A 55,395-nucleotide genomic window follows, 5' to 3' on the forward strand; every position below is an offset into this window, starting at 1 on the left:
TGCTGTTATTCCTGACGTTACGCCGCAAGCGCTTCAACTCTAAAATCAACACGCTGTTGCTGAAAACTGTCTGATTCTGGATTTATCTCATCTCGTGTCGGCGAGAACGCCGTTCACGGGAAAGACAACAAGGTTAACAATGATGTTTCGTTTGCTGTTCAAGAAGAATCATATTTTGCTTTTGATCAAACTATCGCTAGCGGTGGTTCTGGTCTGGGTTTTGCTGAACAGCGGGCAACTCGACTTTCGTTCGATCCTGGTGGTTTTTGATAATCTGGATTTGTTCATTCCGGCGCTGGTCTGTCTTTTTCTGGGTATCGTTATCAGTGGCTTTCGCTGGTGGCTGTTGCTACGCGCCACGGGCAACAATATTCCCCTGGGCACGGTTCTGAATCTCCAACTGATTGGTAGCTTCTTCTCTACCTGGTTGCCTGGCGCGGCGGGTGGGGATGCGATCAGGGGCGTACAGGTTTTCCGCTTGTTGAAAAATGGTAGATCCACCGCATTGCTGTCGATTGTCGCTGATCGTGTTTTTGCAATGATCGGATTGATTTCCATCGCCGTGCTGGTTTCGTTTCTTCTGCCGAAGGCCATTTCACCAGACGCCGACATTTTTCAGTATGCAGGGCTGATTCAGACCTTGGCTTACGTATTGATTGGGGCGATGGTTTTCGGGTTGCTGGGGATCTATCTGGCTCTTCGTTATTCCGTCATTGACTATCTGCCCATCAAAATTCGTCATTACCTGCATCCGTTCGGGGTTACGATTCTCCTGTACCTTCGTGCGTGGCCGACTTTGCTCCTTTGCCTGGCGGTGTCGGTGCTTGCAACAGGAATTGTGATTATCGGCATGATCAGCATTGCTTCGATATTTTCCTATGCGGCCAATCCCCAGATCACCGCCATAGCCGGTGTGTTTGGCAACTTGTTTTCCGTGATTCCTATCACGCCCGGCGGTGTAGGCGTAGGTGAGTCGGTTTTTTCCAGAGTCTGTGTAGAACTCGCCGCTCGAACCGCACCATTCGCTACTATCTACTTCAGCTTTCGAGTCGGCATGTTGATCGTCAATATTCCAGGCATGATCTTATCGTTGTTCTACAGCACCGCGAGGCACCGTGAGAAAGCAGACACACTGAATTGATTGTTGGGTACGTTGATTTCGAAATGCGCTAGAAAATACGGGTGCGGTGATGAGTCTATCCAATAACGTTAAATTGATAACTGAAGAGTTCAAACCTCGGGTGTCGATCGTTATACCTGTGTACAACGGTGCAGACTTTTTAGCCGAGTCAATCCAGAGTGCCCTTGACCAGACGTATGCTGATGTTGAAGTGATCGTTGTCAATGATGGTAGCAACGATGGCGGTGCGACCGAGCGCATTGCGCGGTCTTTTGGCAGTGCGATACGTTATCTTGAGAAAAGCAATGGTGGAGTAGCGTCTGCGCTGAATCTGGCAATCCAGCATATGACAGGCGAGTACTTTTCCTGGTTAAGCCACGATGACTTATATGTCGAGGATAAAATTGCCAGACAGATTGCTTTCCTTTCCGGTCGTGAGCCTGAGCACACAATTGTCTATTCCGATTATTTTATTTTTACGGGGCTCAAAAAGAACAGGACCGCCCGGATATGCATGCCGAGTGTTCAACCCGAGTTTTTTCGGTACTGGATCACTGCGCAAAGTGCATTGCATGGCTGCAGCTTGCTGATTCCACGGACTGCATTTGATGTGGCAGGCTCATTTCACGAAGGATTGCGAACCACTCAAGACTACGAGTTGTGGTTCCGTATGGCTGGTAGGTATCGTTTCCTTCATCTGCCTGAAGCACTGATCAGTGCCCGCAGCCATGAGAATCAGGATACCAACAGAATCGCCGACGTTGCGTTCCGCGAGGCGGGGGATCTTTATCTCGGGTTTGTGAAGTCGATGAATCCTTCAGAAATTCCAGGGAAGTCGCCTTCGGAAATTGGAGCCAGCTACCTGCGTCTGGCCTCGGGTCTATGGCAGCGAGGCTTTAACGATGCGGCGGCTTACAGCGTCAAAATGGCGCGTGAGTACGGCGTTTCTTTCGCGCATGTACTTGCCTCGCAATTGATCGCGGTTTTTGCCAGGAGCTTGCGGCGATACGCCCGTGCCATGCTTACGCCTCAGAGCCGGCAGGTCATTCGCAAGGCCGTCACGTGTTTAGTGCCCTTCCACAGAGGCCGTTAGTTCTCTTGAATATTCCTAAAAGACTGTTTCTCCACGCACCGAATGTTCATGTCGGCGGGGGCCTGAACTTGTTGCAGGTGTTCTATGGCGTGGCGGAGTCGAATATTGATTTCGAACAGCTGGATTTGAGGGCAAAAGCCGGGATGAAACCGGGACGCGCCGAACGGCATTGGGTGCGCCCGACGTTGTTTTCCCGGTTGGCTGCTGAGTGGCGACTGCGCAGCCGCGTAAAAGCGAGCGATACAGTCTTGTGCTTTCACGGGTTGGTGCCTTTGTTTCCCTTGAAAGGGCAAGTGACAGTCTTCTTGCAAAACAGAATCCTCCTCTCATCAGACAGCCTCAAATCCTATCCGATCAAAACGAGGGTTCGCCTCTGGGGCGAGCGCTTGATGCTGAAGGCGTTTACCACGCGTATCGATAAATTCGTTGTACAGACGCCATCCATGGCGGAGCAGCTTCGCGGATTTCTGGGGGAGCAAACCCCGGTCGTCGTCTGCCCGTTTGTGCTTGCGGATGTTGATCAGGCTGACGTGCCTGCTGAAAAAATCTACGATTTTGTCTATGTGGCCAGTGCGGAACCCCATAAAAATCATCAGAAACTGATTGCCGCGTGGTCCCTGCTGGCAGAACAGGGCTTGCGCCCGAGTCTGGCGTTGACTGTGCCGTTCGATACTGCTTTGTCATTCCAGATCGAGGAATTGAAGCGGAAGTGGGACTTGAATGTTTTCAATCTTGGCCAGTTGAGTTCCCGCGAAGTCAGCGCGTTGTATGACCAATCAAGCGCATTGATTTATCCATCGATCAGTGAATCCTTGGGATTGCCGCTGATCGAAGCCAATTCACGCCAATTGCCGATCATCGCCGCCGAGCTGGATTATGTTCGAGATATAGTCGAGCCAGTACAAACCTTTGATCCTGCCTCGCGCACGTCGATTGCTCGCGCAGTAAAACGTCATCTTGGATACGGTCAACCAACACAGGCAATACACGGGCCTGAAGTGTTTCTCAGGGAAGTAATGCGATGAAGGTTCTGGTATGGACGCAGTATTTCTGGCCGGAAAACTTTCATATAAACGAAGTGGTAGCCGAGCTGGCAAGCCAGGGTGCCGAGGTCACTGTGCTTACCGGGAAACCCAACTACCCGGAAGGCAAGATTTTCGCCGGATATCGTTCGACGGGTTGTCAGACCGAGGACTACAAGGGCGCGAAGGTCATACGTTTGCCTCTGTATCCACGCGGGAAAAATTCGGCTAAGGGACTGATACTGAATTATCTGTCCTTTATTCTTTCGGGCTATTTTCTGGGGCCTTGGGTATTGCGCGGATTGAAGTTTGACGTTGTCTTCGTTTATGCGCCGTCTCCTTTGTTGCAGGCGTTGCCGGCCATTTACGTGTCGTGGCTCAAACGTGCACGTCTTGCTTTGTGGGTTCAGGACATCTGGCCCGAATCCTTGAAGGCGACTGGATTCATTAACAATGGCAAGGTCCTCAAGGGTATCGAGTACGTTGTACGTTACATATATCGATACTCCGACTCGATCCTCATCCAGTCAGAAGGCTTTCGTGATTCTGTTCAACGCCTCTGCCGTGATTGGTCGAAGATCAGATTCTTCCCTAACTCTGCGCTGGAACCGGTTACTACAAAGACGCCGGACAACTTCAACGTCGGCCGCCTCTCCGGTCGTTTTTCTGTGGTCTTTGCCGGTAATATTGGGGTGGCACAGTCTTGCCAGACAATAGTCGAGGCGGCGAAGATTTTGCGGGAATACTCCGATATTCGTTTCTTTCTGGTCGGAAGCGGTAGTATGGAAGCCACCATCGCCGAAAAGATTCGTGATGAAAGACTGGATAACGTCGAGCTGACGGGGCGCGTTTCTTCTGAAGAAATCACCAGCGTTTATGCGGCGTCTTCTGTTTTGCTGCTAACGCTGCGAGACGATCCGATTTTCGCCCGGACGATCCCCAGCAAGTTCCAAAGCTACCTGGCCGCCGGCAAACCCATTATTGCCAGTTGTAATGGTCAGACCGCCTTGATGCTGGCCGAGGCGGATGCCGGCTTGAGTTGCACCGCGCAAGATCCACAAGCGCTGGCTGATGCAGTTCTGGCGCTGTATGGCACCGATCAGCAGCGTCTTGCCGAGATGGGACAGCGCGGGCGCGAGTTTTTCCTCAAGCACTTTTACCTTCCGGGCCGGGTCTCGCAACTGATTGAGTACTTCAATGATCTTTCGCTGCGCAAGTCCCGCTGAGCTTCGAGGGCCTGACTTGCTTATCTGGGCGACGGAATATCGGCGGGCTCGACCTCTTGTCATAATATATCTGTGACGTTGATCCTTACCTACGTACAATCTGTTGACCGATTGATGCAAGGAGTGAGGCACATTGGAACAGGGGTTTATGGATAGGCTGCGCATGTTTTTGCTGGAACTACCGCGGCGACAGAAACGGTTGATCCAGGTGCTGACGGACGTCGTTCTTGTCTGGATGGCGCTGTGGATGGCATTTATCGTGCGTCTGGGTATTGATGAAATGATCAATCCCTTCAAAGTTCATGTCTGGCTGTTCATCTGCGCGCCTGTTATCGCGATCCCCCTGTTTATCCGTTTTGGCATGTACCGCGCGGTGATGCGGTACTTCGGCAATGATGCGCTGGTGGCCATCATCAAGGCGGTCAGTCTGTCATCGCTGATTCTCGCGTTGGTGGTGTATTGGTACAGCAACCACGAAGCCGTGGTTCCGCGTTCGATCATTTTCAACTATTGGTGGCTCAGTCTCGTCATCATCGGTGGCTTGCGCCTGTGCATGCGTCAATATTTCATGGGCGACTGGTTTACGGCTGCCCAACATGTCCCGTTTACCAATCGCGACGATGGCCTTACCAAAGTAGCGATTTATGGTGCGGGTGTGGCGGGTAACCAGTTGGTCGCTGCGTTGCGCATGGGGAGGGTGATGCGTCCGGTAGCATTCATCGATGACGACTCAAGTATTGCAGATCGATCAATCTCGGGATTACAGGTCTATAAGCCAAAACATATCCAGCAAATGATCGATGTGACTGGTGCGCAGGAAGTATTGTTGGCGCTCCCATCTTCGACGCGAGCCAGACGTAGGGAGATCCTTAATTTCCTTGAGGGCTTTCCGCTGCATGTGCGTAGCGTACCCAATTTCACCGACTTGGCCAGCGGCCGTGTAAAAGTAGAAGACATTCAAGAAGTCGACATCGCTGACTTGCTGGGACGCGATGCGGTGCCCCCACAACATGATTTGCTCGAGCACTGCATTAAAGGCAAGACAGTTTTGGTGACGGGGGCAGGCGGGTCGATTGGATCAGAACTCTGTCGCCAGATTTTTTTACTAAAACCGACCACGCTTCTTTTGTTTGAACACAGCGAATTCAACCTTTACAGCATCCTTTCGGAGTTGGAGCAACGTGCTGTTCGGGAGTCGGTTTCGGTCAAACTGCTTCCGATCCTCGGCTCTATCCGCAATCAGAGTAAGCTTCTCGACGTCATGAAGACTTGGCGTGTGGACACCGTTTACCACGCCGCCGCTTACAAGCACGTACCAATAGTTGAGCACAACATCGCCGAAGGCGTGCTCAATAACGTCATGGGTACACTGAATACCGCTCAGGCCGCGCTTCAGTCAGGTGTAGCCAACTTCGTCTTGATCTCCACCGACAAGGCGGTAAGACCGACCAATGTCATGGGCAGCACCAAGCGACTCGCCGAGTTAACGCTGCAGGCCCTCAGCCGCGAGATTGCTCCCGTTTTGTTTGGCGACAAAGCTAATGTTTCACGGGTAAACAAAACCCGATTCACCATGGTCCGTTTCGGCAATGTGCTGGGCTCGTCGGGTTCGGTGATCCCGCTGTTTCACAGCCAGATCAAATCAGGCGGCCCGCTGACGGTCACCCATCCCAAGATCACTCGCTACTTCATGACGATTCCGGAAGCCGCGCAGCTGGTGATTCAAGCCGGGTCCATGGGGCAGGGCGGTGATGTCTTCGTGCTGGACATGGGGGAACCGGTCAGGATTGTCGAGTTGGCGGAAAAAATGATCCACCTGTCGGGCTTGAGCATTCGCTCCGAGCGCAACCCGCAGGGCGATATTTCCATCGAGTTCACTGGCTTGCGGCCAGGTGAAAAGCTCTACGAGGAGCTGTTGATCGGCGACAACGTGGCAGCAACACCCCATCCGATGATCATGACCGCCAACGAGGATCACCTTCCTTGGGATGTACTCAAGGCTCGCCTGCACGAATTGCTCGTCGCGGTCGAAAAGGATGATTACTCACGCGTGCGTCAGTTGCTGCGCGAAACCGTCAGCGGCTACACCCCCGACGGCGAAATCGTCGACTGGATTTATCAGCAACGCCGTCTCGAACCCTGATTGTTTCACATTCTGTAATAGACGCATTTTTGACACCCGCCAACCATCGCCTAAGTTTGAGGAGCAGCTTCGGAAAAGCTGCTTTCTCAAACGATGATGGAGCGTCATTTATGCGTAACGGTTTTTTCTACTCCCTGGTTTTCGCCTTCCTCACAAGTGCTTCGATCGCCGCGATTGCGGCACCTGTTGCGGCCCCTCAGGCAGAAAAGGCAACGATGGTGACGGAGGCGGTAACGGTATCTGTAGGTGAAAAGGTCGATCTCAACGGCGCCGACGCAGCAACTCTGCAAAAACAGTTGTCCGGAGTAGGCGAGGCGAAAGCCAAAGCGATTGTTGCGTATCGTGATACTAATGGGCCATTCGCCTCGGTGGATGAGCTGCTGGAAGTCAAGGGCATCGGCAAGGCGATCCTGGACCGCAATCGCGACAAGCTGGAAGTGAACTAAGCTGATAATTCAACGCCAAGGGGCCGGTCATTGACCGGCCTTTCTGTTTTCTGATGTCAGAGATTCGCCAAAGGGAGCTGCGTTGCGTTTGTCGGTGGGCTGAAAATTATGGGTATCATATAGCTGTGAGATTATGCCTATAATAATTTCCGCCGCCTTCATGCAAATAACGCTGAGGGCCAATCCCAAAGTATTTCAGGAGCGCTCTCATGAGTTCAGTCCAGTCTCAAGGTACGGCCGTCGTCACCGGGGCATCATCAGGTATCGGTGCCATCTACGCGCAGCGGCTGGCAGCACGTGGTTTTGATTTGCTGTTGGTCGCCCGCGATCAGCAGCGTCTGGAAAACGCCGCGAACCAGTTGCGCGAGACCCATGGTGTCCAGGTCGAAGTGCTCAAAGCCGATCTGACACAAAAGGACGATGTGCTGAAACTCCAGCAACGCCTGCGCAGTGATTCGAGCATCAGCCTGTTAGTGAATAACGCCGGGGTTGCAGCCGATGGCTTGCTGGCCAATTCCGACGCCGAGCAACTGGAGCGTCTGATCCAGTTGAACGTCACCGCCGTTACGTTGCTGGCCTCAGCAGCAGCCGCCAGTTTCGCCGAGGCTGGACGCGGCACGATCATCAACATCGCCTCGGTGGTGGCGCTGTTTCCGGAGCGTTTCAACGCGACCTACAGTGCGAGTAAAGCCTATGTGTTGAGCCTGACTCAATCGCTCAACGCCGAGCTAGAAGGCACTGGCGTGAAGGTGCAAGCGGTGTTGCCTGGCGTTACCCGTACTGAAATCTGGGAGCGCTCGGGCATCGACGCCAGTGGTATTCCGGCGGAGATGGTGATGGAGGCCGGTGAGATGGTGGATGCGGCGCTGGCCGGTCTGGATCAGGGTGAGTTGATCACCATCCCGTCGCTGCCTGACGAAGGTGAATGGCAGGCATTCGTGCGTGCACGGCATGTCATGGCGCCGAATCTGTCGCGCAGCTCGGCGGCGCAACGCTACAAAAATTGATCAGAGGTAACTGCGGTATGAGTCAGCGTCGAATTGTTGTCACCGGTATGGGCCTGGTTTCTCCTTTGGGCAGTGACGTCGAGGTTGTCTGGCAGCGCTTGCTGGACGGGCGCTCGGGCTTGCGCAATTTGCCGGACGCGGTGAGTGCAGATCTGCCGACCCGGGTCGCCGGGATGGTGCCAACGGCGGCAGAGGACGTCGAGGCCGGTTTCGATCCGGACCTTGCCACGCCACCCAAAGAGCAGAAGAAGATGGATCGCTTCATCCTGTTCGCCATGGAAGCGGCGCGCCAGGCGTTGGCGCAGGCCGAATGGCAGCCGTCCGAGGCCAGGGATCAGGAGCGCACCGCAACGATCATCGGCTCCGGTGTTGGCGGATTCGGGGCAATAGCCGACGCTGTACGCACCACCGACAGTCGTGGCCCGCGTCGTCTGTCGCCGTTCACCATCCCATCGTTTCTGGTCAATCTGGCGGCCGGGCATGTGTCGATCCAGCATGCTTTGAAAGGCCCATTGGGTGCACCGGTGACTGCTTGTGCTGCCGGGGTCCAGGCGATCGGCGATGCTGCGCGGATGATTCGCGCCGGTGAAGCGGATATTGCGGTTTGCGGCGGGGCGGAAGCCTGCATCGATCGGGTCAGCCTGGCCGGTTTTGCCGCCGCGCGAGCGTTGTCCAGCGGCTATAACGACACTCCCGAGCGCGCTTCGCGGCCCTTTGACAGCGGTCGCGATGGCTTTGTGATGGGGGAGGGCGCGGGTTTGCTGGTGATCGAGTCGCTTGAGCATGCGCTGGCACGTGGTGCACAGCCATTGGCCGAGTTGGTGGGTTATGGCACCAGTGCCGACGCCTATCATCTGACCGCCGGTCCGGAGGACGGCAGTGGTGCACGACGGGCGATGCAGTTGGCGCTGGCTCAGGCCGGTATCGCGCCGGATCAGGTGCAACATCTCAACGCACATGCCACCTCCACCCCGGTCGGCGATCTGGGTGAGTTGGCGGCGATCAAAAGTGTGTTTGGCGAGCAGAACAAAATCGCCGTCACTTCCACCAAGTCCGCTACCGGGCATTTGCTCGGCGCGGCCGGCGGGCTGGAGGCGATCTTCACGTTATTGGCCATCCGCGATCAGGTGGTGCCGCCGACGCTCAACTTCGACAATCCCGATCCGGCGAGCGAGGGCGTGGACATCGTTCACGGCCAGGCGCGGTCGATGCCGATTGAATATGCGTTGTCCAACGGCTTCGGTTTTGGCGGGGTGAATGCCAGCGTGCTGTTCAAGCGCTGGGAAGGCTAGTCCTGATCTTTCTTCAGGGTGTCACGTGTGACGTCGAGAATCCGTTGGGCCAACTGCGGATTTTCGACGCTGCGTGCGAGCACCAGAGCACCAACCAGTGTGGCCATAATGACAATGCTGCGATCAGCGGCGGATGGGCCTTCCAGCGTGTTTTGCACTTGTTCCAGTCGACTGTTGAGCACCGCGTCGGTGGTCGGGCTGGGCTGACCGCGCAGACCCATTTCCGAGGACATGGTCGGCAAAGGGCAGCCTTCGTGCGCAGAGCTGTAGTGCCATTCGGAGAGGTAACTGTCGATGAACGCCTCCAGCGGGCGTTCCTCGGAGAACAGCATGGCGCAATGCGCGTCCAGCTGCGCGCCAGCCTCCTGCAAGGCTTTTTCCACCAATTCGTCCTTAGACTTGAAATGTGAATAGAACCCGCCATGGGTCAGCCCGAGCGCTTTCATCAATGGTTGCAAACCGGTGGCGCCGATACCGTCCTGGCGAAAGCGCGCCGAGGCTTCCTTGATGATGCGCTGATGGGTCTGGGCTTTGTGATCCTGCGAGTAACGCATTTCGACTCTCCGCGACAAGGCCACCATCTTAACCACGGAAAATTAAATGGTGACTGTACTTCTACTTCTAAAAAGCGTGCGGATAAGTCCAAAGCCATAAAAAACTAACCCCGCCGATTCAGGCGGGGTTTTTCATTCAGCGATCCTGCGCGTCCTTGATGTCCGCTTCGGCGTTGCGCTGCGCAACGCGTTTGCGTTCTTCATCGGTCAGTTCAACCTTGTTGGCGGTGTCGCGCAACATCATCAATCCGCCAACGATCGAGCCGATTGCAACGACCAGAATCAACCAGGCATACCAGGGCATAACGGCTCTCCTTAAGGGCAGTTCGACGGGCGAGGATTTCGCCGTGCGACGCTGCATACCACTTTTGAGCGAAGTGAGTTCGCAGTGGTTCCATTCTAGGCTGGTTATGCCCGGTGTATCTGAAATCCCTCAGCGGCCGGTCAGCATCGCATCGGCCGGAGCGTCAGCGCGCAACTGCCCGGTGAGCAGGAAGTAGCCGAAGCCGACTGCCATGAAGCCGAGGAAAATCAGCCCGATCAGCGCGTTGAACCAGGCCATGGCGATCAGGCACACCACCGCCAGCACCAGCGCGATCAGCGGAATCAACGGGTAGCACGGCGCACGGAAAGTACGCTCGAGATTCGGTTCGGATTTGCGCAGTTTGAACAGGCTGAGCATGCTCATGATGTACATCACGATCGCGCCGAACACCGCCATGGTGATCATCGCGGCGGTCAGGGTCATGCCGCCGAGGTTGATCAAGCCGTCGCTGTAAATCGCGGCGATGCCGATGATGCCGCCGGCGATGATCGCCCGGTGTGGAGTCTGGAAGCGCGAGAGTTTCGCCAGCGATGCCGGCAGGTAACCGGCGCGGGCGAGGGCGAAGAACTGCCGCGAGTAGCCGAGGATGATCCCGTGGAAACTCGCCACCAGGCCGAACAGGCCGATCCACACCAGCATGTGCAGCCAGCCGGAGTTGTCGCCGACCACAGTCTTCATCGCCTGCGGCAACGGATCGTTGATGTTCGCCAGGGTGCGCCAGTCACCGACACCACCCGCGAAGAACATCACGCCCATTGCCAGCAACACCAGGGTCAGGATCCCGCTGATGTAGGCCTTGGGAATCGTGCGCTTGGGATCCTTGGCCTCTTCGGCGGCCATTGCTGCGCCTTCGATGGCGAGGAAAAACCAGATCGCAAACGGAATCGCGGCGAACATCCCGGCAATCGCCGGCACACCGAACACATCGGAACCGGCCCAGCCATTCAGGGCAAAACTGCTGAAGCTGAACGCTGGCGCGACCACGCCCATGAACACCAGCAATTCGATCACCGCCAGCACGCAGACGATCAGTTCGAACGTCGCCGCCAGTTTCACACCAAGAATGTTCAAACCCATAAAGACGATATATGCGCCGACCGCTGCATGTTTCGGATCGAGCGCCGGAAACTGCACATTCAGATAAGCGCCAATCGCCAGGGCGATGGCCGGCGGCGCGAAGACGAATTCGATCAGCGTGGCCAGCCCGGCAATCAGTCCGCCTTTTTCACCGAAGGCTCGGCGACTGTAGGCGAACGGCCCACCCGCATGCGGAATCGCAGTGGTCAGTTCGGTGAAGCTGAAAATGAAGCAGGTGTACATGGTCGCGACCATGAACGAGGTCACCAGAAAGCCCAGTGTACCGGCCACGCCCCAGCCGTAACTCCAGCCGAAATACTCGCCGGAAATCACCAGCCCGACGGCGATGCCCCACAGGTGCAAGGTGCCCAGCGTGGGTTTGAGTTGTGTGTTCATGCGCATGCTCCCTGAACGGTTTGGAAAGCTCGGGGGAGGGTGTGTGCAGTGGGCGTGCCATTGCTGTGAGTCAGGTCGTAATGTGAAGAAAGCTGTCGTATCGGGGATGTTCGCGGTGGGATAGCTGCGTTTTGTGCGCCAGTTGGGTGCGATGTAGGCGGTTATGCCGTCTTCGCGAGCAGGCTCGCTCCCACAGGGGAATGCATTTCAAATTGTGGGAGCGAGCCTGCTCGCGAAGAGGCCAGCCCATACGACGCAAAACCCACCTGTAACGAACGCATAAACCCACTCTTTACGCTTTCTTTATGCCCAGCCAACCCCCTCGGTCTCGCGCCTTTACAGCCTCCTTTCCGACAATGCCCCGACAAGCGGCAATACGCCGTAACACGGAGATCTTCCATGAGCGTTCTGGACGGGGTGTCCCTGCTGTTGGCAGCCGGGCTGTTCATTTATCTGTTGGTTGCGCTATTGCGCGCGGATCGGGGCTAGGAGCGGCTATGCACAGTTATGACTATTGGCTGATCCTCGCGTTTTTTGCGGTGGTGTTGTTACCGGCGCCGTTCCTCGGGCGCTTTTACTACAAGGTGATGGAAGGTCAGCGCACCTGGCTGACGCCGATTCTGGGCCCGGTCGAACGTGGCTGTTATCGCATTTCCGGGGTTGATCCGCAGGCTGAACAGAGCTGGCAGAAGTACACGCTGGCCTTGCTGGCGTTCAACCTCGCCGGTTTCCTGCTGCTGTTTGCGATCCTGCTGTTCCAGGATCACCTGCCGCTGAACCCGCAAAACCTGCCGGGCCAGGAATGGACTCAGGCGTTCAACACGGCGGTCAGTTTCATGACCAACACCAACTGGCAGTCCTACAGCGGTGAAGCGACCCTCAGCTACCTGAGCCAGATGGTCGGCCTCACTGTGCAGAACTTCGTCAGCGCCGCTACCGGCCTCGCCGTGCTGGTTGCACTGTGCCGTGGCATCGGTCGCAAGTCGGCGAAGACCCTGGGCAACTTCTGGGTCGACATGACCCGCGCCACCCTCTACGGCCTGCTGCCGCTGTGCCTGCTGCTGGCGCTGTACCTGGTGTGGCAGGGCGTACCGCAGACCTTCGCGCAATATGTGAACGCGGTGACCATGCAGGGCGTTGATCAAGTGATCCCGCTCGGCCCGGCGGCCAGTCAGATTGCGATCAAGCAATTGGGCACCAACGGCGGTGGCTTCTTCGGTGTCAACTCGGCGCACCCGTTCGAGAACCCGACCGCGTGGAGCAACCTGTTCGAAGTCACTTCGATCATTCTGATCCCGGTGGCCCTGGTGTTCACCTTCGGTCACTACGTCAAGGATCTGCGTCAGAGCCGCGCGATCATCGCCTGCATGCTCGCACTGTTCCTGATCGGCGGCGCGACTTCGCTGTGGGCCGAATATCAGCCTAACCCTGCGCTGAACAACGTTGCCGTCGAGCAGACTGCACCGCTGGAAGGCAAGGAAGCACGCTTCGGCACCACCGCCACCGTGCTGTGGTCGGTGACCACCACCGCGGCGTCGAACGGGTCGGTCAACGGCATGCACGACAGCCTCAATCCGCTCAGCGGCATGGTCGCGCTGGTCAACATGATGGTCGGCGAAGTGATCTTCGGCGGCGTCGGTGCCGGGCTCTACGGCATGTTGCTCAACGTGCTCATCGCGGTGTTCCTCGCCGGCCTGATGATTGGCCGCACCCCGGAATACCTCGGCAAGAAACTGCAGGCGCGGGAAGTGCAATTGCTGGTCGTCACCCTGCTGGTGATGCCGGTCGGCGTACTGGTGCTCGGTGCGATTGCCGCCACTCTGCCTGGCCCGGCGGCGACCATCAGTAACCCCGGCCCGCACGGTTTCAGCCAGTTGCTCTATGCCTACACCTCGGCCAGCGCGAACAACGGTTCGGCCTTCGGTGGCCTGAGCGCCAACACGCCGTTCCACAACCTGATGCTCGGTCTGGGCATGTTGATCGGTCGCTTCGGTTACATCCTTCCGGTACTGGCTTTGGCCGGCAGCCTGGCGATGAAGAAAACCGCACCGATCGGCCAGAACAGCTTCCCGACCCATGGCCCGCTGTTCGTGACTCTGTTGACCGTGACCATTTTGCTGGTGGGCGGCCTGACGTTCTTGCCGACGCTGGCGCTGGGTCCGATTGCTGAACACCTGAGCATGGGTTTCTAAGGAATAGATCATGAATATGCCTGCAATCAAACCCGCTGCCGTCAAGGCACCGGAACAAGCGAAAACCGCGATCTCGGCCCTGTGGCGTCCGGCGCTGCTGCAAGCCTTCGTCAAGCTCGACCCGCGCCAGCTGGTGCGTTCGCCGGTGATGCTGGTGGTCGAACTGACGGCGATCTTCACCACCGTGCTGTGCTTCATCCCGGACAACGTCGTGCCGACGTTCGTCGCCGCGCAGATTGCCCTGTGGCTGTGGTTCACCGTGCTGTTCGCCAACTTCGCCGAAGCCTTGGCCGAAGGTCGCGGCAAGGCCCGCGCCGACAGCCTCAAGGCTGGCAGCGAAGGCCTCAGCGCACGACGCAAGATGGCCAATGGCAGCTTCCAGGTGGTGCCCGCCGCCAACCTGCGCAAAGGCGATGTGGTGCGCGTCGAAGCGGGGGAGATGATCCCCGGTGATGGCGAAGTCATCGAAGGCATCGCCGCGGTCAACGAAGCGGCGATCACCGGTGAATCGGCGCCGGTGATTCGCGAGTCCGGCGGCGACCGCTCGGCGGTCACCGGCAACACGCGCCTGGTGTCCGATTGGCTGCTGGTGAAGATCACCGCCAACCCCGGTGAATCGACCCTCGACCGTATGATCGCGCTGGTCGAAGGCGCCAAACGCCAGAAGACCCCCAACGAAATCGCGCTGGATATCCTGCTGATCGGCCTGACCCTGATCTTCCTGCTGGTGGTCGTGACCCTGCAACCGTTCGCCCACTTCGCCAACGGCAGCCTGCCGCTGGTGTTCCTGGTGGCGCTGTTGGTCACGCTGATTCCGACCACCATCGGTGGCCTGTTGTCGGCTATCGGTATCGCCGGGATGGATCGACTGGTACGGCTGAACGTGATTGCCAAATCCGGGCGTGCAGTGGAAGCGGCCGGTGACGTGCACGTGCTGCTGCTGGACAAGACCGGCACCATCACCTTCGGTAACCGCCGTTGCAGCGCGGTGTATGCCGCGCCGGGCGTGAGTGGTCGCGAGTTGGCCGAAGGCGCGTTGTTCGCCTCGCTGGCGGACGAAACCGCCGAAGGCAAATCCATCGTCGAGTACCTGCGCGGTCTTCACCCGCAAACCGAGCCGGCGCTGGATAGCCTGACAGCGGTGCCGTTCAGCGCGGAAACCCGCTTGTCCGGTATCGACTATCAGGGCCGCGTGTACCGCAAGGGCGCAGTCGATTCGCTGCTGGCGTTCCTCGGTCAACAACGCTCCGATCTGGCCCCGGCGCTGTCGCGGGAAATCGACAAGATCGCGCAGAGCGGCGGTACGCCGTTGCTGGTTTGCGCCGACGGCAAACTGCTCGGTGCGATCCACCTCAAGGACGTGGTCAAGCCAGGCATTCGTGAGCGTTTCGCCGAGCTGCGCAAACTGGGGATTCGTACGGTGATGGTCACCGGTGACAACCCGTTGACCGCGGCGGCCATTGCGGCAGAAGCGGGCGTCGATGACGTACTTGCCGAAGCCACCCCGGAGAAGAAACTCGCACGCATTCGTCATGAGCAGAACGACGGTCGTCTGGTGGCGATGTGTGGCGACGGCGCCAACGATGCTCCGGCGCTGGCCCAGGCTGACGTCGGCATGGCGATGAACGACGGCACGCAAGCCGCACGCGAAGCCGCAAACATGGTCGACCTCGACAGCGACCCGACCAAGCTGCTGGACGTGGTACAGATCGGCAAGGAATTGCTGGTGACCCGTGGCGCGCTGACGACTTTCTCCATCGCCAACGACGTCGCCAAGTACTTCGCGATTCTGCCGGCGCTGTTCGCCGCGATCTACCCGCAACTGGGGGTGCTGAACATCATGCACCTGACCAGTCCGCAGAGCGCGATCCTTTCGGCCATCGTCTTCAACGCCCTGATCATCGTGGTGCTGATTCCACTGGCATTGCGCGGAGTGCGCGTACAGGCAGCAAGTGCCGCGGCACTGCTGCGGCGCAATCTGCTGATCTACGGACTGGGCGGGATTCTGGTGCCGTTCGTGGGGATCAAGGCGATCGACATGCTGCTGACGGCGCTGCATCTGGTGTAACGACTGACTGGCCGGGCGCCGCTTTTTGTGGCGAGGGAGCTTGCTCCCGCTGGGCTGCGAAGCAGGCCCGACCCGGCCACCACGGATCGTCAGACACACCGCATTGAATGGTTTACGACTGCTGCGCAGCCGAGCGGGAGCGAGCTCCCTCGCCACAGGTGGCGCAGCGTTGCCAATTTGGAAGAGGATTTTGCAATGTCCACAATGATACGTCCGGCCCTGAGCCTGCTGGTGCTGATGACCCTGATCACCGGCGTGGCTTATCCACTGGTGGTGACCGGCGTTGCGCAGGTCGCTTTCCCTGAACAGGCCAACGGCAGCCTGGTGCACGATGCCGATGGCAAGGTGCGCGGCTCGTCCCTGATCGCTCAGGATTTCGTCGGTGATGCGTGGTTCCATCCACGTCCTTCGGCCGGCGCGTTTGCAACCGTGTCGAGCAGCGCCAGCAACCTGGCGCCGAGCAATCCGGCACTCGCCACACGGGTGATCGACGACGCCAACAAGTTGCAGGTGCCCGGCCAGGGGCCGGTGCCACTGGCGCTGCTGACCACCTCCGGCAGCGGCCTCGATCCGCACTTGCCACCGGCGGCAATTGCCTATCAACTGGCGCGTGTCGCGCAAGCGCGCAACCTGCCGGTGTCGACCCTGCAGCAACTGCTCGATGCGCACATCGAACAGCCGCTGGTGGGGCCACCGGTGGTGAATGTGCTGGAGCTGAACATGGCGCTGGAAAAACTCTGAATCGGCGGCGCGACAAATCGCCAGCAGGCTAGCTCCCACAGAAGAATGCATTCCAGACTGTGGGAGCGAGCTTGCTCGCGAAGAGGCCATAACTGGCAACACATCAACATCTGACTGAAGAGATCAAGCATGAGCGACGCCGGCCGCGCCGACGCACTGTTAGCAGAACTGCCCCGCGACGGCCGTGGCCGACTCAAGGTTTTCCTTGGCGCCGCCCCCGGTGTCGGCAAGACCTACGCCATGCTCCAGGCCGCGCATACGCAATTGCGTCAGGGCGTGAAAATCATTGCCGGCGTCGTCGAAACCCATGGCCGAGCGGAAACCGAAGCGCTGCTCGGCGGTTTGCCGCAGCAGCCGCTGGTGCGCTCGGAATACCGTGGCGTGATGCTCGAAGAAATGGACCTCGACGGCTTGCTCGCGGCCAAACCGAAACTGGTGCTGGTGGACGAGCTGGCGCACACCAACGCCCCCGGCAGTCGCCACGCCAAGCGCTGGCAGGATATTCAGGAACTGCTCGCCGCCGGCATCGACGTGTACACCACGGTCAACGTCCAGCACCTGGAAAGTCTCAACGATCAGGTGCGCGGCATCACCGGCGTGCAGGTGCGCGAAACCCTGCCGGACTGGGTGCTGCAGGAAGCCTACGAACTGCTGCTGATCGACTTGCCACCGCGTGAATTGCTGGAGCGTCTGCGCGAAGGCAAGGTCTATGTGCCGGAACAGGCGCGGGCGGCGATCGATGCGTTTTTCACCCAGACCAACCTCACCGCGCTGCGTGAACTGGCGATGCAAACGGCGGCCGCGCAGGTCGATAACGATCTCGCTCAAGGCTATCGCCAACTCGGTCAGGCGGCGCCGGCGGTGCGCGGGCGTTTGCTGGTCGGCGTCGATGGCGATGCGCATGCCGAACGCCTCGTGCGCCACGCCAGCCGGGTGGCCCAGCGTCGGCATTTGCCGTGGAGTCTGGTGCACGTCGACAACGGCACGGTGCGCGACGAGCAATCGCGGCTGCGCCTGCAAAATGCCCAGCAACTGGCCGAACGCCTCGGAGGCGAAGTGGTGTTGTTGCGCGCCGGCGAAGTGGCGAAAACCCTGATCCAGCATGCCGCCGAACGCCGGGCAAGTCTGGTGCTGGTCGGCCAGTCGCGGCCGAGTCTGCGCCGTCGCCTGTTCGGCGGTGGTCTGGCGGCGCGTTTGCTGCGTCAGGCCCACGGCCTGGAAATCAACGTGCTCGACAATGATCGCGAGCAGCCTGCGCCGCGCCTTCGCGTCACGCCGACGCTGGTGTGGTTCGATTACGCGCTGGCACTGGTCGCCACGGTATTGGCCAGTGCGCTGGCGTGGGCGGTGTCGAGTATTTTGCCGCTGCCGAACATCTCGCTGGTGTTCCTCGCAGCGGTGTTGCTGGTGGCGGTGCGCAGCAGCCTGGGGCCGGCGCTGGCGTGCGCGGCGCTGTCGTTTCTGACCTACGATTTCCTGTTCATTCCGCCGAATTTTTCCTTTGCCATCCAGCGCGAAGAAGACGTTCTGACCTTGCTGTTCTTCCTGCTGATGGCGGCGCTCACCGGTAATCTCGCGGCGCGCCAGCGGCGCCAGTTGCAGGCCCTGCGCGACACGCAGGAGGAAACCAGCGAATTGCTCGACCTGTCACGCAAACTGACTGCCGCGACGGATCGTCAGGCGGTGATCAGCGCTGCGGCGCAGCACCTCAATGGCTGGAGCGATTTGCAGTTGTGCCTGCTCAATCGGGACGGGCAGGGCGGCTGGAAAGTCGAGACCGGCGGGCCGCTGGAGTTCACCGAGGCGGAACGGGCTGCGGCCGATTGGGCCTGGCAGCACGATCAACCGGCCGGCATGGGCACCGGCACGCTGCCGTTCGGTCGCTGGTGGTGGTGGCCGCTGTCGGTGGAGGACGGGCCGCTGGCGCTGCTCGGGGTCTGCGCCAAAGAGGGCCAGACCTTGAGCGGCCAGCGCCGACGCCTGCTCACCGCGTTGAGTCAGCCACTGGCTCAGGCATTGTCCCGGGCGCAACTGGCCGATGATCTGGAAGCCGCGCGCCTGCACGGCGAAACCGAACAACTGCGCAGTGCGCTGCTGGCTTCGGTGTCCCACGATCTGCGTACACCGCTGACGTCCATGCGCGGCAGTATCGACAGCCTGTTGGCCCTCGGCGAAGCCATTCCGCTGGAGGATCGCCGCGAGTTGCTCGAAGGCACCCGCGATGAAGCCGAACGCCTCGATCGCTATATCCAGAATCTGCTCGACATGACCCGCCTCGGCCACGGTGCGTTGAAGCTGGCGCGGGACTGGGTGTCGCCGGCAGACATCGTCGGCAGTTCGCTCAATCGCCTGCGTGCGGTGCTGGCGCCGCTGCAGGTCAGCACTGACGTGCCCGCCGAGTTGCCGCTGTTGTTCGTGCACGCGGCGCTGATCGAACAGGCGCTGGTCAATGTGCTAGAAAACGCTGCGCGGTTCTCGCCGGCCCATGGGCGTTTGCAACTGCGTGCCGGCGCCAGTGACGAAGAGATTTTCTTCTCGGTCAGCGACGAAGGCCCGGGGATTCCCGAGGACGAGCGGGCGAAGATTTTCGACATGTTCTACACCGCCGCGCGGGGTGATCGCGGAGGGCAGGGCACGGGGCTGGGGCTGGCGATCTGTCAGGGCATGGTCGGCGCGCATGGCGGGCGGATCAGCGTGGCCGACGGCATCGACGGCCGCGGCACTTGCATCACCCTGCACCTGCCGTTGCAGACGCAACCGGGGATGGACAATGAAGCCTGATCGCGACTGCGCTACTCTCTTGCCAATCTTTTGTGTCGATGTGAATTCATGAGCCAGACCGCGACCATTTTGGTCATTGATGACGAACCACAGATCCGTAAATTTCTGCGCATCAGCCTCGCCTCACAAGGCTACAAAGTGCTGGAGGCCGGCACCGGCGCCGAGGGCCTGGCCCAGGCGGCGTTGAACAAACCCGACCTGCTGGTGCTCGACCTCGGCTTGCCGGACATGGACGGCCAGCAGGTGCTGCGCGAGTTTCGCGAGTGGGCCACCGCGCCCGTGCTGGTGCTCTCGGTGCGCGCCAGTGAGGGGCAGAAAGTCCAGGCGCTGGATGGCGGCGCCAACGATTACGTGACCAAGCCGTTCGGCATTCAGGAGTTTCTCGCCCGGGTTCGTGCGTTGTTGCGTCAGGCGCCGGCCGGCGAGGCCCAGCAAGCGGCGCTGACGTTCGGCCCGCTGACCGTGGATCTGGCTTATCGGCGGGTGCTGCTCGACGGTGTCGAAGTGGCGCTGACCCGCAAGGAATACGCGGTGCTGGCGCAACTGGCGCGGCATCCGGGCCGGGTGATCACCCAGCAGCAATTGCTCAAGGATATCTGGGGCCCGACGCATACCGAGGACAGTCATTACCTGCGGATTGTGGTCGGGCATTTACGTCAGAAGCTGGCGGATGATCCGACCCGGCCGCGGTTTATTGTGACGGAGGCGGGGGTTGGGTATCGGCTGTTGAGTGAGAACAGTCTGTAGGTTTTGTGTGGTCTGGTCTGGCCCCTTCGCGAGCAAGCCCGCTCCCACAGGGGTTCTCCGGTGTGATTGAATTTGTGTTTCACACCCGACCACTGTGGGAGCGGGCTTGCCCGCGAAGAGGCCCTGACAGGCAACCGAGAACTTCAAGGCTCTCTGCTCTGCTCACTTTCATACCGATCCAGCGTATCCCGCGCAATCTCCCGTCCCAGTGCGATCAACTCCGGCGCCTTGTAGAACTCGAAAAACCGGCACACGCGCTTCGGCACGTTGATCAGGATGTCCGGCGGATAGCCGGCGATCTTGTATTGCGCCAGCGAGGTCTGCATCACCTCGAAACTCTGGTTGATCAGGTCCAGCAGTGATGCCGGTCCGACGTTGTCGATGATGAACGAGCCGGTGGCGGATTTCGGCGCGCCTTCGCGTTCGGGAGCCGCTGCCGGTTGCTGGCTCTCCGGTTCGCTGCCTTCCAGCCACGGGTTGATCTCGCCCGCTTCGGCGCGCAACGCTTCCTGCTCCAGCAACAGCAACTGCTCGGCCTGTTTGCGGCGGAACGGCATTTTCGAACCCAGTGAACTGAGCAAGCTGTCGAAGCGCGAACGAAAGGCTGGCGGGCGCTGGATCACCGGCAATTTGTAGTGGCGCTGGTTGGTCGCGTTGAGGTTGACCGCGATGATCAGATCACAGTGGCTGGAGACCACCGGCACGATCGGCAACGGGTTGAGAATGCCGCCATCCACCAGCATCCGGTTACCCTGCATCACCGGGGTGAACAGGCTGGGAATCGCCGCCGAGGCGCGCATCGCCTGATGCAGGCAGCCTTCCTGGAACCAGATTTCCTGCTGGTTGGTGAGGTCGGCGGCGACGGCGGTGTAGGGAATGCGCAGGTCTTCGATATTGATCTCGCCGACGATCTTGCGGATCTGCCCGAAGACTTTCTCACCGCGAATCGCCCCAAGGCGAAAGCTCACGTCCACCAGACGCAGCACATCCAGATAATCGAGCGTTTCGATCCAGGTGCGGTACTCGTCGAGTTTGCCCGCCGCATAGATCCCGCCGACCACTGCGCCCATCGAACAACCGGCAATGCAGGCAATGTCGTAACCGCGTCTTTCGATCTCCTCAATAACCCCGATATGGGCGTAGCCCCGGGCGCCTCCGGAGCCCAGCACCAGTGCGACACGCTTTTTCATCAAACTTCCTCCCCCGACAAGGCACCACAATGCACCCATCCATGGGCGGGCGACAATCGCCAGAGTCGTTCGGGGCGGCAGCAGAGTCGTTTTCCGATACTGTGTGACCCGTCGGGGTTATCTTTTCGTCACCGCAGATTCACTGGGCGCCAAGGCACTTTTTTCGCGCCGTAACGTCTTACCTGCACGACTGTTGACCTATTTGAGGAGTTAGTGATGAAAGCCTGGATCTGTGTGCCGTTGATCGCGCTGGCATTGGCCGGTTGCGCTGGCAAGACTGCTTATCGCGACAGCTGCGGCAGTCAGCTCGATGCGGCGTGGCATGAACTGGATCTGGCCAAGGCCGAAGGTTTCGCCGGCACGGTCAGTTACTCCAAGGCGCTGTCGTTGCTGACGGCGGCCAAGACCCAACAGCAATTCGAAGGTTTCGAGGGCTGCAGCAACAAAGCCGAGAAGGCGCGTTTCTATATTCGCGAATCCCGCGCCGGGCGCTAAGCTGCCGACTTGACGCAAGGAAGCGGCTGGCCGACCACGGCAGACTCATCCTTCAAACCATGTGAATCAGGAGCAAGCGATGTCTGCGTTGGTTGACCGGTTGGTGGCTCATGTCCTGAGTCTGGAAGTGCGTTTGCTGGCCTGTCAGGCGCGTATGACCGCGCGTACCGACCCCGAGGCACTGCATGACTTGCGCACCACGGTGCGCCGCTTGCGCAGCCTGTTGCGGCCCTTGCGTGGCTTGCCGGGTGTAGAACAACTGGAGGGCGCCGCGTCGGCGGTCGGTCAGTTGACCACGCCGTGGCGCGATCGCGAGGTGTTGGCCGCCTACCTGCTCCAGCACGATCAACCGCAGGCCGCGCAACGGCGCATGGCACAGATGGCGGAAGCGTATCCGACGCTGGCGGCGAGTGCCGAGGTGGCTTCGCTGCTGATCATCCTCGACGCGTTCCCGCGATTCCTGCGCGCCTCCGAGCGCCAGGGATTGCTCAAGGGCCTGGCCAAACGCATCGAAAAACGCCTGCACAAACAATGGAAAAAACTCGACCAGGCCCTGCACGATCCTGCCCACGATCGGCATCGCCTGCGCTTGCTGATCAAGCGCGTGCGCTATGGCATCGAAGCCTATCCGGAACTGGATCGCCTGCCTGAAGCGGCGCTGGCACGGCTGAAGTCGGCGCAGGGCGCGCTGGGCGACTGGCACGATTGCTGGCAGTGGCTGGCGCGGGCCAAGCTGGAAAGTGATCTGCAACCGTGCGTCGCGACCTGGCAGGCGGGCCTGATCAAGGCTGAAGCCAAGGCGGATCGGGTGCTCGACAAACTCAGCACTGCCTGCTTCAAATCCTGAATTCTCCATTGACCCTTTGTGGGAGCGGGCTTGCTCGCGAAAGCGCTGTATCAGTAGACACATCGGTGACTGACACAGCGCTTTCGCGAGCAAGCCCGCTCCCACATTCGAATATCTTCCTGACCTTAAGGCCTTTCTGTCAGTCCATTTGACCGGAATAGACGCTGCGGCGCTCTCTCATGCTGGTTAACATCGCAGCATTCAATTTTCGCTTGCTGAGGTTGTCATGCGCTTTTCCGATCTGCTCGATGCGGTCCGTCGCGATCCAGAACTGACCATTCCCGCCGAGTGGGGCCAGGGTCGGGCCAGTTTTGGTGGCCTGGTCGCGGCGCTGCAATACGAAGCCATGCGCGCGAAAGTGCCGGCCGAGCGCCCGGTGCGTTCGCTGGCGATCACCTTTGTTGGCCCGGTCGAGCCGGAAGTACCGGTGAGTTTCGAAGTCGATGTGTTGCGCGAAGGCAAAGCAGTCAGCCAGGTGTTGGGGCGGGCCATGCAGAACGGTCAGGTGGTAACGATCGTGCAAGGCAGTTTCGGCGCTTCGCGGTCCTCGGAGGTGGCGGTTGAGGCCTATCCCGCTGCTGAAATGAAACACTGGGATGAATGCCAGGAGTTGCCCTATATCAAAGGCGTGACCCCGGAGTTCATGCGGCATCTGTCGATGCGCTGGAGTGTCGGCGGCATGCCGTTCACCGGCAATAAATCGCGGCAGATGGGCGGGTGGGTGCGTTTGCGTGGCGATGTGAAGGAAGAGCCGGTCAATGAGGCGCATCTGTTGGCACTGGTGGATGCGTGGCCACCGGCATTGTTGCCGTATCTGAAGAAGCCGGCACCGGGCAGCACGCTGACCTGGACCATTGAATTCGTGCAGCCGCTACGCGACCTGAGCACCCTGGACTGGTGCAAATACCTCGCAGACATCGAATACGCCGCCGACGGTTACGGCCATGTCGCCGCCAAGCTGTGGAGTGCGGACGGGGAGTTGATCGCCATGAGTCGTCAGACTGTAACGATTTTTGCCTGAATCAATGCCGACGGTGCCGCTCCCGCCAGGCGCGCCACCAGCCACCGCTGAGCAAGAACCGCGGAAAGGTCAGGAACTGCTCGACCAGCAAGCGTGACACTGCATCCTGGCGGTCGCTGAACGGCTCGGAGGCTTGCGCCTCCAGCCTGTGGCCGTGGCGCTGCAAAGCCAGCGCCGCGACAATACCAATCACGCCGATGGCGACACTGGCCAGACTCAGGCTGAACACGCCAGAGACGATCAACAGAAACGCGACGATGAACAACGGCACGGCAATCAGGTGCAACACCAGATTGGTCGGGTGCTGGTGATTGTTCGGGTACGCGCGCCATTGCCACGCGGGAAGGTTGGGGTGACGTTTGCCCATGTTTGCTACTCCTCGATCCATGTTGAACACATGGTTGGAGAATAGGCCGGGGCGGGTGGGGCGGCGAATCAAGGTTGGCTATGGCGGTGATAGGCGCAATGGCTGGATTCGATGGTGTTGCAATTGACGCCATCGCGAGCAGGCTCACTCCTACAAAGGATCTGCTGCGCACACAAATCCCCTGTAGGAGTGAGCCTGCTCGCGATGAGTCCCTTAAAGTTTGAGTTGACCTATGGCCTTGCTCAATTCCCCAGCCAACGTCGCCAACTCATTACTGGTGGTCGCCGAATCCACGGTCTGCTGCACGGTATTCTCGGTCACATCACGAATGCTCACCACCGCCCGATTCATCTCTTCCGCGACCTGACTCTGCTGTTCCGCCGCCACCGCAATCTGCGTGTTGCTCTCGCGCATCTGCGCCACGGCGCCAGTGATTTCCGCCAGCGCCTCGCCAGCCTCCTGCGCCTGCTGCACGCAGTCGTCGGCCTTGTACGAACTCTCCTGCATGAAGTCCACCGCATCGCGCGTGCCGGCCTGCAATGCCGAGACCATGGTGGTGATTTCATCGGTGGAGGTCTGCACACGCTTGGCGAGGTTGCGCACCTCATCGGCGACCACCGCAAAGCCACGGCCCATCTCGCCGGCGCGGGCCGCTTCGATGGCGGCGTTCAGCGCCAGCAGATTGGTCTGCTCGGCGATGCTGTGAATCACGCTGACCACACCGTTGATTTTCTGGCTGTCCTCGGCCAGACGCTGAATCATCTCGGCGGTTTGCTGCACGCCGCTGGAGAGTCCGGCAATCGACTGCTGCACACGGCTGACCACTTGCTGACCGCTGCCGGCCAGACCGTCGGCGGTCTGCGACAGGTCGCGAGTGGCACCGGCGTGCTGCGCGATGTGATAAACCGTGGCGGTCATCTCGTTGATCGCGGTGGCGGCCTGATCGGTCTCGCTCTGTTGACCGAGCATGCCGTGGCGCACGTCGTTCATGCTCGCCGCCAGACGTGCGGCACCGACGTCCAGTTGCCGCGCGGTGTTGGCGACGGTGGTGACCACGCGCTGATAACCGGCCTGCATCGCATTGAACGCATTGGCCATCTGCCCGACTTCGTCCTTGCAGGCCAGCGGCACGCGGGCCGAGAGGTCACCGCTTTTCTCGACGTGCAGCATCACGTCTTTCAGCGTGTTGAGCTGACTGAGCAGGAAACGGATCAGCAGCTGTGAGGCGCAAAGCATGGCGAACATCAGGATGAACACCGCCACTGCGTAGTTGGCAAAACGCTCGCTGAACACTTGCGCCAGGCTTGGACCATAGGCAATGACCGCGACTTGCTGGCCGTCGGCGCGACTGAACACTTCGGCACCCATCAGCGGGTTGTTGCCGAACAGCGGCAAGTGATTGATCTCGTTCCAGCCGTTGCTTTCGCTGATCTCCAGCACAGGTTGGTCGTTGAGGCGCGGCGCTTCACCGCGTTTGAACGTCAGCACCTGGTCAGCCTTGGGCAACGCCTGCCCGGCCGGCCAGGCCTTGAGCAATTGCGCCTGAGCCTGAGCAGACGCTTGTGAGGCTTGGCTGCGGGCCTGCTGCTCGAGTTGCACGGCGTACAGCACCAGCAGCAGGGTGGTGACGAAAGCGACCGCATTGACCGCCCAGAATTTGTATTTCAGCGAGATATTGCTAAGCCAGGCACCCATGGAGGTCTTCTCTGATAGCGGAAACAGTTTTGGCAAGGTGCCAGTATTGTGCCGCTATGCAGATCTGAAGATCTTGATACAGGTCAACAGGTTCTACGCTGAGCCCCTGTGGGAGCGGGCTTGCTCGCGAAGGCGGTGTGTCAGTCATTGTTAATTAACTGAACCACCGCATTCGCGAGCAGGCTCGCTCCCACAATGGGATTTGAGGTGTATCAGGGCAGGGTGGGCAGGTTGAAGAATGTGCGGGCACACGCTGTGGTATGTGCTGCCAGATCATCCTCGGCTTCGCCGCGATGCAGCGCCACTTCGCGCAGCACTTCGGTCAGATACGCTGGTTCATTGCGGCCGTTCTTCGGCTTGGGGCGCAAGGTGCGGGGCAGCAGGTACGGCGCGTCGCTTTCGAGCATCAGCCGTCCGCGCTTGATCTCCTTGACCAGCGGATGCAGGTGCGTGCCCCGGCGCTCGTCGCAGATCCAGCCGGTGATGCCGATGTGCAGGTCCAGATCCAGGTAACTGAACAAGGCTTTTTGCTCGCCGGTAAAGCAGTGCACCACGGCGGCGGGCAATTGATCGCGGAAGTCCCTGAGGATTTCCAGCAGACGCTGACTGGCGTCACGCTCGTGCAGGAACACCGGTAACTGCAGTTCTGCGGCCAGCGCCAGATGTTCTTCGAGGACTTTTTCCTGCTGCGGACGCGGCGAGAAATCCCGGTTGAAATCCAGCCCGCATTCGCCCACGGCGACCACGTTTGCTTCTTGCAGCAGACTGCGCAAACGGCGCGCGCTGTCAGCGTTCCAGTCACTGGCCGAATGCGGGTGAATGCCGGCGGTAGCGAACAGGCGCTGGCCGCTTTGATCCAGTTGCTGGCACAGCTCCAGCGCCTGTTCGCTGCCCTCGACGCTGGTGCCGGTCAGCACCAGTTGGCAGACCCCGGCAGCGTAGGCGCGGTCGAGCACGGCCTGATGTTTTTCGGCGAAACTTGGGTTGGTCAGGTTGACGCCGATATCGATGAGTTGCATGGTTGCTACCTCGGGCCGAAGGCCGGAAAGCATACCAGAGCTGTAGATTCATAAGAAAAGCCAAGAACTACAACGAGTTATAGCTGTCTTTTGATGCCGCGAGACTGCTCGGGTTGGCGCAAATGCCATCCTCGTGCCAGTCTCTTGCACTTTGTCAGCGCTCCAGGCGCTCTGTTTTCGTCGGCGATTTCAACCGTTCAGCGGTTAGAAAACGCCCCCGTATTCTTTCCGGAGAGTGGATGCATCGTCCCTCGGTTTTGCTCCTGTTGTGTGCGTCGCTGCTGCTGCCGATAACGGCGGTTGCGCGCTTGCCCGGGCCTCTGCAAGCCGTGCCGGCCGCCAAGGTCCGCGACTTGTCGGAGATACGCAGCAGTCGCGTGTTGCGCGTGCTGGTCAACCAGAGTCGCAACAGCTCCGGTGAAGTCCAGGGCCAGGCCATCGGTGTCGAATACCATCGCCTGCGCGCCTTCGAGCAATACCTCAATGGCCACGCCCGCGACGGCCAGGAAGTCACCCTCAAGATCATTCCCAAAGCCAAGGATCAACTGCTCGGCGCGTTGCAGCGCGGCGAAGGTGATCTGGTCGCGCCCGGCGAGCTGCTCGATCTGCAACCCGGCCACGCGGTGGCCAGCAGCGAGCCGATCGCCAGCAACGTGCCGCTGGTGCTGGTCGGTATCAAGGGCGAGCGTCGCTACACCAAGGTCGAGCAGCTTTCCGGCAAGACCCTGGCCTTGCCGACCGGCAGTGCGGCGGGGGAGGCGGTCAGCCAGCTCAATCAGAAACTGGCGCTGCGCAAACTGGCACCGATCAAGATCGAATGGGTCGATCCGACCCTGGCGGTCGAGGACGTGCTGGAGATGGTGCAGGGCGGGATTTTTCATCTGACCATCGTCGAGCAACCGATCGCCGAACGCTGGGGCAAGATCCTGCCCAAGCTGCGTTTCGATCGGCAATTGATGATCAGCGAGCCGGGTGAGGAATACTGGTTTGTGCGCCGTGATGCCTCGATGCTGCGGGCAAGCATTGATCGCTTCCTGGTCGGCTACAAGAAACCGGCGAACGAGGACGCCGAGTTTCTGCGGATCTATCGGCGCCTTTACCAAGTGCACTATCCGTTGGCCAAGGCTGATCGTCAGCGTCTGGAAAAACTGCGCCCGACCCTGCAAAAACACGCCGACGCGCAAAGCATGGACTGGCTGAATCTGGCGGCGCTGGCCTTCAAGGAATCGGCCCTGCAACCCAGCGCCCGCAGCGGCAGTGGGCCGACCGGGCTGATGCAGATCACCCCGTCCGCCGCGCAGCGGGTCGGGGTGAACAACATCCAGAATCTTGATGCGAATGTGCAGGCCGGGGCCAAGTACCTGGCGATGATTCGCCGCAAGTTTTTCAACAGTCCGAAACTCAATGAGCGCGAGTGCATGGCGTTCACCCTGGCGGCCTACAACATCGGCCCGGAGCGGGTGCAGGGCATGCGCGCCGAGGCACGGCGGCGCGGGCTGAATCCGAACCAGTGGTTCTTTCAGGTCGAGCGCATCGCCATGGAGCAGGTGGGTATGGGGCCGGTCAGCTATGTTAATAGCGTGAACAAGTATTACCTGGCGTTCGACCGGGAGCGGGAGTCGTTGGAGCCCCGGGGACAAAAAGTAGCCTCACGCAAATAATCAAATAAATCGATTGGTATGGTGGAATATTTCCGCTTTTAACATGAAATTAACTGATTAATATGGCGGCCAACCAACACACACTTCTCCAAAAGGAATGACCCACATGAGCTCTCTGATCAACAAGGTACTGTTCACCCGCGCCGGTTACGGCCTGACCATTCTGCGTATCGCTGTTGGCGTGATCTTCGCTGCCCACGGTTCGCAAAAGCTGTTTGGTCTGTTTGGTGGCTACGGTCTGGCGGGGACTGCGCAGTACATGGACAGCCTCGGTCTGCACCCGGGTTACCTGATGGCCACACTGGCCGGCGGTACCGAGTTCTTTACCGGTCTGGCGCTGATCATCGGCCTGCTGGTGCGTCCGGCAGCCTTGGGTCTGACCTTCCTGTCGCTGGTGGCGATCTTCACCGTTCACATCAGCAACGGTCTGTTCATGGCCAACAACGGTTACGAATTTGCTCTGGCACTGCTGGGTGGCAGTCTTGCGGTGATGATCGAAGGCGCCGGCAAGCTGTCGGTGGATCGCGCCATCGCCGGTTGAGCGCTCTGGCTCAAGCAAAAGGCCCGCATTGTGCGGGCCTTTTTTGTTGCGGCCGATTCTTGACACTCATCGGTCACGTTATCTAGGATGTTGCTCATGCGCCGATTTAAACAGCTACTTGCGGGGCGCCAGGTGACTTCTACAGTTGCCGTCAGAAGCCGGAACAGGGCTTCGAAATACCGCTAAAGCGCTGGTTCGGTGTTGCCTCTCACCTGCCATGCAGACTTTTGAGGCAGAGACACGACACGATGAATGCACTACGCCCTCCAGCACGTCCCGCGCCGATCACGGCTCATATCACCCAGCGCAACCCGAAAATCCTGCTTGGCGGCAAACACCAGCCGACGCTGTTGCGTTATCTCGATGGCTGGCCACGTCGCAGCGGCGGTCCTGCCGCGTTCCTGATCCAGTTCGTTGAAGACGGCGAGTCGCTGGCGCGGTTTGCCAGTGACAGTTTTGATCTGGCAGTGATTCAGGCACCGAGCGCTGAAGACGCTCCGGAAATGATCAAGCAACTGACCCGCGTTGCGCGGCAGGGTTTGATCACCCGCCGCTGAAACGCTCAGGGATAGTCGATCGCCACGATATAGACAAATTGCTCACCGGTTGGCGTCTGCACCCGGACTTCGGCGTCCAGCGCCTTGCCGATCAAGGCGCGTGCCAGCGGTGAGTCGATGCTGATCAGACCGAGTTTCAGATCCAGCTCATCCGGGCCGACGATACGGTAGCGCGACTGCTTGCCGTCTTCGTCCTCGATGGTCACCCAGGCGCCGAAGTAGACCTTGTTCGGATCGCTGGGTTTTTCGCTGACGACCTTCAATGCTTCGAGACGCTTGGTAAGAAAACGCACGCGGCTGTCGATCTCGCGCAGCATTTTCTTGCCATAGGTGTACTCGGCGTTTTCCGAACGATCACCCTGCGCCGCTGCCTCGCTGACTGACTGCGTCACCTGCGGGCGGCGCACATGCCACAGCTCATGGAATTCGGCGCGCATCCGCGCTTCACCTTCTGGGGTGATCAGCGCGGTGCCGGCGGTGCGGGGAGGGCGATAACGGCTCATGGCAGCTTCTTGTGGTGACGAAGACAGGAGTCTATCAACCCTCGCGCAGGACTGTCAGCGGACTCGCATTCAACGCCCGGCGTGTGCCGAATACACCCGCACCACCAATCAGCACTGCGCCGATCAATGGCAGCACCAGCAACCATGGATGTGGATGCCACGGCAGATCGAACGCATAGCGATACAGCACCAGGCTCACCACCTCCGAACCAATGGCTGCCAGCAAACCGCTGACCGCCCCGAGCAAGCCGAACTCGATGCGCCGGGCCTTGACCAGCAACTGCCGTTGCGCCCCCAGCGCACGTAACAGCGCGCCTTGGCGAATACGTTCATCCAGGGTTGCCTGCAAGCCGGAGAACAGCACGGCCATCCCCGCCGCCAACACAAACAACAACACGTATTCCACCGCCAGGGTGACCTGGGCGAGGATGCTGCGCAGTTGTTCCAGCAAGGCTTCGACCTGAAGAATGGTCACTGCCGGAAATGCCCGCGACAGCTCGACGATCTGCTGATCGTGACCGGGTGCCAGATAAAAACTGGTCAGGTAGGTTGCCGGCAGATCCTTCAGGGTGCCGGGCTGGAAGATCATGAAGAAATTCGGCTGGAAGTTGTCCCAGTTGATCTCGCGCAGGCTGGTGACTTTCGCTTCACGATTGACCCCGCCCACGCTGAACACCATGTGATCGCCGAGTTTGAGCTTGAGGCTTTCGGCGACTTTGCCTTCAACTGAAACGCCCGGCACGTCATCCGAGGGTTGCCCGGTCCACCAGGTACCGGCGGTGAGCTTGTTGCCGGCCGGAAGGTCAGCCGCCCAGGTCAGGCTCAAGTCACGTTGCACCGCGCGGTCGCCGGCCGAATCCTTGCTGACGATTTGCTGCACCGGTTCGCCGTTGATGCTGATCAGCCGTCCCGGCACCACTGGATATAGCGGCGCCGCTTGTGCGGACACCTTGATCAAATGATCGGTGAAGGCCTGTTTGTCCGCCGGCAGGATGTTCAGGGCGAAGTAGTTGGGGGCGTTTTTCGGCAACTGGTTTTGCCAGGTGTCGAGCAATTCACCGCGCAGCAGAGCGATCAGCGCCATCGACAGCAGGATCAACCCGAACGCCAGCGCTTGCCCGGCCGCCGCCAGCGGATGACGCAGCAACTGACCCAGACCGAGGCGCCACGGCAGAGGCGCACGGGCGAGCATCCGCCGCAGGCTGTTGAGCAACAACAGCAGCAAGCCTCCCAATAGCAGCGCAGCGGCCACACCACCGCCCAGCAGGGCGAAAGTCAGCAACAGATCCAGACTCAGGCGCCACATGATCAGGCCCAGCGCACCCAGCGCTGCGCCATATACCATCCAGGTGCTCGACGGAATCGGCAGCATGTCGCGACGCAATACGCGCAGCGGTGGTACCCGGCCCAGCGCGGCGAGCGGCGGCAGGGCGAAACCGGCCAGTGCCACCAGCCCGGTGCCGATCCCGGCGAGCGCCGGAAACAGGCCGCCCGGTGGCACATCGGCGGGTAGCAGATCATGCAACAGAGCGAACAGTCCCAGTTGCGCCAGCCAGCCGAGCACGGCACCACTGAGGGCGGCGAACAGGCCCAGCACGGTCAGCTGAATACTGAACAGCGCCATCGTTTCCCGGCGCGACAGCCCGAGGCAGCGCAACAGCGCACTGGCATCGAAGCGGCGGCTGGCGAAGCGGTTGGCCGATAACGCGACTGCAACTCCGGCGAGCAACACCGCGACCAGACTGGCCATGTTCAGATAACGCTCGGCCTTGCCCAGTGCACCGCCAATCTGCCGATTGCCGTCGCGCGCATCTTCGATTCGCTGGTTAGCCGCCAACCCCGGTTTGATCAGTTGCCGGTAGGTCTCCAGCGCCTGCGGTTGGCCGCGCCACAGTTCGCGGTAGCTCACGCGGCTACCGGGCTGCACCACGCCGGTGGCGGCGAGGTCGTCGAGGTTGATCATCACCCGAGGCGTGAGGCTGTAGAAGTTGCCTGCGCGATCCGGTTCGTAGGTCAGCACGCGGGTCAGCTTCAGGGTTTTCATGCCGACGTCGATGCTGTCGCCGATCTTCAGATCCAGGGCGGTCAGCAGACGTGCTTCGACCCAGGCTTCACCGGGTTGCGGTTCACCGCCAGCTGTTTCAACGGCAAACGGGGCCGGGGCGCTTTTCAGTTCGCCGCGCAGTGGGTAGGCGCGGTCGACAGCTTTGATGCTCGATAACTGAATGCCGTTGTCAGTGGCGATTACGCTGGAAAATTCCACTACCTGCGCATGCTTCAAGCGCAGCTCGGTGCCGCTGCGGATCTGTTCGTCGCGGGCCGGCGAGCTGCCCTCAAGCACTAGGTCGGCGCCAAGGAACTCGGTGGCGCGCAGCATCATTGCGCCGTTGAGGCGGGCGCCGAAGTAGCCGATGGCGGTACTCGCCGCGACCGCCACCACCAGCGCGAAAAACAACACTCGCAATTCCCCTGCGCGGGCATCGCGCATGAGTTGACGTAGCGCGAGACTGAACAGACGCAACAGCGGCAAACGTGCCATCAAGGCTCCAGAGGGGCGACCAGCAGCCCGGCTTCAAGTCGGATCAGACGCCGGCAGCGATGGGCCAGGCGTTCGTCGTGGGTCACCAGCACCAGGGTGGTGCCGCGCTCCTTGTTCAATTCAAAGAGCAAATCGCTGATGCGCTCGCCGGTGTGGCTGTCGAGGTTGCCGGTGGGTTCGTCGGCGAACAGCACGTCCGGCTCGGCAGCGAAGGCCCGGGCAATCGCCACGCGCTGTTGTTCGCCACCGGAGAGCTGGCGCGGCGAGTGCGTCAGGCGCTGGCCGAGGCCGACCCGTTGCAGCAGTTCAGTAGCGCGTTCACGGGCGTCTTTGCGGCCATCGAGTTCCAGCGGCAGCATGACGTTTTCCAGCGCGTTGAGGCTGTCGAGCAACTGGAATGACTGAAAGACGAACCCCACGTGTTCGGCACGGATGCGCGCGCGCTGGTCTTCGTCGAGGTTGCCCAGGGATTGCCCGGCGAGGATGACTTCGCCGCTGCTTGGCAAATCGAGGCCGGCGAGCAGGCCGAGCAGGGTGGATTTGCCGGAACCGGACGCGCCGACGATGGCCAGGCTGTCGCCCTTGTTCAGTTCCAGGCTGAGTTCGTGCAGGATAGTCAGTTCACCTTCCGCGCTGGGAACCACTTTGCTGAGGTTCTTCGCGGTGAGAATGCTTGCGCCCATGGAGAATCCGATGCGTGTTTGGTTTTTGAGTGCTGGCCTGGCCTTGATGTGCATGGCCCAGAACGCAGCGGCGGGTACTGTCCTGATCGTTGGCGATAGTATCAGCGCCGGTTTCGGACTGGATACCCGCCTGGGGTGGGTATCGCTGCTCGAGCAACGGCTCAAGCAGGAGGGTTTTGACGACAAAGTGGTCAATGCCTCGATCAGCGGCGACACCAGTGCCGGAGGCCAGGCACGCCTGCCGGCGCTGCTTGCAGAGCACAAGCCGGCACTGGTGATCCTCGAGCTTGGGGGCAATGATGGCCTGCGCGGAATGCCGCCAACGCAATTGCAACAAAACCTTGCGGCGATGATCGACAGCTCGCGTCAGAGCGGCGCCAAGGTGCTGCTGCTGGGCATGCAATTACCGCCCAACTACGGCAAGCGTTACACCGATGCCTTCGCCGAGGTCTACGGCAACGTTGCGGACGAGAAAAAGATCCCGCTGGTGCCGTTTTTCCTCGACGGCGTGGGCGGACATCCCGATCTGATGCAAGCCGATGGTCTGCACCCGGCAGCCGGGGCTCAGGGCAAGTTGCTGGAAAATGTCTGGCCGACGCTAAAACCGCTGTTATGAGGCTTTTCTAGTGGCAGGCTTTCGGCTAATGTGGCGCCCCCTTATTTGGAGCCCCCGATGCCGCGTCCTGCCTGGTCCCTGTTTGCCTACCAACTGATCGAGCCTGACGAACAGCTGGATCTGTTCGCCTGCCAGGAAGTGCGGGTGCATCTGGTGACCCGTCAACTGGAACTCGGTGGCTCGGCAGACCGCACGTTGTGTGGCAGTCTGCTGCCGGCACAACCGCGCTGGTCGAGTGTGGATCGCCGGGTGTTCCAGGATCAGCGCCTGTGTTCGTTATGCCGGGCGATCCTTGAGTCGCAGAAACGCGGGACGTCGCCGATCTGGCCTGAGTTGCGTTTCGAGCTTTAGGATCAAAAGATCGCAGCCTGCGGCAGCTCCTACATGAAGACTTCTGGCTGCCCATCGGCGCATCTCCCCGAATTATCGAGGTGCGGTGTACAATCGCGCTCTTATACCCTTGTTGATCATGCGAAGGATTTTCCGGATGTTGCCGCGCTTTCCTGCCGTCACCCGCTGCCTGTCACTTGCCGCCCTGTGTGTGGCCGGTCCCGTTGCTGCATTGGAGTTTCCCCTGCCACCACCCGGTGAGGACATCATCGGCCAGGTACAGGTGATCAAGGCCAAGTACGAAGATACCTTCGCTGACCTGGGCACCACCTACGATCTGGGTTATTCGGAAATGGTCGCGGCCAACCCGGGCGTTGACGCCTGGCTGCCGGGCGCCGGTACCGAAATCGTCCTGCCGACCCGCTTCATTCTGCCGCCGGGTCCGCGCGAAGGCATCGTGATCAACCTCGCCGAGTACCGCCTCTACTACTACCCGAAAGGCCGGAACGTGGTGTACACCTTCCCGCTGGGGATCGGGCGTGAAGGTTGGGGTTCGCCGATCGCGCATACCACCATCACCGCGAAGACACCGAACCCGACCTGGACGCCTCCGGCGTCGATCAAGGCCGAACACGCTGCTGATGGTGATCCGCTGCCGAACGTAGTGCCGGCCGGTCCTGACAACCCGCTGGGCCCGTTCAAGTTCAGTCTCGGCACGCCGGGTTACCTGATCCACGGTTCGAACAAGAAGTTCGGCATCGGCATGCGCACCAGCCATGGTTGTTTCCGCATGTTCAACAACAACGTGCTGGAAATGGCTGCAATGGTGCCGGTTGGTACCTCGGTGCGCATTCTCAACGACGCGTACAAGTTCGGTCGCAGTGGCGGCAAGGTGTATCTGGAAGCGCACACGCCGATCGATGACAAGGGCAACCCGTCGGTGGTCGACAAGCACACGGCGGTCATCAATGCGATGCTCAAGCGTGAGGATATTGCCAATAACGTGCGGGTGAATTGGGATGTGGTGCGCGATGTAGTCGCGGCTGAAGACGGCTTGCCTACCGAAATCGGTACGCCGAGTGCGGCAGCGCCGATGGTTTCGAGCACACCGATCGACCTGCAGCAGTAAGTTCGATCCAGACCCGCCGATGCGTGAAGCGTCGGCGGGTTTTTTATTGCCCGGACAAAAGTACCGGCCATAAAAAAGCCGACCCAAAAAATGGGTCGGCTTGATAACAATCCCGAGGGATTATTACTTGCGGCTAGCTTTGTCCAGCATGCGCAGAGCACGCTCGTTAGCTTCGTCAGCAGTCTGTTGTGCTTTTTGAGCAGCAGCCAGAGCTTCATCAGCTTTACGGTAAGCTTCGTCTGCACGAGCCTGGGAGCGAGCAGCTGCGTCTTCAGTAGCGGTCAGACGTGCTTCGGTTTCTTTCGATGCGCTGCTGCAACCGGTAGCCAGAACTGCGGCCAGAGCCAGAGCAGAGAATTTCAGAACGTTGTTCATCGTGTTCCCCTTCAAGGACTTTCAATTAAGTGGCTTTCTCCTCCGATTGAGGAAATAGCCGGCGTACATACTACCCATTACTTGTAGTAAGTAAACTGACCTAACGCAAGAAGCAAAAAAAATTGTAGGCGCTGATTCTTTTTCGAGCAACTTTTAACTGGGCTGTATAAAAAATATCCAGCTGCAAGCCCCGGCTTGAGCGTGTTAATGAGAAAAAGTTCCCTTAGCCCGATGCTGTTTCTGCGTCTTGCACCAAGTCTGCCTAGATGAATTCGTCTACACTTTTGTTCCGATTTTGCATGACGCCTCACATATCTTTGTCGCTCTTGAGGTGACTTTAAAGAAGAGGCTGCGTCTTAAGTCTCGACATTCGGCAATGTTCCGGCGAGCGCTTCGGGAAGATCTTCCCCGCGCCCGCCGCTGCGTCCATCGGAGTCACCCCGTCAACGAGCACGATGACGAGCGCACCTTGAGCATTTTCGCCAATGGTGCCTACTATTTATCACGTGCTCGGTTGCGCGAGATCGGTGTGGTTTTTCTCGGTGTCCATCAGGCACGGGGTGGCGTAGATGTTCCTTCGCCGGAAAAACATCGGTAAGGTAGGGGTCAGAATTCAAGACCCGCGAGGAGTAGTGATGAGCGAGGCGTTGTCCATCCACCATGACCAGGCTGGTCATCAGTTCGAGACCAATGTGGACGGTCATCGTGCCTACTTGACCTATATGGATCTGGGGAAACAGACCCTGGATATCTATCGCACCTTCGTGCCCAACGCCCTGCGCGGTCGAGGCATCGCCGCCGCGCTGACTGAAAGTGCGCTGCAGTACGCCGAAGAAATGGGCTACACGGTGATCCCGTCGTGCTCCTACGTCGAGCGCTATATGGAACGTCATCAGCGTCGCGCCGCCAAGATCTGAATCGCACACACAAAAACGCCGGGCAATGCCCGGCGTTTTTTTATGCCTGTGAAACGCTGATCAGCTGCGCTGACGTTTCGGCAGAACATCCTTGAGCTTGGCGTGCATGCTGCGCAGGGTGTTCTCGGTGGCGGACCAGTCGATGCAGGCATCGGTGATCGACACGCCGTATTGCAGGTCGGCGAGGTCTTTCGGGATCGCCTGGCAGCCCCAGTTCAGGTGACTCTCGACCATCAGGCCGATGATCGACTGGTTGCCTTCGAGGATCTGGTTGGCGACGTTCTCCATCACCAGTGGTTGCAGGGCCGGGTCCTTGTTGGAGTTGGCGTGGCTGCAATCAACCATGATGTTCGGCTTGATCTTCGCCTTGTTCAGCGCCTGCTCGCACAGGGCGACGCTGACCGAATCGTAGTTCGGCTTGCCGTTGCCGCCACGCAGCACCACGTGACCGTAGGCGTTGCCCTTGGTGGTGACGATCGACACGCCACCTTCCTGGTTGATCCCCAGGAAGCGGTGCGGGCTGGACACCGACTGCAGGGCGTTGATCGCCACAGTCAGGCCGCCGTCGGTGCCGTTCTTGAAGCCGACAGCCGAAGACAGGCCGGAAGCCATTTCACGGTGGGTCTGCGATTCGGTGGTACGCGCGCCGATGGCCGACCAGCTGATCAGGTCCTGCAGGTACTGCGGGGAGATCGGGTCGAGGGCTTCAGTGGCGGTCGGCAGGCCTTTCTCGGCCAGGTCCAGCAGCAACTGGCGACCGATGTGCAGGCCGTCCTGAATCTTGAACGAGTCATCCAGGTACGGATCGTTGATCAGGCCTTTCCAGCCGACGGTGGTCCGTGGCTTCTCGAAATACACGCGCATGACCAGATACAAGGTGTCGGAGACTTCCTCCGCCAGCACCTTGAGGCGATCGGCGTATTCGTGGGCAGCCTTGATATCGTGGATCGAGCACGGGCCGATCACTACGAACAGACGGTGGTCGGTGCCATCAAGAATGTTGCGAATGACTTCGCGGCCCTTGGTGACGGTGCGCAGCGCAGCATCGCTCAGAGGGATATCACGCTTGAGCTGATCGGGAGTGATCAGGGTCTCGTTAGAGGCGACGTTTAGGTCGTTGATCGGTAAATCAGCCATCGTTTACTCGTCAGGTCACGGGTGCCGGCCGCCAGCGATCCCCGCGCGGCGGAGCACAGCAGATTTAAGCGCGTCGGGGAGCCGAACCTTAGCGCGTCAGACGCGGCTCGACAATGGGCAAGCGCCGCTTTAATCCAGCACTGGCTGGGCAAAAGCCTTGCGCACGCTATCGTGGGAGAACTCGTCGGCGTGTTGTTCGACCCATTGCAGGGCCAGCGCCTGGATATCCTGCAGATCGTCGTGGGCCTCGTTCATGCGGCAATAACGCTCGATCTGGCACACCTGTTCGCCCATCCGCGCGCTGAACAGCGTCTGCTCATCGGTGAACGCGATCCCCACCAGATAGCCCTTCTTGCGCCGCAGACACCACGCGACATAGCCCGGATAACAGATGTCGGCATTGAGTGTCGGCATGCGCACTTGCAGCGCCGTGCCGTGGCGCCACGCGCGGTGATAATTGCAAGCGATCCCGCCGAGGCTGATAGTGTGCAGCTGTTGCCTGGAAATACACTCGGGCTTGAGCAAGGTTAATTCAACCGGCACTTCGTCCGGATGAGGAATGAAACGTCCCATGAGCACAGACTCCCTGTGTCGGCCATTTGACATTGTTTCCCCCAGTATAGTGGTCGAATCCGAGCTGACCGATTTCGACGCCGACCAGCGGTTGCTGGCGATGAGCGGCGTTTCGCTGGTGATTTTCACCAGTGTCGGCTGTTCCAGCTGCCGCTATGCCAGAGAGGTTTTGCCGGGATTCAAGCTGGCGGTTGATCGCCTGTGCTGGATCGATGCCGGCAACAACGGCGGGTTGGTGGAGCGTTATCAGGTCTTTCATTTGCCGGCGCTGTTTGTGGTGCGCGACGGCGAGTTCTTTGGGGCATTGCACACGCGCCTGACCGCCGATGCGCTGAACGCAGCAGTGGCGCAGGCACTGGGTCGAATTGCAGAGGAGTTGCCATAGATGGTGGGAGCAGACAGCAGACCGGTGATCGGGATTATCGGTACCGGTGCAATTGGCGGGTTCTACGGTTTAATGCTGGCGCGGGCCGGTTTCGATGTGCACTTTTTACTGCGCAGTGAATTCGCCGCAGTGGCCGAACGTGGTTTGCAGGTGGACAGTGCCGTGCATGGCACGCTGACGTTGAACCCGGTGCAAGCCTATGCCAAGGCCGAGGACATGCCGGCCTGCGACTGGTTGCTGGTCGGCGCCAAGACCACCAGCAGTGCCTGTCTGGCCCCGGCGATCATTGCCGCGGCCAGGCCCGGCGCGAAAGTGCTGGTGCTGCAAAACGGTCTGGACGTCGAAGACAGACTGCGCGAGCTGCTGCCCGATTCCCTGCATCTGCTCGGTGGTCTGTGTCTGATCTGCGTGCATCGCGAAGGTCCCGGGCACATCACCCATCAGGCGCTGGGGGCGGTGAACATCGGCTATCACAGTGGCCCGGCGGCAGGCGACGCGGCGCGCATGGCGCTGGTCGAGGAGGGCGCCAGTCTGTTCCGCGCGGCCGGTATCGATTCGCAGGCGATGCCCAATCTGCAACAGGCACGCTGGCAGAAACTGGTCTGGAATATTCCCTATAACGGTCTCTCGGTGCTGCTCGGTGCCGGCACCACGCCGCTGATGGCCGACGCGGACAGTCGCGCGCTGATTCAGGCGTTGATGGCCGAAGTGGTGCAGGGCGCCAAGGCCTGTGGTCACGACATGCCGCCCGGTTACGCCGAGTACCTGTTCATGATGACCGAAAAAATGCCCGACTACTGGCCGAGCATGTACCACGATTTCCTGCACAAGCGGCCGCTGGAACTGGAGGCGATTTATGCCCGGCCACTGGCTGCGGCCAAAGCCGTGGGGTTCGAGTTGCCGCGGATCGAGGCGCTGTATCGCACGTTGAGTTTCATCGACCGACGCAACGCCTGAGTCGGTTTTCTGGGGGAGTGGGGGAAGGCATGGCCAAGAACATCGATGACAAACTGGTGCTGGCGATTTCGTCTCGTGCCCTGTTCGACCTGAGCGAGAGTCACAAGGTCTACCTGGCGAGCGGCGTCGAAGCCTATCGGCAATATCAGATCGAACACGAAGACGAGATCCTCGCGCCCGGTGATGCCTTTCCTCTGGTGGAAAAACTCCTCAGCCTCAACAGTCGCCTCGACCGCGCCCGGGTCGAGGTGATTCTGGTTTCGCGCAACAGCGCCGACACCGGCCTGCGCGCCTTCAATTCGATTCACCACTATGGACTGGATATCTCGCGGGCGGCGTTCGTCGGTGGGCGCAGTCCGTATCCCTACCTCAAGGCTTTTGGCTGTGACTTGTTCCTGTCGACGCACGCAGAAGACGTGCGCGCTGCGCTGGACGCCGGTTTCGCTGCCGCGACGATTCTCTCCGGTGGCGCCAGTCGTGCCGCCAGTGACGAACTGCGCATCGCCTTCGACGGCGACGCGGTGCTGTTTTCCGATGAGTCCGAACGCGTATATCAGTCCGGCGGGCTGCTGGCGTTTCAGGCCAAGGAACGTGAATCGGCGCGCGAGCCGTTGCGCGGTGGGCCGTTCAAAGGTTTTCTGGCGGCGCTCAATGCGCTGCAACGCGAGTTCCCCGAGGATGACTGCCCGATCCGCACGGCGCTGGTCACCGCGCGTTCGGCACCGGCGCATGAGCGGGTGATTCGTACATTGCGCGAGTGGGACATCCGCCTCGACGAGTCGCTGTTCCTTGGCGGGCTGACCAAATCGGCGTTTCTCGAAGCCTTCGCTGCCGATGTGTTTTTCGACGATCAGGCCGGCCACTGCGAGGCCGCCCGCGAAGTGGTCGCCACCGGTCACGTACCGCACGGCATCAGCAACGAACCATCGATCTAAAGCCCCTGTGCTTCAAGACGTTGCGTCGCACGTCGTACTCGCCAAGGCACTGCTAAGCTGAATCAATCTCCGCCATGTTGGCACGCGAGGAGGTCATATGATTCGTTCGATGCTGTATGCCACTGACCTCGGTCTGTACGCACCTTTAGTGATGCAGCATGCCCTGGCACTGGCGCGGACATTCAATGCCGACTTGTATGTGGTGCATGCAGTGGAACCCATGGGACTGTTCGCCGAATCGGTGTTGCAGAGCTATCTCGACGAACAGGCATTGAACGAATTTCACAGTCAGGGTCTGAAAACAGTCATCGCCAGTATCGAACAACGGGTGCTGGACAGTTTTCGCGAAGAATTGGGGGAGGACGGCGAACAGGATCTGCAGCGGATCCGTGCGGTACGGGTACTGCAGGGCGATCCGTCGCAGGTGATTCTTGACCAGGTGGAGAAACTCTCTGTGGATTTGCTGATCGTAGGCACTCACAGCCACGGTGTCGGGGCGGAAACGCCTTTGGGGCGTACGGCGACCCGGGTCCTGCAATTGGCCAAGGTGCCGGTTTATCTGGTGCCGTTGGTGGAGCGCCGGCGTCGGGAGGATCGCTGAAGCGGGAATAATGGCGTTTTGATAAAAAAGTTCTAGATTTATTCATCAAACCATTAATATAGTTATATACCGTCGCTGATGCCCGTGGCGTCTACCTGCTTTGAGGGATACATATGAAGCTTCAACAATTGCGCTACATCTGGGAAGTGGCGCACCACGACCTCAACGTTTCCGCTACAGCCCAAAGCCTTTACACCTCGCAACCGGGTATCAGTAAACAAATCCGCCTGCTGGAAGATGAACTCGGCGTTGAAGTGTTTGCCCGCAGCGGCAAGCACTTGACCCGCGTCACCCCGGCCGGCGAGCGCATCATCACCACCGCAGGGGAAATCCTGCGCAAGGTCGAAAGCATCAAGCAGATTGCCCAGGAATTCTCCAACGAGAAGAAAGGCACCCTGTCGATCGCCACCACCCACACCCAGGCGCGTTATGCATTGCCGCCGGTGATCAGCAATTTCATCAAGCAATACCCGGACGTGGCGCTGCACATGCATCAGGGTTCGCCGATGCAGATCGCCGAGATGGCCGCTGACGGCACCGTCGATTTCGCCATCGCCACCGAAGCGCTGGAACTGTTCGGCGACCTGGTGATGATGCCGTGCTATCGCTGGAACCGTTGCGTGGTCGTGCCGCAGGGGCACCCGCTGACCAAGCTGCCGAAGCTGACCCTTGAAGCGCTGGCCGAATACCCGATCGTGACGTACGTGTTCGGTTTCACTGGCCGTTCGAAACTCGACGAAGCCTTCAGCCATCGCGGCCTGACGCCGAAGGTAGTGTTCACCGCTGCCGATGCCGACGTGATCAAAACCTACGTGCGTCTGGGTCTGGGTGTGGGCATCGTCGCCAAGATGGCGGTCGACACCAAACTCGATAACGACCTGGTGGTGCTGGATGCCAGCGAACTGTTCGAGTCGAGCATCACCAAGATCGGTTTCCGTCGCGGTACCTTCCTGCGTGGTTTCATGTGCGACTTCATCGAGAAGTTCGCCCCGCACCTGACCCGCGAAGTCATGGCCAAAGCCATCCAGTGCCACAACAAGCAGGAACTGGAAGAGCTGTTCGACGGCGTCGAACTGCCAGTCCACTGAGTCCCTGCCTCACAGCACCTCGGTGACAGCGAACTGTTGCCGGGTGCCCGCCACCAGAATCTCCACCTCATCGCCCTCGAACTTGCCCAGCAGGCTTTTGCCCAGCGGCGAGCGCGGGGTGATGACGGTAATCGGCTGGCCCACCACATCGACTTTCAGGCCCGCCGCATCCGGCGCCAGAAACAGCCATTGCTCGCGACCCTTTTCGTCCTCCAGGCCGAGCAGGGCGCCGATCTCGATGCCGCGATTTTCGTCATAGGCGCGCAGTGCCAGGTTTTGGCACTGCGCCAGTGACTGGCGGATTTCCTCGACCCGTTTCGCCTGACCTGCTGCCAGATAGGAAGCCTCAAGTCCGAGGGTGTCGTACTTGTTCTCGGCGATGTTTTCTTCATGGGTCGCGGTTTCGTAAGCGGTCTGCGCGGCGCGTTCGGCGATGTCGAGGTCGACGCGCAGTTTGTCGAGGATCAGTTGGTGGACGGTGTGTTTGTTCATGATCAATCGCAGAATTGCAAAACGTTGGCGCGGCTCTTCTCGCTCGGCGCGGTCTGGTCCTGTTGCAGCCAGAACTGGCACTTGGGGTTCGACTGGTTGCGACTGCTGCTGCGTGCCTGCTCCAGGCGATTCTGCTGTTCGTTCTTGCGCAGGTTCTCTTCGTACTGCTCGAACAGCGGACTCTGTGGCGGAATGTCCGGTTGTACCTGAACGGCCGCCGGGGGCTTGGCCAGTTGCTGCACGGCCTGAGCGACAGGCGCCAGTTGCTCGGTGAACACAAAGCGTGAAAGCACCCAGCAGGTCATGGCGATGGCCAGAAAGCCCAGCCACATGCCCAGGGCAATGCTGCCGGTCAGCCGCAGCGCGCTAAGCTGAACAGGCAAGGGACGACGCGGGGTGGGGCGATAGGGCATGGCTGCCTCCTGGCGGATGATTACGGGCAAGTCGCGATTGTCGCACGAAGATTAATCGCCGTCGGCTCTTCTGCGCGAGGTCATTTATGCGGACAATCAGCCCTTTTGCCAACGGGAGTCTTGCATGTCGGTACCGAAAACCCGCTGGGATATTTTTTGCACCGTGGTCGACAACTATGGCGACATCGGTGTGACCTGGCGTCTTGCCCGCCAACTGGTGGCCGAGCATGCGCTGGCGGTGCGTCTGTGGGTCGATGACCTGCGCGCCTTCGAGCGTATCTGTCCCGAGATCGACATCAACCTTGCCCAGCAATCGCAGCAGGGCGTCGAGGTGCGGCACTGGCCGAGCGACTGGCCGCAAACGGAAGCCGCCGATGTGGTGATCGCCGCATTTGCCTGTCAGTTGCCACCGGCGTACATGGACGCCATGGCCGAGCGGCAACGGCCACCACTGTGGATGAACCTCGATTACCTCAGCGCCGAAGACTGGGTAACCGGTTGTCATGGCCTGCAGTCGGTGAAGTACAAGTCGGTACAGAAATTCTTTTTCTTTCCCGGATTTCAGCCGGGGACCGGCGGCCTGCTGCGTGAAGGTGGTCTGCTTGAGCGTCGTCGGCATTTTCAGCAGGATGCCGCTGCACAGCGACAATTCCTGCAAGGCCTGGGTGTCGATCGCGCAGCGGATTCGCAGCTGATCTCCTTGTTTGCCTACGAAAATGCCGGGCTGGCCAGTTGGCTGGATGTGCTGGCGGCGGATAGCACACCGACCCATTTGCTGGTGCCGGAGGGGCGTATTCTCGGTGATGTCGCGCGCTGGCTCGGAGTCGATTCGCTGGCCGTCGGCGATTTGAACGTGCGTCAGGCGCTGACGGTGCAGGTGCTGCCGTTCGTCCGTCAGGATCAATACGATCAGTTGCTGTGGTGCTGCGATTTCAACGCGGTGCGTGGGGAAGACTCGTTCGTCCGCGCACAGTGGGCCGGGCGACCGATGCTCTGGCACATCTATCAGCAGGACGAAGACATCCATCTCGACAAGCTCGACGCCTTTCTCGCGCTCTACACCAAAGGGCTTTCACCGGCCGCTGCCGAGGCGATCAACGGTCTGTGGCGGGCCTGGAGCGCCGGACAACCGATTGGCGAGCACTGGCTGGAGGCCCGTAAACACTGGTCGCAATTGCAGGACAACGCCGAAGCATGGTGTCTGGAACAAGGCTTGCAGGCGGATCTTGCCACGGCGCTGGTAAGGTTTTACCTAAATTGGATATGATACGCGGCCTAGATTTTTGTAAATCCCATCCAAATTCGGATATTCGCAATGAAAACTGGTAAAGAACTCAAACCCGGTACCGTGATCCGTATCGACAACGATCCTTGGCTGGTTCAGAAAGCTGAATTCACCAAGTCGGGCCGTAACAGCGCGATCATGAAGACCAAGCTGAAGAACCTGCTGACCGGTTACAAGACCGAAACCGTTTACGGTGCGGACGACAAGCTGGACGACGTGATCCTCGACCGCAAAGAAGCGACCCTGTCCTTCATCAGCGGCGACACCTACACGTTCATGGACACCACTGACTACACCATGTACGAGCTGAACGCCGAAGACATCGAAAGCGTTCTGCCTTTCGTTGAAGAAGGCATGACCGACGTTTGCGAAGCCGTGTTCTTCGAAGAGCGTCTGGTTTCCGTAGAGCTGCCGACCACCATCGTGCGTCAGGTTGACTACACCGAAGGTTCCGCTCGCGGTGACACTTCCGGCAAGGTGATGAAGCCTGCCAAACTGAAGAACGGTACCGAGCTGTCGGTTGCTGACTTCATCGAAATCGGCGACATGATCGAGATCGATACCCGCGAAGGCGGTTCCTACAAAGGCCGTGCCAAATAAGCACTGCTTTTCGCGGAAAGAAAAAGCCCGACCATTGAGTCGGGCTTTTTTGTGCCTGCGATTCCACGTTAACCGCTGTGTGGGAGCGGGCTTGCTCGCGAATGCGGTGTGTCATTCAACGAACAGGTTGTCTGACCAGGCCTGTTCGCGAGCAAGCCCGCTCCCACAGTGGTTCGGTGTTGTTCTCAAACGGTGGTGTGCAGACGCACTTCAACATTGCCGCGAGTGGCGTTGGAGTACGGGCAGACCTGGTGCGCCGCTTCGACCAGGCTCTGTGCATCCGCTTGCTCCAGGCCTGGCAGGCTGATGTGCAGATCGATGTCGAGACCGAAACCGCCAGGGATCTGGCCGATACCGACGTGGGCGGTGATCGAGGCGTCGTCGGGGATTTTGCGTTTGGTCTGGCTGGCAACGAATTTCAGTGCGCCGATGAAGCAGGCCGAGTAACCGGCAGCGAACAGTTGCTCAGGATTGGTCGCTGCACCGCCGGCACCGCCGAGTTCTTTCGGGGTAGCGAGTTTGACGTCGAGGATGTTGTCGCTGGAGATCGCACGACCATCACGGCCGCCAGTGGAGGTTGCGATTGCGGTGTAGAGAGTTTGCATGGTGTGAGCCTCGTCGAGTGTGTTTTTTTTGCGCTAATTGTTTGCGCGCTAAGTAAGTACGAGGTGAATGTAGCTCGCTAATATTTAGTGCGCAAGATAATTTTTTGAGAAAGCTGAATCTCGGTCCTTTAAAGGCACAGTCGATCAGCTTGAAAGTGAAGATTTAGAGCGGATGTGGGGGGCGGCGGGGGCTGAAGAATATTTTCCTGGTGAACCGATCCTTTGTAGGAGTGAGCCTGCTCGCGATAGCGGTGGGACAGGCAAAACGGAGGCTGACTGAACCACCGCTATCGCGAGCAGGCTCACTCCTACAAGGGGGGGCAGCGCTGTTATCCGGGCAGGCTGTCTTGCAGATGACTGCGCAGCACTTGCAGTTCCGCTTGCAGGTTTTGCAGGCGCTCGACGGTAAAGCCACTGGCGCCGAGGATGCACTGCGGAACGCTTTTGGCTTGCTCACGAAGAGCGCGGCCCTGCGTGGTCAGTTCGACGATCACCACCCGTTCGTCTTCACGGCTGCGAGTTCGACTGAGCAGACCTTCGCCTTCCAGACGCTTGAGCAACGGCGTCAGCGAGCCTGGATCGGTCAGCAATCGCGTGCTTATTTCGCCCACGGTCAAACCGTCCTTTTCCCACAGCACCATCATCGCCAGATACTGCGGGTAGGTCAGGCCCAGCGCTTGCAGCAGGGGCTTGTAGACCTTGGTCATCATCAGCGAAGTGGAGTGCAGGGCGAAGCAGGCCTGGTTATCCAGCAGCAGGTGATCGCAGTTGTCGAGGGTGTCACGTTCGGTGGTCATGGCAACGCCTTGTTCGATGATGGGCTTGAATCTAGCGCCCGAATGTTTAATGCGCCAGATAATTATCCAGAATCTAGTGCCGGCCCAGCTCTCGCTGTAGCGCCAGATCCCACGGCGGCACCGGGCTGAAACGGGTCTTGAGGTATTCCAGAAGTAAACGGCTGCGCGAGTTGGTTTGCTGTTCCATGCGCAGCGCATAGATACCGGTGGTTTCCGGTTGTGGCAGGCCGGTCTCGCAGAACAGCGGCAGCAACTCTCCGCGCAGCAGGTACTCACTGGCCAGCCAGGTCGGCAAATGCGCGATGCCCAGCCCGGCCAGTGCGCCGCACACCAAGGCTTCGGCATTGTTGGCGCTCATGCGGATTCGTGAGGGGCGATGCAGTTGCATTTGCCCGTCCAGCTCGAAGCGCCAGGCGAAGGGCGGGGCGAGGCCTTCCCAATCCAGTCCGTCGTGTTCACTCAACTGCGCAGGATGGCTCGGCGCGCCACGGCGTTTGAGGTAGTCGGGGCTGGCGCAGGCGATGCGCACCATGCTCGCCAGCGGGGTGGCGACCAGCCGCGTATCGGCCATTTGCCCGGCGCGCAGCACCAGATCAACTTTGCCCAGATTCGAGCCGTGCATGTCGATGAAGCTGTCGATCAGGTGCAACTGCACATCCAGCCCCGGGTACAGCACCAGAAAGTCGGCGATGACCGGCGCGAGATGGCGGCGACCGAACGCAGCGGGGGCATCGATGCGGATCAAGCCTTCCGGCGCACTGCTCAACGACACCGCTTCGGCACGGGCCAGTTGCAGTTCGCTGACGATACGTCGCGCCCGCTCGGCAAACGCCAGCCCGGCCGGGGTTGCCCGCACAGCGTGGGTGCTGCGGATGAACAACTGGCTACCGACGGCGCTTTCCAGGCTATCAATGCGCCGCGCAATGGCGGAAGGCGTCAGCGGATGACGACGGGAAACCGCGGAAAAACTGCCGCTTTCCAGAACATCGAGAAATAACCCGAGCTGATCGGTCAACTGATTGGGATTCATGAGAATTGAATGCTTGTGCGAATTTGGCATAGCCATTGTGCGTTGCTGTGCGTTTCCCCGCCAGCCTGTACTGCGTAGGATGAATCGCCTGACGGATGAGGAAATCGCTGTGATCGAGTTTTTGTTGTACCTGCTGTTTGGCGCGGCCCTGGGCACACTGGGCGGAATATTTGGCATCGGCGGTGGTTTGATCGCCATTCCGCTGCTGGGTGTGTGGTTCGGCCTGGATCAACAGATCGCCCAAGGCACGGCGCTGGTGATGGTGGTGCCGAACGTGATGCTGGCGCTGTGGCGCTATCACCAGCGCAATCGCATCGAACTGCGCCATGCGCTGCCGCTGGCGGTCATGGGCTTCTGCTTTGCGTGGATCGGCTCGATCTGGGCGGTGGGCATCAATGCGCAAACCATGCGCATCGGCTTTGTCGCGTTCCTTGTGGTGCTCTCGGCGTACAACCTGTTGAAGATGTTCGGCAAAAAAACCGCGGTGACCTCCGAGATGCGTTACTCATGGCCATGGCTGGGTGTGCTCGGCGCAGCGTCGGGGACCATGGGTGGCTTGTTCGGCGTCGGCGGGGCCGTGGTGGCGACGCCCGTGCTGACCAGTCTGTTCGGCACCACGCAAGTGGTTGCCCAAGGCCTGTCGCTGGCGCTCGCATTGCCGAGCACCGGTGTGACGCTGGTGACGTACGCGGTGCATCACGAAGTGGACTGGATGATCGGCCTGCCGCTAGCCATCGGCGGTCTGGCCAGCATCAGTTGGGGCGTGAAAATCGCCCACGCGATGCCGGAAAGGCTCTTGCGCGGGCTGTTCTGCGGTTTTCTGGTGCTGTGTGCGGTGATGCTCGCCTTTAAAGTTTGAAGCCTTCGACGATGTGCTCGGCCAGGCATTCGGTGATCGGCGACGGATTGTTCAGGTTGCGGATCAGCATGATGCTGGCCTCGGGCAGCAATGGCAGGTCCTCGGCGGCGCCGAGAATGCGCATGTCCGGGGTGATCAGGCTCTCCAGTTGCGCGGTGATCGCCAGACCCGCGCTCACCACCGCCATCAGCGCCGACAGGCTGGTGCTGTTGTAGGCGATGCGGTAGTCGCGGCCCATCGCGTCCAGCGCATTGCACGCCCACAAGCGGCAGAAACAATCACTGTTGAACATCGCCAACGGCAGCGGCGTCTGCTCGTGGGCGCTGAAGTTTTGCGCTTCGGCCCAGACGAATCGCTCCTTGCGCAGCAACTGGCCGATCTCGTTGCCCGGCTCGCGGGTGACGATCGACAAATCCAGATCGGTGCGCTGCAACAGCTGTTTGCTGGACTCGCAGTGCACTTCGATCTGAATCAGCGGATAGAACTGGGCGAACCGCGACAGGATTCCCGGCAGAAACCGCATCACATAGTCGTCCGGCGTACCGATGCGCACGGTGCCGACCATGTGTGGCTCGCGCAAAGTGTTGAACACTTCGCTGTGCAATTTCAGGATGCGCCGCGCATAGCCGAGCAGCACCTGGCCTTCGGCGGTCAGGCGTACCTGGCGGCCATCGCGCTCGAACAGCTGGCGTTGCAGAACGTCTTCTTCCAGACGCTTCATCTGCATGCTCACGGCCGATTGCGTGCGGTTGACCATCTCGCCAGCGCGGGTGAACCCGCCCTGATCGGCGATTGCAACGAAGGTGCGCAGGACATCGGTATCGATACTGGGATAGGCCGACAATTCATCAATCTCCGAGATGCATGGCATCAGAAACATTCGTTGGATTGATCTTAGCTCCGGGGCGAGACTTTAGTCATCCCACATGGAGGGCAACACGATGAAAGGTCAAAAAGTCTATGTCAGTGATGAAAGAGTGCCGGTGCACCTGATCTCGGATCTGCTGCACAAGTTTAGCCGCTGGTACGAATTGCACCGTGAACGTGAGTTGCTCGCCAGTCTGAGTGATGAAGCGTTGAAGGACATCGGGGTCAGCCGCGCTGACGTTGAACACGAGGCCATCCGGCCGTTCTGGGACGATCCGATGCATAAATGATGAGGGTATCGCTACACAAACCCCTTTTGACTGAGGTAGGTTGCGAGCAGACAAGGAGATGTTCATGCCCGCGACTCTGGCCTTTTCCCTCAAACAGGCGCGACGTCTGGCGCTGGCTGCCCAAGGGTTCAACGGGCGCCAGCCGCTGACCGTCAAGGCGCCGCACGTCAACCGGCTGATTGAACGGCTGGGTCTGTTGCAGATCGACTCCGTCAACGCGGTGGTGCGCTCGCACTACTTGCCGCTGTTTTCTCGTTTGGGTTCATATCCATCCACTCTGCTCGACCAGGCCGCCTGGAGTTCGGGTCGCCGTCGCACGCTGTTCGAATACTGGGGCCACGAAGCATCGTTGCTACCGCTGGCGATGTATCCGTTGCTGGGGTGGCGGATGCAGCGCGCGAAACGTGGCGAGGACATCTATCAACAACTGGCGAAGTTCGGACGCGAGCAGCAAGACACGATTCGTCGGGTTATGGCGTCGGTCGAAGCGCAGGGCGCGTTGGGCGCGGGCAGCCTTTCGACCCGCGAGGACAAGGCCGGTCAGTGGTGGGACTGGAGCGCGGAGAAGCATGCGCTGGAATGGTTGTTCGCCGCCGGCGAAGTGACCGTGGCCGGGCGCCGCGGTTTTGAGCGTTTGTATGATTTGCCGGAGCGGGTCATCCCTGCGCCGATTCTGCAGCAGCCGTTGCCGGATGAAACCGAGGGCCAGCGTGGTCTCCTGCTGCATGCGGCCCAGGCACTCGGCGTTGGCACGGAAAAGGATCTGCGGGATTACTTCCGTTTGAACCCGGCCGATGCGCGACCGCGTCTGGCGGAGCTGGTCGAGGACGGGCAGTTGCAGAACTGCGAAGTCGCCGGCTGGCGACAGATCGCCTACTGTCTGCCGCAGCCGAAAGTCCCGCGTAAAGTCGTCGCCAGTGCGCTGTTGTCGCCGTTCGATTCGCTGATCTGGGAGCGCAGTCGTACCGAGCGACTGTTTGATTTCCGCTATCGGCTGGAAATTTATACGCCGCAGGACAAGCGGGTCTATGGCTATTACGTGCTGCCGTTCCTGCACAACGAGCGGATTGCTGCGCGGGTCGATCTGCGCGCCGAGCGGGCGTCGGGGCGGTTGGCGGTGCATGCGTTGCACGAGGAAGAGCCGGGGCTGGATGATCAGGGGATGTTGGCGCTGGCGCTGAATTTGCGGCAGATGGCCGATTGGCTGGGGCTTGCACGGGTGCAGCTTAATTGTCAGCGCGAGAGTGTAGGGCGATTGCGGGTGGCATTGGCTGAAATCTGTAGTGACTGAGCTGGCCCCTTCGCGAGCAAGCCCGCTCCCACATTGGTTCTGTGCCGTTCACAAATCCAGTGTGGGAGCGGGCTTGCTCGCGAAGGCTGCCTCTCAGACGCTAGAAACCTGACTGATTCAACGCCGAACCTGCTTCAGGGTTTCCGCAATCAAAAACGCCAGTTCCAGCGACTGATCGGCATTCATCCGCGGGTCGCAATGGGTGTGATAACGATCCGACAGCCCGTCTTCCGTGATCGGCCGCGCACCACCGATGCACTCGGTGACATTCTGCCCGGTCATCTCGATGTGAATCCCGCCCGCGTAGCTGCCTTCGGCTTCGTGCACCTGGAAGAACTGCTTCACCTCGCCAAGAATCTGCGCGAAGTCGCGGGTCTTGTAGCCGCTGCTGGCCTTGATGGTGTTGCCGTGCATCGGGTCGGAACTCCACAGCACCTGCTTGCCCTCACGCTGCACCGCGCGAATCAGCGCCGGCAGGTGATCGCCGACCTTGTTCGCGCCCATCCGCGCGATCAGGTTCAGGCGGCCCGGATCGTTGTCCGGGTTGAGCACGTCGATCAGGCGGATCAGGTCGTCCGGGTTCATGCTCGGGCCGACTTTGACGCCGATCGGGTTGTTCACTCCGCGCAGGAATTCGACGTGGGCGCCGTCAAGCTGACGGGTGCGGTCGCCGATCCACAGCATGTGCGCCGAGCAATCGTAGTAATCGTTGGTCAGGCTGTCGCGACGCACGAAGGCTTCCTCGTAGTTCAGCAGCAGCGCTTCGTGGGCGGTGAAGAAACTGGTTTCGCGCAGTTGCGGCGAGCTGTCCATGCCGCAGGCGCGCATGAACGCCAGGGTTTCATCGATACGGTCGGCGAGGTGGCTATATTTTTCGGCCAGCGCCGAGTTGGCGATGAAATCCAGGTTCCACTTGTGCACCTGATGCAGGTCGGCAAACCCGCCTTGGGCGAAAGCGCGCAGCAGGTTCAAGGTGGCGGTGGATTGGTGATAGGACTGCAGCAGGCGCTCCGGATCCGGCACGCGGCTCTTCTCGTCGAAACCGATGCCGTTGACGATGTCGCCACGGTAGGCGGGCAGGGTCACGCCATCGATGGTTTCGTCGTTGGCCGAGCGCGGCTTGGCGAATTGACCGGCCATGCGCCCGACCTTGACCACCGGGCAACCGGCGGCGAAGGTCATGACGATTGCCATCTGCAGCAACACTTTGAAGGTGTCGCGAATCTTCGCCGCCGAGAACTCGGCAAAGCTTTCCGCGCAATCGCCGCCCTGCAACAGGAACGCCCGGCCCTGAGTCACCTCGGCAAACTGTCGGCGCAGCTCGCGTGCTTCACCGGCAAACACCAGCGGCGGATAGCTGGCCAGGGTCTGCTCGACCTGGCGCAGGTGCGCGGCGTCGGGGTATTGGGGTTGTTGCTGGATCGGCAGGGCACGCCAGCTGTCAGGGCTCCAGGGTTGGCTCATCACAGTCTCTAATTCGGTTCTACGCTCGGGACGCCCATGGTAGCAGCAATTAGTGCGTGACCTGCTCCCGCGCCTCGTCGACAATCGCCGCTTTGCCACGGCGCCTGAGCGGCGTCATCGCGTCACCGCGCCCGGTGACCATCAGGAGACGAAATGACTGAGGAGCGCGTCGAGCTGTTGCTCGCCGAGGTACAGGATGAGTTCGGCGTGATTCGCGTGCTGGAAGTGGCCGATTACCGCTTTCTGGAATTCGGCGATGCCATCGAACAGAGCTGCGTGTTCACCGCCGATCCGAGCTGGCTCGAATACGACTACACCCGGGCGATGCTGATTGGCGCGCTGTGTCATGAGCAACCGGAGAGCGCACTGTTTCTCGGCCTCGGTGCCGGCACGCTGACCCAGGCCTGCCTCAAGTTCCTGCCGCTGGAAGACGTCGAAGCCATCGAACTGCGCCCGGACGTGCCACGCCTGGCCATCGAGTATCTGGGGCTGGATGACGATCCGCGCTTGTACATCCGGGTCGGCGATGCGCTGGAATTGCTGCCGACGGCCGAGCCTGCGGATCTGATTTTTGTCGACCTCTACACCGACGTGGGGCCGGGTGTCGGGCACTTGGCCTGGAGTTTCCTCGGCGACTGTCAGAAGCGTCTGAATCCGGGCGGCTGGCTGGTGATCAACCAATGGGCCACCGATGATGGCAAACCGTTGGGCGCCGCATTGCTGCGCGGGCTCTATCACCGGCATTACTGGGAATTGCCGGTGAAGGAGGGCAACGTAATTCTGATTGTGCCGGCGGATCTCGAACAGGAACTCGACCTGCAGGCGCTGACCGCCCGGGCCGAAGCGCTGGCGCCGCGGTTGGGGTATTCGTTGCAATCGTTGATCAAGGCGATTCGCCCGGCGACTTGAGTTGTCAGTGATGGCCCCTTCGCGAGCAAGCCCGCTCCCACACTTGAAATGCATTCCAAATGTGGGAGCGGGCTTGCTCGCGAAGAGGGCCTGAAGAGCACCAGATTTCTCAGACCCCTTTGAAGATGCCCGGCCGCCGCTCCACCAGTGACCTCACGCCCTCCTTGGCATCCTCACTCCCCAGCAACTTCTTCACCAGCGCCGGTAACCCCTGCGCCGCCGCTGTCTCACCTTCATACCGCGCCTGGCGCGCCGACATCAGTGTCGCCTGCACCCCCAACGGTGCCTGCCGAGCAATCCGCTCGGCCAGTTCGATCGCCCGTGGCAGCAAATCCTCGCTGGCCATCACTTCCTGCACCAAGCCCAGACGCAACGCATCATGCGCATCGAACTCATCACCGGTCAGCAACCAACGCATCGCGTTGCCCCAGCCCGCTACCTGATGAAAACGTAACGTCGCGCCACCAAAAGGAAAAATCCCACGCTGCACTTCCATTTGCGCAAAGCGCGTATTGCTCGCACACAGGTTGATATCGGCAGCCAGCATCAACTCGATGCCGATGGTCAGGCAGTAACCCTGCGCGGCAACAATCACCGGTTTGCTCACTCGCGGTCCGACGAAAACACCCCAGGGGTCGCAACCGCCGGTCGGAACCTGCCAGCCTTCGGCGAGGGCGGCGCTGGCGTTGAGCAGGTCCAGGCCGGCGGTAAAGTGCTCGCCGTGCCCGAACACCACGGCCACCCGCGCCTCGCTCTCTGCCTCGAACTCACCGTAGGCCAGGCTCAGGGCATTGAGCAGATCGAGGTCGAACGCGTTGCGCTTGGCGGCTCGGTCGAGGCCGATCAAGTGGACATGACCACGACGTTCACGGCTGACGCGGCCGGGGCAGGGTTGATTCATGGGGAGATCCTCGGGCGGGAAGGGCGGGGGCAGCGACGGTATGCCGCACATCGGTGAATCGTTTAAGCGTCATCACCCGCAGGGCCGGGCCTTTGAAAAATAGACCTTCGCACGATTATCCGCAAAACCCCGTTACACAGCGGTGACACACCGATTCAGACGATAAAAAAAGCTCCCTTTTCGGGCAAAATCCGGTATAGTGCGCGCCGGCCTTTAACCGGGCCGCGTTTAGGTAGCGCAATTTCCCGAAGTCAGCTTCGGCTGCACGTCCGCATTGCGGGCTCTTCCCGGACGATTCTTTTTTTCATTCATTCGTTTTCGCAAATCCCCGCCGACAAAGCTGCCAGGGCGACTCTTGAGTCTCAACACGGCATGCGCAGCTTTGGAGCATGGGTCTTTGCGGATGCACTTAGAGGCAGACCCATGACCCAGGAAACCGGCGGATTCGCCGCTTTTAATCTTAACCCGAATATTCTTGCAGCCGTCGCAGCGACCGGCTACGAAGAGCCTTCGGCGATTCAGCAGCAATCGATCCCGATCATCATGGCCGGCCAGGACATGATTGGGCAGGCGCAAACCGGTACCGGTAAAACCGCCGCGTTCGCACTGCCTATTCTGCACCGCATCGATCCTGCCAAGCGCGAACCGCAAGCCCTGATCCTGGCGCCAACTCGAGAGTTGGCGCTGCAAGTAGCAACCGCTTTTGAAACCTACGCCAAGCAAATGCCTGGCGTCACCGTTGTCGCCGTTTACGGCGGCGCACCGATGGGCCCGCAACTCAAGGCTATCCGTAATGGCGCACAGATTGTTGTCGCTACTCCGGGTCGTCTGTGTGACCACCTGCGTCGCGACGAGAAAGTCCTGTCGACCGTGAACCACCTGGTTCTCGACGAAGCTGACGAAATGTTGAAACTGGGCTTCATGGATGACCTGGAAGTCATCTTCAAGGCGCTGCCATCGACCCGTCAGACCGTTTTGTTCTCGGCTACCCTGCCGCAGTCGATCCGCGCCATTGCCGAACGCCATCTGCGCGATCCGCAACACGTCAAGATCCAGACCAAGACCCAAACCGTTACCGCGATCGAACAGGCTCACCTGTTGGTTCACGCTGACCAGAAGACCTCTGCCGTTCTCAGCTTGCTGGAAGTGGAAGACTTCGACGCGCTGATCATGTTCGTGCGCACCAAGCAAGCGACCCTGG

At 60.0% G+C, this 55,395-nt stretch carries 58 protein-coding genes (2 of these 58 running past the window's edge); 37 read left to right on the forward strand and 21 right to left on the reverse strand.

From position 1 onward, the window contains the following. The 9 genes from LCH64_RS05585 to fabF all read left to right on the forward strand — a co-directional run. Positions 1-74: the end of a hypothetical protein gene (locus LCH64_RS05585; protein ID WP_226499699.1), read on the forward strand. It extends 2,359 nt beyond the left edge of the window; the window shows 74 of its 2,433 coding nt (coding positions 2,360-2,433); its start codon lies off the left edge, out of view; its stop codon occupies positions 72-74. A 68-nt stretch (positions 75-142) separates the two neighbouring features. Further along, positions 143-1,141 carry a lysylphosphatidylglycerol synthase transmembrane domain-containing protein gene (locus tag LCH64_RS05590; protein ID WP_226499700.1) on the forward strand — a complete coding sequence of 333 codons (999 nt, stop codon included), beginning with the start codon at positions 143-145 and terminating at the stop codon, positions 1,139-1,141. A 49-nt stretch (positions 1,142-1,190) separates the two neighbouring features. Beyond that, positions 1,191-2,213: a glycosyltransferase gene (locus tag LCH64_RS05595; protein WP_226499701.1), complete on the forward strand. Its 1,023-nt coding sequence runs from the start codon at positions 1,191-1,193 to the stop codon at positions 2,211-2,213. 5 nt (positions 2,214-2,218) lie between these two features. Further along, complete coding sequence (locus tag LCH64_RS05600) at positions 2,219-3,238, forward strand: glycosyltransferase (RefSeq protein ID WP_226499702.1); 1,020 nt, start codon at positions 2,219-2,221, stop codon at positions 3,236-3,238. Then, a complete protein-coding gene (locus tag LCH64_RS05605; RefSeq protein ID WP_226499703.1) occupies positions 3,235-4,461 on the forward strand; it encodes a glycosyltransferase family 4 protein in 1,227 nt (408 codons plus the stop codon). The genes LCH64_RS05600 and LCH64_RS05605 overlap by 4 nt, the downstream gene beginning before the upstream one ends. Positions 4,462-4,609: 148 nt before the next feature. Further along, positions 4,610-6,604, forward strand: coding sequence for a nucleoside-diphosphate sugar epimerase/dehydratase (locus LCH64_RS05610; protein ID WP_226499736.1), 1,995 nt, complete (start codon positions 4,610-4,612; stop codon positions 6,602-6,604). Between the two features lie 110 nt (positions 6,605-6,714). After that, positions 6,715-7,050 (forward strand): helix-hairpin-helix domain-containing protein, encoded by a 336-nt coding sequence (locus LCH64_RS05615; protein ID WP_226499704.1) that lies wholly within the window; start codon positions 6,715-6,717, stop codon positions 7,048-7,050. 209 nt (positions 7,051-7,259) lie between these two features. After that, positions 7,260-8,057: an SDR family oxidoreductase gene (locus LCH64_RS05620; RefSeq protein WP_226499705.1), complete on the forward strand. Its 798-nt coding sequence runs from the start codon at positions 7,260-7,262 to the stop codon at positions 8,055-8,057. A gap of 17 nt (positions 8,058-8,074) precedes the next feature. Next, positions 8,075-9,349: a beta-ketoacyl-ACP synthase II gene (gene fabF / locus LCH64_RS05625; protein ID WP_226499706.1), complete on the forward strand. Its 1,275-nt coding sequence runs from the start codon at positions 8,075-8,077 to the stop codon at positions 9,347-9,349. Here the strand turns inward: fabF and LCH64_RS05630 are convergent. The 3 genes from LCH64_RS05630 to eat form a co-directional block, all read right to left on the reverse strand. After that, on the reverse strand, positions 9,346-9,903 hold the full coding sequence (locus tag LCH64_RS05630; RefSeq protein WP_045122570.1) for a TetR/AcrR family transcriptional regulator: 558 nt from the start codon (positions 9,901-9,903) through the stop codon (positions 9,346-9,348). The two genes, fabF and LCH64_RS05630, sit on opposite strands and share 4 nt — an antisense overlap. A 136-nt stretch (positions 9,904-10,039) precedes the next feature. Continuing rightward, positions 10,040-10,207 carry a DUF2897 family protein gene (locus LCH64_RS05635; protein ID WP_003226857.1) on the reverse strand — a complete coding sequence of 56 codons (168 nt, stop codon included), beginning with the start codon at positions 10,205-10,207 and terminating at the stop codon, positions 10,040-10,042. A 129-nt stretch (positions 10,208-10,336) separates the two neighbouring features. Next, positions 10,337-11,701, reverse strand: coding sequence for an ethanolamine permease (gene eat, locus LCH64_RS05640; RefSeq protein ID WP_003226855.1), 1,365 nt, complete (start codon positions 11,699-11,701; stop codon positions 10,337-10,339). Between the two features lie 399 nt (positions 11,702-12,100). On the opposite strand from eat, the gene kdpF reads away from it, so the two are divergent. From kdpF to LCH64_RS05670, 6 genes are all read left to right on the forward strand, one after another. Beyond that, positions 12,101-12,190: a K(+)-transporting ATPase subunit F gene (gene kdpF, locus LCH64_RS05645; RefSeq protein ID WP_003226853.1), complete on the forward strand. Its 90-nt coding sequence runs from the start codon at positions 12,101-12,103 to the stop codon at positions 12,188-12,190. Positions 12,191-12,198: 8 nt separating this feature from the next. Further along, a complete protein-coding gene (gene kdpA, locus LCH64_RS05650; protein WP_003226852.1) occupies positions 12,199-13,893 on the forward strand; it encodes a potassium-transporting ATPase subunit KdpA in 1,695 nt (564 codons plus the stop codon). A gap of 10 nt (positions 13,894-13,903) precedes the next feature. Next, complete coding sequence (kdpB, locus tag LCH64_RS05655; protein ID WP_103484360.1) at positions 13,904-15,961, forward strand: potassium-transporting ATPase subunit KdpB; 2,058 nt, start codon at positions 13,904-13,906, stop codon at positions 15,959-15,961. 195 nt (positions 15,962-16,156) lie between these two features. Next, entirely contained in the window at positions 16,157-16,702 is a 546-nt protein-coding gene (gene kdpC / locus LCH64_RS05660) for a potassium-transporting ATPase subunit KdpC (protein ID WP_003226848.1), read from the forward strand. 129 nt (positions 16,703-16,831) lie between these two features. Further along, on the forward strand, positions 16,832-19,483 hold the full coding sequence (locus LCH64_RS05665; RefSeq protein WP_226499707.1) for a sensor histidine kinase KdpD: 2,652 nt from the start codon (positions 16,832-16,834) through the stop codon (positions 19,481-19,483). A gap of 48 nt (positions 19,484-19,531) precedes the next feature. Continuing rightward, positions 19,532-20,230, forward strand: a complete 699-nt coding sequence (locus tag LCH64_RS05670; RefSeq protein WP_003226844.1) for a response regulator — start codon at positions 19,532-19,534, stop codon at positions 20,228-20,230. Between the two features lie 143 nt (positions 20,231-20,373). On the opposite strand, the gene LCH64_RS05675 is transcribed toward LCH64_RS05670, so the two are convergent. Continuing rightward, positions 20,374-21,420, reverse strand: coding sequence for a patatin-like phospholipase family protein (locus tag LCH64_RS05675; protein ID WP_003226842.1), 1,047 nt, complete (start codon positions 21,418-21,420; stop codon positions 20,374-20,376). A gap of 216 nt (positions 21,421-21,636) precedes the next feature. On the opposite strand from LCH64_RS05675, the gene LCH64_RS05680 reads away from it, so the two are divergent. The 3 genes from LCH64_RS05680 to LCH64_RS05690 all read left to right on the forward strand — a co-directional run bounded on the left by LCH64_RS05680 (position 21,637) and on the right by LCH64_RS05690 (position 23,783). Beyond that, positions 21,637-21,915, forward strand: a complete 279-nt coding sequence (locus tag LCH64_RS05680; protein ID WP_007963692.1) for a hypothetical protein — start codon at positions 21,637-21,639, stop codon at positions 21,913-21,915. A 79-nt stretch (positions 21,916-21,994) separates the two neighbouring features. Beyond that, positions 21,995-22,762, forward strand: coding sequence for a CHAD domain-containing protein (locus LCH64_RS05685; RefSeq protein WP_226499708.1), 768 nt, complete (start codon positions 21,995-21,997; stop codon positions 22,760-22,762). A 226-nt stretch (positions 22,763-22,988) separates the two neighbouring features. Continuing rightward, entirely contained in the window at positions 22,989-23,783 is a 795-nt protein-coding gene (locus LCH64_RS05690) for an acyl-CoA thioesterase domain-containing protein (protein WP_226499709.1), read from the forward strand. A 1-nt stretch (position 23,784) separates the two neighbouring features. Here the strand turns inward: LCH64_RS05690 and LCH64_RS05695 are convergent, their stop codons facing one another. The 3 genes from LCH64_RS05695 to LCH64_RS05705 all read right to left on the reverse strand — a co-directional run bounded on the left by LCH64_RS05695 (position 23,785) and on the right by LCH64_RS05705 (position 26,864). After that, entirely contained in the window at positions 23,785-24,150 is a 366-nt protein-coding gene (locus LCH64_RS05695) for an Mpo1-like protein (RefSeq protein WP_226499710.1), read from the reverse strand. 213 nt (positions 24,151-24,363) lie between these two features. Further along, positions 24,364-25,845, reverse strand: a complete 1,482-nt coding sequence (locus tag LCH64_RS05700; RefSeq protein WP_226499711.1) for a methyl-accepting chemotaxis protein — start codon at positions 25,843-25,845, stop codon at positions 24,364-24,366. A gap of 212 nt (positions 25,846-26,057) precedes the next feature. Then, the gene (locus LCH64_RS05705) at positions 26,058-26,864 is read right to left on the reverse strand and encodes a TatD family hydrolase (RefSeq protein WP_226499712.1); all 807 of its coding nucleotides are present in this window, start codon (positions 26,862-26,864) and stop codon (positions 26,058-26,060) included. A 239-nt stretch (positions 26,865-27,103) separates the two neighbouring features. Here LCH64_RS05705 and LCH64_RS05710 point away from each other — a divergent pair, with 239 nt between their 5' ends. The 3 genes from LCH64_RS05710 (at position 27,104) to LCH64_RS05720 (ending at position 29,623) form a co-directional block, all read left to right on the forward strand. Then, positions 27,104-28,525: a transglycosylase SLT domain-containing protein gene (locus LCH64_RS05710; RefSeq protein WP_226499713.1), complete on the forward strand. Its 1,422-nt coding sequence runs from the start codon at positions 27,104-27,106 to the stop codon at positions 28,523-28,525. 106 nt (positions 28,526-28,631) lie between these two features. After that, positions 28,632-29,066, forward strand: coding sequence for a DoxX family protein (locus LCH64_RS05715; protein WP_226499714.1), 435 nt, complete (start codon positions 28,632-28,634; stop codon positions 29,064-29,066). A 248-nt stretch (positions 29,067-29,314) separates the two neighbouring features. Then, positions 29,315-29,623 carry a hypothetical protein gene (locus LCH64_RS05720; protein WP_003226820.1) on the forward strand — a complete coding sequence of 103 codons (309 nt, stop codon included), beginning with the start codon at positions 29,315-29,317 and terminating at the stop codon, positions 29,621-29,623. 5 nt (positions 29,624-29,628) lie between these two features. Here the strand turns inward: LCH64_RS05720 and greB are convergent, their stop codons facing one another. From greB to LCH64_RS05735, 3 genes are read right to left on the reverse strand one after another with little or no spacing between them, the layout of a single operon-like run. Continuing rightward, positions 29,629-30,126, reverse strand: coding sequence for a transcription elongation factor GreB (greB, locus tag LCH64_RS05725; RefSeq protein ID WP_003226818.1), 498 nt, complete (start codon positions 30,124-30,126; stop codon positions 29,629-29,631). A 34-nt stretch (positions 30,127-30,160) separates the two neighbouring features. Continuing rightward, positions 30,161-32,665, reverse strand: coding sequence for an ABC transporter permease (locus tag LCH64_RS05730; RefSeq protein ID WP_226499715.1), 2,505 nt, complete (start codon positions 32,663-32,665; stop codon positions 30,161-30,163). After that, positions 32,665-33,348 carry an ABC transporter ATP-binding protein gene (locus tag LCH64_RS05735; RefSeq protein WP_103483839.1) on the reverse strand — a complete coding sequence of 228 codons (684 nt, stop codon included), beginning with the start codon at positions 33,346-33,348 and terminating at the stop codon, positions 32,665-32,667. Before LCH64_RS05735 ends, LCH64_RS05730 begins: the two co-directional genes overlap by 1 nt. 10 nt (positions 33,349-33,358) lie before the next feature. Here LCH64_RS05735 and LCH64_RS05740 point away from each other — a divergent pair, with 10 nt between their 5' ends. From LCH64_RS05740 to LCH64_RS05750, 3 genes are all read left to right on the forward strand, one after another. After that, entirely contained in the window at positions 33,359-33,964 is a 606-nt protein-coding gene (locus LCH64_RS05740; RefSeq protein WP_226499716.1) for an arylesterase, read from the forward strand. A gap of 57 nt (positions 33,965-34,021) precedes the next feature. Next, positions 34,022-34,315 carry a hypothetical protein gene (locus LCH64_RS05745; RefSeq protein ID WP_003226812.1) on the forward strand — a complete coding sequence of 98 codons (294 nt, stop codon included), beginning with the start codon at positions 34,022-34,024 and terminating at the stop codon, positions 34,313-34,315. 136 nt (positions 34,316-34,451) lie between these two features. Then, on the forward strand, positions 34,452-35,423 hold the full coding sequence (locus LCH64_RS05750) for a L,D-transpeptidase family protein (RefSeq protein ID WP_226499717.1): 972 nt from the start codon (positions 34,452-34,454) through the stop codon (positions 35,421-35,423). A gap of 123 nt (positions 35,424-35,546) precedes the next feature. On the opposite strand, the gene oprI is transcribed toward LCH64_RS05750, so the two are convergent. Beyond that, complete coding sequence (oprI, locus tag LCH64_RS05755; protein WP_003199355.1) at positions 35,547-35,798, reverse strand: outer membrane lipoprotei OprI; 252 nt, start codon at positions 35,796-35,798, stop codon at positions 35,547-35,549. Positions 35,799-36,433: 635 nt separating this feature from the next. Between oprI and LCH64_RS05760 the strand changes: the two genes are divergently transcribed. Next, the gene (locus LCH64_RS05760; protein WP_003226804.1) at positions 36,434-36,715 is read left to right on the forward strand and encodes a GNAT family N-acetyltransferase; all 282 of its coding nucleotides are present in this window, start codon (positions 36,434-36,436) and stop codon (positions 36,713-36,715) included. 60 nt (positions 36,716-36,775) lie between these two features. Here LCH64_RS05760 and LCH64_RS05765 read toward each other — a convergent pair whose 3' ends face one another. Further along, complete coding sequence (locus tag LCH64_RS05765) at positions 36,776-37,852, reverse strand: 3-deoxy-7-phosphoheptulonate synthase (RefSeq protein ID WP_003226802.1); 1,077 nt, start codon at positions 37,850-37,852, stop codon at positions 36,776-36,778. Positions 37,853-37,981: 129 nt separating this feature from the next. After that, a complete protein-coding gene (locus LCH64_RS05770) occupies positions 37,982-38,425 on the reverse strand; it encodes a PilZ domain-containing protein (RefSeq protein WP_007964792.1) in 444 nt (147 codons plus the stop codon). On the opposite strand from LCH64_RS05770, the gene LCH64_RS05775 reads away from it, so the two are divergent. From LCH64_RS05775 to cysB, 5 genes are all read left to right on the forward strand, one after another. Then, a complete protein-coding gene (locus LCH64_RS05775; RefSeq protein ID WP_103522499.1) occupies positions 38,424-38,810 on the forward strand; it encodes a thioredoxin family protein in 387 nt (128 codons plus the stop codon). The genes LCH64_RS05770 and LCH64_RS05775 overlap by 2 nt on opposite strands. Continuing rightward, on the forward strand, positions 38,811-39,767 hold the full coding sequence (locus LCH64_RS05780) for a putative 2-dehydropantoate 2-reductase (RefSeq protein ID WP_226499718.1): 957 nt from the start codon (positions 38,811-38,813) through the stop codon (positions 39,765-39,767). A gap of 29 nt (positions 39,768-39,796) precedes the next feature. After that, a complete protein-coding gene (locus LCH64_RS05785) occupies positions 39,797-40,702 on the forward strand; it encodes a 5'-nucleotidase (RefSeq protein ID WP_103483836.1) in 906 nt (301 codons plus the stop codon). A gap of 97 nt (positions 40,703-40,799) precedes the next feature. Continuing rightward, entirely contained in the window at positions 40,800-41,303 is a 504-nt protein-coding gene (locus LCH64_RS05790) for a universal stress protein (protein WP_103483835.1), read from the forward strand. Positions 41,304-41,416: 113 nt separating this feature from the next. Then, the gene (cysB, locus tag LCH64_RS05795; RefSeq protein WP_007908591.1) at positions 41,417-42,391 is read left to right on the forward strand and encodes an HTH-type transcriptional regulator CysB; all 975 of its coding nucleotides are present in this window, start codon (positions 41,417-41,419) and stop codon (positions 42,389-42,391) included. Positions 42,392-42,400: 9 nt separating this feature from the next. On the opposite strand, the gene LCH64_RS05800 is transcribed toward cysB, so the two are convergent. Both LCH64_RS05800 and LCH64_RS05805 read right to left on the reverse strand, forming a co-directional pair. Continuing rightward, on the reverse strand, positions 42,401-42,883 hold the full coding sequence (locus tag LCH64_RS05800; RefSeq protein ID WP_226499719.1) for a GreA/GreB family elongation factor: 483 nt from the start codon (positions 42,881-42,883) through the stop codon (positions 42,401-42,403). 2 nt (positions 42,884-42,885) lie between these two features. Then, positions 42,886-43,296, reverse strand: a complete 411-nt coding sequence (locus tag LCH64_RS05805; protein ID WP_226499720.1) for a hypothetical protein — start codon at positions 43,294-43,296, stop codon at positions 42,886-42,888. 124 nt (positions 43,297-43,420) lie between these two features. Between LCH64_RS05805 and earP the strand changes: the two genes are divergently transcribed. Together earP and LCH64_RS05815 are read left to right on the forward strand one after the other, a co-directional pair. Continuing rightward, positions 43,421-44,563: an elongation factor P maturation arginine rhamnosyltransferase EarP gene (gene earP / locus LCH64_RS05810; RefSeq protein WP_003226787.1), complete on the forward strand. Its 1,143-nt coding sequence runs from the start codon at positions 43,421-43,423 to the stop codon at positions 44,561-44,563. Between the two features lie 48 nt (positions 44,564-44,611). After that, complete coding sequence (locus tag LCH64_RS05815; protein WP_003226785.1) at positions 44,612-45,181, forward strand: elongation factor P; 570 nt, start codon at positions 44,612-44,614, stop codon at positions 45,179-45,181. A 185-nt stretch (positions 45,182-45,366) separates the two neighbouring features. Here the strand turns inward: LCH64_RS05815 and LCH64_RS05820 are convergent, their stop codons facing one another. The 3 genes from LCH64_RS05820 to LCH64_RS05830 all read right to left on the reverse strand — a co-directional run bounded on the left by LCH64_RS05820 (position 45,367) and on the right by LCH64_RS05830 (position 47,613). Continuing rightward, on the reverse strand, positions 45,367-45,786 hold the full coding sequence (locus LCH64_RS05820) for an organic hydroperoxide resistance protein (protein ID WP_003226782.1): 420 nt from the start codon (positions 45,784-45,786) through the stop codon (positions 45,367-45,369). A 329-nt stretch (positions 45,787-46,115) separates the two neighbouring features. Next, positions 46,116-46,583 (reverse strand): MarR family transcriptional regulator, encoded by a 468-nt coding sequence (locus LCH64_RS05825; RefSeq protein WP_226499721.1) that lies wholly within the window; start codon positions 46,581-46,583, stop codon positions 46,116-46,118. Positions 46,584-46,656: 73 nt separating this feature from the next. After that, entirely contained in the window at positions 46,657-47,613 is a 957-nt protein-coding gene (locus LCH64_RS05830) for a LysR family transcriptional regulator (RefSeq protein ID WP_201136934.1), read from the reverse strand. Between the two features lie 109 nt (positions 47,614-47,722). On the opposite strand from LCH64_RS05830, the gene LCH64_RS05835 reads away from it, so the two are divergent. Then, complete coding sequence (locus LCH64_RS05835; RefSeq protein WP_226499722.1) at positions 47,723-48,472, forward strand: sulfite exporter TauE/SafE family protein; 750 nt, start codon at positions 47,723-47,725, stop codon at positions 48,470-48,472. Here LCH64_RS05835 and LCH64_RS05840 read toward each other — a convergent pair. After that, entirely contained in the window at positions 48,462-49,316 is an 855-nt protein-coding gene (locus LCH64_RS05840; RefSeq protein WP_025113145.1) for a LysR substrate-binding domain-containing protein, read from the reverse strand. The genes LCH64_RS05835 and LCH64_RS05840 overlap by 11 nt on opposite strands. A 97-nt stretch (positions 49,317-49,413) precedes the next feature. Between LCH64_RS05840 and LCH64_RS05845 the strand changes: the two genes are divergently transcribed. Beyond that, positions 49,414-49,629: a DUF1127 domain-containing protein gene (locus tag LCH64_RS05845; protein WP_003226778.1), complete on the forward strand. Its 216-nt coding sequence runs from the start codon at positions 49,414-49,416 to the stop codon at positions 49,627-49,629. Between the two features lie 64 nt (positions 49,630-49,693). Continuing rightward, on the forward strand, positions 49,694-50,920 hold the full coding sequence (locus LCH64_RS05850; RefSeq protein ID WP_226499723.1) for a winged helix-turn-helix domain-containing protein: 1,227 nt from the start codon (positions 49,694-49,696) through the stop codon (positions 50,918-50,920). Between the two features lie 117 nt (positions 50,921-51,037). Here the strand turns inward: LCH64_RS05850 and LCH64_RS05855 are convergent, their stop codons facing one another. Continuing rightward, the gene (locus LCH64_RS05855) at positions 51,038-52,384 is read right to left on the reverse strand and encodes a 3-deoxy-7-phosphoheptulonate synthase class II (protein WP_003226774.1); all 1,347 of its coding nucleotides are present in this window, start codon (positions 52,382-52,384) and stop codon (positions 51,038-51,040) included. A 153-nt stretch (positions 52,385-52,537) separates the two neighbouring features. On the opposite strand from LCH64_RS05855, the gene LCH64_RS05860 reads away from it, so the two are divergent. Further along, entirely contained in the window at positions 52,538-53,293 is a 756-nt protein-coding gene (locus tag LCH64_RS05860) for a spermidine synthase (RefSeq protein WP_226499724.1), read from the forward strand. A 109-nt stretch (positions 53,294-53,402) separates the two neighbouring features. Here the strand turns inward: LCH64_RS05860 and LCH64_RS05865 are convergent, their stop codons facing one another. Then, a complete protein-coding gene (locus tag LCH64_RS05865) occupies positions 53,403-54,194 on the reverse strand; it encodes a crotonase/enoyl-CoA hydratase family protein (RefSeq protein ID WP_226499725.1) in 792 nt (263 codons plus the stop codon). Positions 54,195-54,617: 423 nt separating this feature from the next. Between LCH64_RS05865 and LCH64_RS05870 the strand changes: the two genes are divergently transcribed. Continuing rightward, positions 54,618-55,395, forward strand: partial view of a DEAD/DEAH box helicase gene (locus LCH64_RS05870; protein ID WP_003226768.1) — the beginning only. Its footprint extends 896 nt past the window's final position; 778 of the gene's 1,674 nt are visible here — the first part of the coding sequence; the start codon lies at positions 54,618-54,620; its stop codon lies beyond the right edge, outside the window.

This window comes from Pseudomonas sp. MWU16-30322 (assembly GCF_020515535.1).
Classification (GTDB): domain Bacteria; phylum Pseudomonadota; class Gammaproteobacteria; order Pseudomonadales; family Pseudomonadaceae; genus Aquipseudomonas; species Aquipseudomonas fluorescens_H.

Coding starts and splice junctions, on each gene's coding strand:
- LCH64_RS05715 (WP_226499714.1), top strand. CDS start 28,632: ATGAGCTCTCTGATCAACAAGGTACTGTTCACCCGCGCCGGTTACGGC.
- LCH64_RS05680 (WP_007963692.1), top strand. CDS start 21,637: ATGAAAGCCTGGATCTGTGTGCCGTTGATCGCGCTGGCATTGGCCGGT.
- greB (WP_003226818.1), bottom strand. CDS start 30,126: ATGAGCCGTTATCGCCCTCCCCGCACCGCCGGCACCGCGCTGATCACC.
- LCH64_RS05775 (WP_103522499.1), top strand. CDS start 38,424: ATGAGCACAGACTCCCTGTGTCGGCCATTTGACATTGTTTCCCCCAGT.
- LCH64_RS05865 (WP_226499725.1), bottom strand. CDS start 54,194: ATGAATCAACCCTGCCCCGGCCGCGTCAGCCGTGAACGTCGTGGTCAT.
- LCH64_RS05675 (WP_003226842.1), bottom strand. CDS start 21,420: ATGAAAAAGCGTGTCGCACTGGTGCTGGGCTCCGGAGGCGCCCGGGGC.
- LCH64_RS05750 (WP_226499717.1), top strand. CDS start 34,452: ATGTTGCCGCGCTTTCCTGCCGTCACCCGCTGCCTGTCACTTGCCGCC.
- LCH64_RS05760 (WP_003226804.1), top strand. CDS start 36,434: ATGAGCGAGGCGTTGTCCATCCACCATGACCAGGCTGGTCATCAGTTC.
- LCH64_RS05855 (WP_003226774.1), bottom strand. CDS start 52,384: ATGAGCCAACCCTGGAGCCCTGACAGCTGGCGTGCCCTGCCGATCCAG.
- LCH64_RS05705 (WP_226499712.1), bottom strand. CDS start 26,864: ATGCAACTCATCGATATCGGCGTCAACCTGACCAACCCAAGTTTCGCC.
- LCH64_RS05665 (WP_226499707.1), top strand. CDS start 16,832: ATGAGCGACGCCGGCCGCGCCGACGCACTGTTAGCAGAACTGCCCCGC.
- kdpC (WP_003226848.1), top strand. CDS start 16,157: ATGTCCACAATGATACGTCCGGCCCTGAGCCTGCTGGTGCTGATGACC.
- LCH64_RS05780 (WP_226499718.1), top strand. CDS start 38,811: ATGGTGGGAGCAGACAGCAGACCGGTGATCGGGATTATCGGTACCGGT.
- LCH64_RS05590 (WP_226499700.1), top strand. CDS start 143: ATGTTTCGTTTGCTGTTCAAGAAGAATCATATTTTGCTTTTGATCAAA.
- LCH64_RS05805 (WP_226499720.1), bottom strand. CDS start 43,296: ATGCCCTATCGCCCCACCCCGCGTCGTCCCTTGCCTGTTCAGCTTAGC.
- LCH64_RS05790 (WP_103483835.1), top strand. CDS start 40,800: ATGATTCGTTCGATGCTGTATGCCACTGACCTCGGTCTGTACGCACCT.
- kdpF (WP_003226853.1), top strand. CDS start 12,101: ATGAGCGTTCTGGACGGGGTGTCCCTGCTGTTGGCAGCCGGGCTGTTC.
- LCH64_RS05620 (WP_226499705.1), top strand. CDS start 7,260: ATGAGTTCAGTCCAGTCTCAAGGTACGGCCGTCGTCACCGGGGCATCA.
- cysB (WP_007908591.1), top strand. CDS start 41,417: ATGAAGCTTCAACAATTGCGCTACATCTGGGAAGTGGCGCACCACGAC.
- LCH64_RS05820 (WP_003226782.1), bottom strand. CDS start 45,786: ATGCAAACTCTCTACACCGCAATCGCAACCTCCACTGGCGGCCGTGAT.
- kdpA (WP_003226852.1), top strand. CDS start 12,199: ATGCACAGTTATGACTATTGGCTGATCCTCGCGTTTTTTGCGGTGGTG.
- LCH64_RS05745 (WP_003226812.1), top strand. CDS start 34,022: ATGCCGCGTCCTGCCTGGTCCCTGTTTGCCTACCAACTGATCGAGCCT.
- LCH64_RS05740 (WP_226499716.1), top strand. CDS start 33,359: ATGCGTGTTTGGTTTTTGAGTGCTGGCCTGGCCTTGATGTGCATGGCC.
- LCH64_RS05830 (WP_201136934.1), bottom strand. CDS start 47,613: ATGAATCCCAATCAGTTGACCGATCAGCTCGGGTTATTTCTCGATGTT.
- kdpB (WP_103484360.1), top strand. CDS start 13,904: ATGAATATGCCTGCAATCAAACCCGCTGCCGTCAAGGCACCGGAACAA.
- LCH64_RS05615 (WP_226499704.1), top strand. CDS start 6,715: ATGCGTAACGGTTTTTTCTACTCCCTGGTTTTCGCCTTCCTCACAAGT.
- LCH64_RS05850 (WP_226499723.1), top strand. CDS start 49,694: ATGCCCGCGACTCTGGCCTTTTCCCTCAAACAGGCGCGACGTCTGGCG.
- LCH64_RS05690 (WP_226499709.1), top strand. CDS start 22,989: ATGCGCTTTTCCGATCTGCTCGATGCGGTCCGTCGCGATCCAGAACTG.
- LCH64_RS05730 (WP_226499715.1), bottom strand. CDS start 32,665: ATGGCACGTTTGCCGCTGTTGCGTCTGTTCAGTCTCGCGCTACGTCAA.
- eat (WP_003226855.1), bottom strand. CDS start 11,701: ATGAACACACAACTCAAACCCACGCTGGGCACCTTGCACCTGTGGGGC.
- LCH64_RS05685 (WP_226499708.1), top strand. CDS start 21,995: ATGTCTGCGTTGGTTGACCGGTTGGTGGCTCATGTCCTGAGTCTGGAA.
- LCH64_RS05720 (WP_003226820.1), top strand. CDS start 29,315: ATGAATGCACTACGCCCTCCAGCACGTCCCGCGCCGATCACGGCTCAT.
- LCH64_RS05635 (WP_003226857.1), bottom strand. CDS start 10,207: ATGCCCTGGTATGCCTGGTTGATTCTGGTCGTTGCAATCGGCTCGATC.
- LCH64_RS05630 (WP_045122570.1), bottom strand. CDS start 9,903: ATGCGTTACTCGCAGGATCACAAAGCCCAGACCCATCAGCGCATCATC.
- LCH64_RS05770 (WP_007964792.1), bottom strand. CDS start 38,425: ATGGGACGTTTCATTCCTCATCCGGACGAAGTGCCGGTTGAATTAACC.
- LCH64_RS05765 (WP_003226802.1), bottom strand. CDS start 37,852: ATGGCTGATTTACCGATCAACGACCTAAACGTCGCCTCTAACGAGACC.
- LCH64_RS05860 (WP_226499724.1), top strand. CDS start 52,538: ATGACTGAGGAGCGCGTCGAGCTGTTGCTCGCCGAGGTACAGGATGAG.
- LCH64_RS05595 (WP_226499701.1), top strand. CDS start 1,191: ATGAGTCTATCCAATAACGTTAAATTGATAACTGAAGAGTTCAAACCT.
- LCH64_RS05815 (WP_003226785.1), top strand. CDS start 44,612: ATGAAAACTGGTAAAGAACTCAAACCCGGTACCGTGATCCGTATCGAC.
- LCH64_RS05845 (WP_003226778.1), top strand. CDS start 49,414: ATGAAAGGTCAAAAAGTCTATGTCAGTGATGAAAGAGTGCCGGTGCAC.
- LCH64_RS05785 (WP_103483836.1), top strand. CDS start 39,797: ATGGCCAAGAACATCGATGACAAACTGGTGCTGGCGATTTCGTCTCGT.
- oprI (WP_003199355.1), bottom strand. CDS start 35,798: ATGAACAACGTTCTGAAATTCTCTGCTCTGGCTCTGGCCGCAGTTCTG.
- LCH64_RS05710 (WP_226499713.1), top strand. CDS start 27,104: ATGCATCGTCCCTCGGTTTTGCTCCTGTTGTGTGCGTCGCTGCTGCTG.
- fabF (WP_226499706.1), top strand. CDS start 8,075: ATGAGTCAGCGTCGAATTGTTGTCACCGGTATGGGCCTGGTTTCTCCT.
- LCH64_RS05670 (WP_003226844.1), top strand. CDS start 19,532: ATGAGCCAGACCGCGACCATTTTGGTCATTGATGACGAACCACAGATC.
- LCH64_RS05695 (WP_226499710.1), bottom strand. CDS start 24,150: ATGGGCAAACGTCACCCCAACCTTCCCGCGTGGCAATGGCGCGCGTAC.
- LCH64_RS05605 (WP_226499703.1), top strand. CDS start 3,235: ATGAAGGTTCTGGTATGGACGCAGTATTTCTGGCCGGAAAACTTTCAT.
- LCH64_RS05700 (WP_226499711.1), bottom strand. CDS start 25,845: ATGGGTGCCTGGCTTAGCAATATCTCGCTGAAATACAAATTCTGGGCG.
- earP (WP_003226787.1), top strand. CDS start 43,421: ATGTCGGTACCGAAAACCCGCTGGGATATTTTTTGCACCGTGGTCGAC.
- LCH64_RS05825 (WP_226499721.1), bottom strand. CDS start 46,583: ATGACCACCGAACGTGACACCCTCGACAACTGCGATCACCTGCTGCTG.
- LCH64_RS05735 (WP_103483839.1), bottom strand. CDS start 33,348: ATGGGCGCAAGCATTCTCACCGCGAAGAACCTCAGCAAAGTGGTTCCC.
- LCH64_RS05610 (WP_226499736.1), top strand. CDS start 4,610: ATGGATAGGCTGCGCATGTTTTTGCTGGAACTACCGCGGCGACAGAAA.
- LCH64_RS05800 (WP_226499719.1), bottom strand. CDS start 42,883: ATGAACAAACACACCGTCCACCAACTGATCCTCGACAAACTGCGCGTC.